Here is a 57,002-nt window from a genome sequence, read left to right as displayed (position 1 = left end):
GCGGGCTCGGGGCTGACCGGGCGCCGTCAGCCGAGCCGGGGCGGGCGAGCCGGAGCCGGGTGGGCTCAGGGCTGACCGGGCGCCGTCAGCCGGGCCGGGGCGGGCGAGCCGGAGCCGGATGGGCTCAGGGCTGACCGGGCGCCGTCAGCCGGGCCGGGGCGGGCGAGCCGGAGCCGGATGGGCTCAGGGCTGACCGGGCGCCGTCGGCCGAGCCGGGGCCGGCGGGCTCGGCGCACACCGGACGCCGCCGACCAGCCCGGGGCCAGGCGGGCCGCGCGGGCCCGGCGCCGACGGGGTGCCGTCCGCGTCCGCCCTCCCCCGTCGTCCGTGGGAGCGCCTCCCAGGCCGTTCGGGCGTGGGGGAGGCACCGCCGCCCGCGGTCCGAGGGCCCCGGCCCGCCCACGGCCTCCGGCGTCACCCCCCGTAGAACAGCGCCTCCACGACCCCCCGAGCCCGCCGCGCGGTCCGCCGGTACGCGTCCAGCATGTCCCCGACGTGACCGTCCCCGTACCCCAGGTACCGCCCCACCGCCGCCAGTTCCCGGCTGCCGCTCGGGAACGTGTCCCCTGCCCTGCCCCGCACCAGCATCACCGCGTTGCGCACCCGCGTCGCCAGCACCCACGCCTCGTCGAGGATCCGCGCCTCCTCCTCCCCCACCAGCCCCGCCTCGCGCGCGGCGGCCAGCGCCGCCCGCGTCCGCGTCGTCCGCAGCCCCGCCACCTCGTGCCCGTGCCGCAACTGCGCCAGCTGCACGGTCCACTCCACGTCCGACAGCCCGCCCGGCCCCAGCTTGACGTGCAGCTTCGGGTCCGCCCCGCGCGGCAGCCGCTCCGACTCCATGCGCGCCTTCAGCCGCCGGATCTCCCGCACCGCGTCCTCGTCCAGCCCCCGCGCCGGGTACCGCAGCGGATCGACCAGGTCCAGGAAGCGCCGCCCCAGGTCCGCGTCGCCCGCCACCACCTCGGCCCGCAGCAGCGCGTGCGACTCCCACACCAGCGACCAGCGCCGGTAGTACGCCTCGTAGGACTTCAGTGTCCGCACCAAGGGGCCCGACTTGCCCTCCGGCCGCAGGTCCGCGTCCACGACCAGCGGCGGGTCCGCGCTCGGCACCTGCAACAGCCGCCGCAGCTCCGCCACGACCCGGTTCGCGGCCTCCCCCGCCTCCCGCTCCCCGACCCCGTCCCTCGGCTCGTGCACGAACAGCACGTCCGCGTCCGAGCCGTAGCCCAGCTCGTGCCCCCCGAACCGCCCCATCCCGATGATCGCGAACCGGGTCGGCAGCTCATCGCCCCACCCTTCCCTCACCACCGCCCGCAGCGTCCCCGCCAGCGTCGCCGCCGTCAGGTCCGACACCGCCGCGCCCACCCGGTCCACCAGCGCCCCGGGATCGCCCACGGCGGGCTGCGCCTCGGTCCCGTACGACGCCACGATGTCCGCCGCAGCCGTGCGGAACAGCTCCCGCCGCCGTACCCCGCGCGCCGCCGTCACCCCCTGCACGGCCCCCTCCGCGCGCCCGACCGCCGCGAGGATCTCCGCCTCCAGCTGCTCCCGCCCGCGCGGAGCGAGCCCCCTGCCGTGCCCACCGCTCCCGCCGTTCCCGTCGCCGAGCAGCGCCACCGCCTCGGGCGCCCGCATCAGCAGGTCGGGGGCGAGCCGTCCGGCGGACAGCACCCGCGCGAGGTTCTCCGCCGCCGCGCCCTCGTCCCGCAGCAGCCGCAGGTACCAGGGCGTGTTCCCGAGCGCGTCCGACACCTTGCGGAAGTTGAGCAGCCCGGTGTCCGGGTCCGCCGAGTCCGCGAACCACCCCAGCAGCACCGGCAGCAGCGTCCGCTGGATCGCCGCCTTGCGCGTCACCCCGGACGCCAGCGCCTCCAGGTGCCGCAGGGCCGCCGCCGGGTCGGCGTACCCGAGGGCGACCAGCCGCTCGCGCGCCGCCTCGGCGCTCAGCCGCGCCTCCCCCGGCGCCAGCGCGGCCACCGCGTCGAGCAGCGGCCGGTAGAACAGCTTCTCGTGCAGCCGCCGCACCACCGCCGCGTGCCGCCGCCACTCCCGCAGCAGCGTGGCGACCGGGTCGGTGCGCAGCCCCAGCGACCGTCCGATGCGCCGCAGGTCGGCCTCGTCCTCGGGCACGAGGTGCGTCCGCCGCAGCCGGTGCAGCTGGATCCGGTGCTCCATGCCGCGCAGGAACCGGTACGCCTCGTCCAGCTGGGCCGCGTCCACCCGCCCCACGTACCCGCCCGCCGCCAGCGCCCTCAGCGCGTCCAGCGTCGTACCGCTGCGCAGCGACGCGTCGGCCCGTCCGTGCACCAGTTGCAGCAGCTGCACCGCGAACTCGACGTCCCGCAGCCCGCCCGGACCCAGTTTGATCTGCCGGTCGACCTCGGCGGCGGGGATGTTCTCGACCACCCGGCGCCGCATCCGCTGCACGTCGGCGACGAAGTTCTCCCGCTCGGCGGCCTGCCACACCAGCGGCTGGAGCGCGGCGACGTACTCCTCCCCCAGTGCGAGGTCGCCGGCCACCGGCCGGGCCTTGAGCAGCGCCTGGAACTCCCAGGTCTTGGCCCACCGCTGGTAGTACGCGACGTGACTGCTGAGCGTGCGCACCAGCGGCCCGTTGCGCCCCTCGGGCCGCAGGTTGGCGTCGACGGGCCAGATGGAGCCCTCCACCGTGGTCTCCGAGCAGATCCGCATCAGGTGGGACGCGAGCCGGGTCGCGGCCCGTACCGCCGCCGTCTCGTCGGCCCCCTCCGCCGGCTCGCCCACGAAGATGACGTCGACGTCGGACACGTAGTTCAGCTCGTGGCCCCCGCACTTGCCCATCGCGATCACCGCGAGCCGGCACAGCGCGGCGTCCTCGGGCGCGGCGTCCGCCGCGATCCGCAGCGCGGCGCGCAGCGTGGCGGTGGCGAGGTCGGCCAGTTCGGCGGCGGTCTCGGCGACGTCGATGGTGCCGCACACGTCACGGGCGGCCAGCGACAGCAGGCAGCGCCGGTAGGCGACCCGCAGCGAGACCGGGTCGTCGGCCCCGCCCAGGCACTGCTCGAACTCCGCCAATCCCGGGTGCAGGTCACGCGGTTCGTACGTGACCAGCGCCCGCCAGTCCCCGGTGTGCCGGACGAGGTGGTCGCCGAGCGCCTCGGAGGCGCCCAGCACACCGAGCAGCCGGTCGCGCAGCGGCTTGGACGCGGTGAGCGTGCCCAGCAGCTCGCGGCGCGCGGCGGGCTCGGGCTGGGCCTCCAGGAGCCGGACCAGGCCGTGCAGCGCGAGGTCGGGGTCGGCGGTGGCGCCGAGGGCGTCGAGGAGCACCGGGTCGTTGCGGACCGGCGTCAGCTCCACGCTGTCCAGCAGCCGCTCGGCGGCCGAGGCGTCCGTGAAGCCGTGCCGCAGCAGTCGTGTGAAGGTGCTGCTCCTGCGCCCCGGCGCCGTCATCCCCGGCCTCCTGTCGGATCAAGGTCGTCCTGGCCAGAGCCTAACCGGACACCTCGCCGACGGGGTGGCGGCCGGCGCGGCCGTCCGCTTGGTCGGGCGGGAGCCGTCCGAAGGGAGCCGCACCGGTACGCCCCGGACGTCAGGCCGTCCCCTCCCGCCACCCGTTGGTGACCGGCAGCCGGCGGTCCTTGCCGAAGCCCTTCGGGGAGATCTTCGTGCCCGGCGGGTACTGGCGCCGCTTGTACTCGGCGGTGTCGACCATGCGCAGCGTCCTCGTCACCAGTTCCCGGTCGTACCCGGCGGCGACGATCTCGTCCGCGCCCCGGTCCCGGTCGACGTACAGCTCCAGGATGGCGTCGAGCACCGGGTAGTCCGGCAGGGAGTCCGTGTCGACCTGTCCCGGCCGCAGTTCGGCGCTGGGCGGCTTGGTGATCGAGTTCTCCGGGATCGGCGGGGTCTGCCCGCGCTCCCGCGCCGCCCGGTTGCGCCACTCGGCCAGCCGGAAGACGGACGTCTTGTACACGTCCTTGATCGGCCCGTAGGCGCCCACCGAGTCGCCGTACAGCGTCGAGTAGCCGACCGCCAGCTCCGACTTGTTGCCGGGGGCCAGCACGAGGTGGCCCTCCTGGTTGGAGAGCGCCATCAGCAGGGTGCCGCGCAGCCGGGACTGGAGGTTCTCCTCGGCCAGCCCGGTCAGTCCCAGCGCCCCCATGTACGCGTCGAACATCGGCTCGATGGGCACGGTCCGGAAGGTGAGGCCGGTGCGCCGCGCCAGCTCCGCCGCGTCGTCCTTGGAGTGGTCGGAGGAGTACTTCGACGGCATGGAGACGCCGTGGACGTTCTCCGCGCCCACCGCGTCACACGCGATCGCGGCGACCAGCGCCGAGTCGATGCCGCCGGAGAGCCCGACCAGCACCGACCGGAACCCGTTCTTGGTGACGTACGCCCGCAGCCCGGTGACGAGCGCCGAGTAGACCTCCTCGTCGTCGTCGAGCCGGTCCGCGTGCCCGCCCGTCGCGGTCGCCTCGTACGGCGCCACCGGCTCCTCGCAGATCACGGCCCGCTCGATGCGCAGCCCGTCGTCGACGATCCCGCCCGGCGCGTCGGCCAGGGGCAGCGCGCCCGGCAGGTCGAGGTCGAGCACGAGGCACCCCTCGGTGAACTGGGGGGCCCGCGCGAGGACCTCCCCGTCCGCCGCGACCACGATCGAGTCGCCGTCGAAGACCAGTTCGTCCTGGCCGCCCGTCATCGCGAGGTAGGCGGTGGTGCAGCCGGCCTCCTGGGCCCGCTTGCGCACCAGTTCCAGCCGGGTGTCGTCCTTGTCGCGCTCGTAGGGCGAGGCGTTGACGGACAGCAGCAGTCCCGCCCCGGCCGACCGGGCGGCCGGCACCCGTCCGCCGTCCTGCCAGAGGTCCTCGCAGATGGCCAGCGCGACGTCGACGCCGCGCACCCGCAGCACCGGCATGGTGTCGCCGGGCACGAAGTAGCGGAACTCGTCGAAGACGCCGTAGTTCGGCAGGTGGTGCTTGGCGTAGGTCAGCACGACCTCGCCGCGGTGCAGGACCGCGCCCGCGTTCTGCGGCGCCCCGGCGGGCTGGCCGTACTTCGGCTGCGCGGTCGGGCAGCGGTCGAGGTAGCCGACGACCACCGGCAGCTCGCCGAGCCCTTCCTCGGCGAGCCGGGCGGCCAGCGTGCGCAGGGCCTGGCGGGAGGCCCGTACGAAGGAGGAGCGCAGGGCGAGGTCCTCGACGGGGTAGCCGGTCAGCGCCATCTCCGGGAACGCCGCGAGGTGGGCGCCCTGCTCGGCGGAGTGCCGGGTCCAGCGCAGGATCGACTCGGCGTTCGACGCGAGGTCACCGACGGTGGAGTCGATCTGATTGAGGGCGAGTCGTAGTTGAGGCACCCGGCCAGTGTAATCGTCAGAACGACACTATGGGGGCGCCCCGGACTCCCGGGAACGGCCCGGTGCCCCAGGAATGGCCCGATCGAACAGGTGGCCTCTACCCTGCGGGGAGAGCATGGAATCCGCCGGAGCGACGCAGGAACCCTACGTACGGTGTTCAGACCCGGGCCGCCCGCCCGATCAAGGTCGGCAACGCGTACGAAACGGTGCTGTGGTGGGATGCTCAGGTGCCCGACCGCCTCCTGCGGTACCGAGGGAAGGCGCCGGATACGGTGCCGGAGACAGGCGGCCTGACCAGCAAGGATGGGGAAGCGCAAGATGGACAAGCAGCAGGAGTTCGTGATCCGGACGCTCGAGGAGCGTGACATCCGGTTCGTGCGCCTGTGGTTCACGGACGTACTGGGCTTCCTGAAGTCCGTCGCCGTGGCCCCCGCCGAGCTGGAGCAGGCCTTCGACGAGGGCATCGGCTTCGACGGCTCGGCGATCGAGGGCTTCGCCCGGGTCTACGAGTCCGACATGATCGCCAAGCCGGACCCGTCGACCTTCCAGGTCCTGCCGTGGCGCGCGGAGGCCCCCGGCACCGCCCGGATGTTCTGCGACATCCTGATGCCGGACGGCTCGCCGTCCTTCGCCGACCCGCGCTACGTGCTCAAGCGCGCCCTGAACCGGGCCTCCGACTCGGGCTTCACCTTCTACACCCACCCGGAGATCGAGTTCTTCCTGCTGAAGAACAAGCCGGTCGACGGCTCGGTGCCGACCCCGGCCGACAACTCCGGCTACTTCGACCACACCCCGCAGAACATCGGCATGGACTTCCGCCGCCAGGCGATCACCATGCTGGAGTCGATGGGCATCTCGGTGGAGTTCTCCCACCACGAGGGCGCCCCCGGCCAGCAGGAGATCGACCTGCGCTACGCTGACGCGCTCTCGACGGCCGACAACATCATGACGTTCCGCCTGGTGATGAAGCAGGTGGCGCTGGAGCAGGGCGTGCAGGCGACGTTCATGCCGAAGCCGTTCTCCGAGCACCCGGGCTCCGGCATGCACACGCACCTGTCGTTGTTCGAGGGCGACCGCAACGCGTTCTACGAGTCCGGCGCGGAGTACCAGCTCTCCAAGGTGGGCCGCTCCTTCATCGCGGGCCTGCTGCGGCACGCCGCCGAGATCTCCGCGGTCACCAACCAGTGGGTCAACTCCTACAAGCGCATCTGGGGCGGCACCGAGCGCACCGCGGGCGCCGGCGGCGAGGCGCCGTCGTACATCTGCTGGGGCCACAACAACCGCTCCGCGCTGGTCCGCGTCCCCATGTACAAGCCCGGCAAGACCGGCTCGGCCCGCGTCGAGGTCCGCTCCATCGACTCCGGCGCCAACCCGTACCTGACCTACGCCGTCCTGCTCGCCGCCGGCCTCAAGGGCATCGAGGAGGGCTACGAGCTCCCGCAGGGCGCCGAGGACGACGTCTGGGCCCTCTCCGACGCGGAGCGCCGCGCCCTGGGCATCGAGCCGCTCCCGCAGAACCTGGGCGAGGCCCTGACCCTGATGGAACGCAGCGACCTGGTCGCCGAGACCCTCGGCGAGCACGTCTTCGACTTCTTCCTGCGCAACAAGCGCCAGGAGTGGGAGGAGTACCGCAGCGAGGTCACGGCGTTCGAGCTGCGGAAGAACCTGCCGGTGCTGTAAAGCCGACCGACCAGAGCAAGCCGCTGTCGCTTCTGACGTGAGGGGAGGGTCCCGCGCCGGGCCCTCCCCTCACGTCCCTGCGAGAGACGTGGCCCTCGTTCCAGCGCGATTTCGAGCCGACTGCGAAAACGCTGTCGGCTCCATCTTCTGTGCCGACGCGGGAAAGCCGAGGTATTGGATGGCCCGCTCCTCCTCCGGCCCACGCTTCCTCCGGACAGAAATCACACACCTGATCCGCCGGTCCACTCACCTTCACAAAAGGGAACTGTTCTACGGCAATCGATCAGTGGTGCGGAGGCGACTACAGGTTCCCATGCGTCACGCAGTACAGTTCCGGACTGACACACCGTGACCTGAAGTCACTCTTGACGGTCCGTCGGGTCGCCAATATTTTATAGCTCCCGTGGCCCTGTCGCGGAATTTGATCTTCAGGTGCAAGAACAGCGGAGATGAAGAATGGTGGCACGGATCCATGATTCATCACATAACAACACACTGTCCACAGCAGAATACGGGCTCAACGTACGCCTCAACCGCTTGCGCCACACTTCAGGACGTTACTTCATAACTGTCCTTGATGACGGCTTGGTATCCGGTCCCACATGGAAATCCGAACGTTATACTGCCCTCCTCAACACCGTTGAACGAGTCGGCTGCCCAGCGGTGATGGCTTATCCCGGATTCATCCGGCACTACGTTCCCTGCGCTTCTTCTCTCGCGCGCGTTGTCAACGTGACCGCCTCGACAGAACTCGGTGGTGTCACAGCCAAGGCATTGATCTTCGACGCCTCGGAGGCGGTGCGCTGCTCCGCCGACGCCATTGCTGTGCACGTGAGCTTCGGCAACGCGGACGAGGGGAGGATGTTACGGAATCTGGCGGCCGCGGTGACCGAAGCCCATGCCATCGGCATCCCAGTACTGGCCGCCGCTTACGTCAGGGACGACTCAGGGGCTCCCCTGACAGACGGTGCCAAGCAAGCTCACGCCGCGCGATGCGTCGTCGAACTGGGGGCAGACCTGGTCAAGTCTCCTTGGCCGGGAGACACCGACGGAATGGCACGCGTCGTCGAGGCAGCCTGGCCGGTACCCGTGCTCCTCGCGGGAGGGCCGCCCGGTTCGGACGACGAGACCGTGCACATGATCCGTCGTGGCCAGGGCGTCGGCGTCGCCGGCGTTTGCTTCGGTCGTCGGCTGTTGCACTCGCCCGACATCGCCACTCTGTCAAAGCACATCGCCGAAACCCTGAACGGTTCCTGATGGCAGGGGCCGAACTGGACAAGTGGGAGTTCCATATCGACTGGTGGAGCATGCTCCCGCCGGGCCGACCCACGAAAGGCGAAATTTCCTTCGTGCGGGAGTATGTGCGTTCCCTCCGCGTGGACTCAGCGCTGATCATGGGATCAACGCCCGAGTATCGTGATCTGTGCTGCGAACTGGGCATCCCGAACGTCTTCGTGATCGATCACAGCAAGACATTCCATCGGCACATATCCGACCATCGCGTGTACCGCGATACCGAGGAACGAGTGCTTTTCGGACGCTGGCAGGACGTGATCCCGCGATTCGTGAACCGATTCGATCTGGTACTGGGAGATCTGGTAAGCGGCAACGTTCCCTACGCCGAGCGTACCGCCCTCTACGAGTCTGTACGTCGGTCACTCACCCGGCGTGGGCTATTCATCGAGAAAGTCCTCACGAACCGTTATGGATATCAGAAGATCTCCCATCTGAAAGCACAGTACGCCGACGCTCTCATTAACCTGGAGTCGATCAACCGATTCGCCAACGACTTCTTCTTCTCGAGCGAACTCGTCGAGAGAGATCAAATCGTGAACGTTGCCCGTATCACCCAGGACTTGCGGCGCTCTTTCTCTGGACACGCCCGGCTCAACCGGCTTCTCGACACCTCGTCGAAGGTTGTTCCACCATCAGGGGTCTGGTACTACGGGCGGCCGTGGCACCGGCTGGAAAAAGACTACCGGAGCGTCTTCCATATTGAGCACATTCACACGGCAAAAGACCCGGACTCCTTCCTTCAACGCATAGAGCTCTTTGTATCGACCTCGAGAGAAGGATGATGCCGACGTTGCCCAGGCCGAGCCTGTACACAGCCGGAGATTTGGGGAAGATCGCACTTCGGTGGGCCTTGTATGCCGTTCCTTCCGTCGTGGTCCCCATTATCTTGGGGGTGACGATCAAAAATGACGAAGGCGGACCGCTTCTCTCGAATTATGAGCAGATGGTCACCGGAGCGTTGCTCTTCATCATTATGACTCTGGCCTCCATCGGACAGGACATTTTTGTTCTGGCCCGCTTCGCGGCACGTGAAAGTCGAACGGCTCGCATCGAGGACGAGGTCGACAGCCACCTGACCAACTTCCGAGCCAGTTTCAACCTGCTGCTCCAACGGGCACCCTACCAGGAGAACCTTTTCGCGCAACTGTTCACCGATTCGCTCAAGGAAATGGAACGGGCGATATTCCGCGCTGCTTCCGACCAGAGCCTCCCTGTCGACGAGTACACCTATAAAGCCTCGTCATTCACGACGGCCATGATCGCGAAGAGAGACCGCGACATTCTGCGATTCGTTCACCATGTCGGCGACACGTTCGTCACCACGCTTCAGGGACAGGATTTCAACAGGCGCATCTCCGCCATGTGCTGCAAAGGGAACGTCAGGGTACGACGACTCTGCGTGTACCGAGATCCTGCGGATCTCACCGACACCTTGACAACTCGAATCTTTGAATTCCATTCGCGCAATCGAAACCATGACTACCGGGTCCTCTCCTACGAGGCATGGAAAACCATATTGCGCGACTTCGGCATTCACGAGTTCGGAGACATGGGCGTGTGGGGCGACATCCTTTGCTACCGTTCCCCCGAGGACAACGCAGCCAATACTCAAGGTCTTTACTCCACCGATCCCTCGGTCATCGCCAAGTTCGCCTCTGCTTTTGACCGAGCCTGGGGCCACGGTGATGTCCCGCTCCACTACACCGGAGGCCCTATGACGGTTCACGAACTCGCCCATGGCGTCGAGCCCCCGCCGGCGCTGATGGACCGGGAGAGGATGGTGGTTGATCCGCCCGCGTGAGAAAAGCGAGAGCAGATCTGATCCACCCACAGGAGGGGGAGCACCACGGTGGAATTGGTCGCAGGAAGAACCAAGGATGGCGTGGAGTTGCACGGTGTCCTGGTGCCACCACTCGATCATGGTTTTCCGACGCTCGTACACATTCACGGGAAGTGCGGCAATTTCTACCAGAACTATTTTATCCGAGTTTTCATCCGGGAGTGCGCTCAACTCGGAATCGGATTTCTCGCGATGAACACGCGCGGCCGTGACTGCCTGGCGGACACACTGGTCGGCGACCATATCGAGTACCTGGGTGGCAGCCTTGAGCGGTTCGACGACTGCCTGCTCGATCTCGACCTCATGTACCGGCTGGCGAAGGAACACAGCGAGTGCGTCATCATGCAGGGACACAGCTTCGGGTGTGAGAAAGTCCTGCATTACGCGAACCAACGCAGTCCCCACATTCCTCTCGTCCTCCTGTCCCCCAGCAGCAGTCGTGACGTACAGACGTCGTACGTCGGCCAGAGTGCCGAGGAGCAAGCGAACTCCCTCGAATCACTACCGCCTCGCCCGGAAATGGAACCCGAATGGACTGACCTGGTGGCCGCGGATCAATACGGAGTACATGTAGCCGATGTGAGCTACCCTATTCCCATCACCAGGCCGGCGTTGCTTAACCTATTACGTTCGGAGGCGCTGGACATACTCGACGTAGCTGGCGTTTGGCAACAGCATCACCGATTCGAGCACGGATTTGTGTATCTAGGTGGACGCGATCCCTACATCACTCGCTCTCCGCTAGCTACGGAACAGCATCTGAAGCGCATGTTCCGCCGGTGTGACTTTCTTCGGGTTCCCGAAGGAGATCACCATTTCTCAGGGATTGAGACGCACATTATCGAGAACGTCTCGGCGTGGGCGCTGAGTCCCGAACTTCAGCCCGCTTTCCGCAAAGAAAAACGAGAGGACAGGAAATGACTAAAAAGGCTTTCGTCACCGGTGGCACAGGGTCCATCGGCGCTGCGGTCGTACGCGCATTGCGAGAGGTCGACATCGAAGTCGTGTTCCAGTTCCGATCCGCTCAAGAAAGTGCCGAGAAATTGACGGAGGAAACTGGAGCCAAGGCCGTGCGCATGGAATTGAGTCAACGCTTCGAGGCGTCTTCCAACGGCCGGGTAAACCTTGACGAAATCGACATCCTAGTGAACAGTGCAGGAATTCTACTGACCAAGACTTCGATCGAGGAAGTCAGCGACGAGGAAATGTACGAGACTCTGGCAGTAAACTTGATGGCACCGTTCAAGCTCATGCGAGCGGTCATTCCCGGTATGAAAGATCGAGGGTGGGGACGTATCATCAATATTGGCTCCATCTACGCTCACCGTGGAGTCGGGAAAAACTCTTCCTACAATATTTCTAAGCATGCTCTCCTGGGGATGACGCGTTCCGCCGCGAAGGATCTGGCCGCCCACGGAATCACTGTCAATCAGGTGGATCCTTCCGCAGTGGATTCGCGGATCATCGACGACCTCGCGCAACGTTTCGCTGCGTCCGGTGAGATCACAGAGGATGAGTACAAACAGCAGATTGCCGACGTAATCCCGGTCGGCCGTCTCGCCGCTCCCCGAGACATCGCTTCCGCTGTCCTGTACCTCGCCGAAGAACGGAGCGGCTTCATTACCGGTGAGTCACTGGTCGTGGACGGCGGGCTGATCTCCTGATGACGGGACCGCTACCGTGTCATCCGAAGGCTCGTGAACCTGGAAGACAGGAACCCGGTGGATCTGGAGGACCTGAAGCGGCTGCGCCGTGCCCGGGACGTCATGGACCGCGACTACGCGGAGCCGCTGGACGTCCCGGCGCTGGCGCGGGTCGCCATGATGTCGGCCGGGCACTTCTCGCGGAGTTTCCGGGCGGCGTACGGGGAGACGCCGTACAGCTACCTGATGACCCGGCGGGTGGAGCGGGCCAAGGCGCTGCTGCGGCGGGGGGACCTGAGCGTGACGGACGTGTGCTTCGCGGTGGGGTGCACGTCGCTGGGGTCGTTCAGCACGCGGTTCACCGAGCTGGTGGGCGAGTCGCCGAGTGCGTACAAGGCGCGGGACCACGAGCCGGGAGCGCCGATTCCGGCGTGTGTGGCGAAGGTGCGGACCAGACCGGTCAGGAATCGAGAAGCGTGAGGCGCCGCCGGCTCGTAGCGTCGTCGGCATGGACATCAGAATCGCCCAGTGCTTCATCGCCGTCGACGACCACGACAAGGCGCTCGCCTTCTACCGGGACGTCCTCGGCTTCCAGGTCCGCAACGACGTCGCCTTCGAGGGGATGCGCTGGGTGACCGTCGCCCCGCCCGGCCAGCCCGACGTCGAGATCGTGCTGGAGCCGCCGCTGGCCGACCCGATGGCCCCCGAGGCCGACCGCAAGGCGATGGCGGAGCTGCTGGCCAAGGGGATGCTGCGGGGCGTCATCTTCGCCACCGACGACGTGGACGCGACGTTCGAACGCGTCCGGGCGGCCGGCGGCGAGGTGCTCCAGGAGCCGATCGACCAGCCCTACGGCGTCCGGGACTGCGCCTTCCGCGACCCGGCCGGCAACATGCTCCGCTTCAACCAGGCGCGCAAGGGATAGCGGCGGCCGTCGGAAAAGCAGGTACCGGCAGGCCCGCCCGCGTTAGGGTCTCCCGGCTCGCACGACACGCACGCAGCGCACGGGGAGACGACGTACATGGTCACGCACGCCGCCGACAGCCACGACCTGATCCGGGTGCACGGGGCCCGGGAGAACAACCTCAAAGACGTCAGCGTCGAGATACCGAAGCGCCGGCTGACGGTGTTCACCGGGGTCTCGGGGTCGGGCAAGAGCTCGCTGGTGTTCGACACGGTCGCCGCCGAGTCGCAGCGGCTGATCAACGAGACGTACAGCGCGTTCGTGCAGGGGTTCATGGAGACGCTGGCCCGGCCGGAGGTCGACGTCCTCGACGGTCTGACGACGGCGATCATCGTCGACCAGTCCCGGCTGGGCGCCGACCCGCGCTCCACCGTCGGCACGGTCACCGACGCCAACGCGATGCTGCGCATCCTCTTCAGCCGCCTCGCCGAACCGCACGTCGGCCCGCCCGGCGCGTACTCCTTCAACGTCGCCTCGGTGTCGGCGAGCGGCGGCATCACCGTCGACCGGGGCACGGACAAGTCCAGGACGGAGAAGGTGACCTTCTCCCGCACCGGCGGCATGTGCACGCGCTGCGAGGGCCGCGGCACGGTCTCCGACATCGACCTCAACCAGCTCTACGACGACTCCAGGTCGCTGAACGAGGGCGCGCTGACGATCCCCGGCTACACGATGGACGGCTGGTACGGCCGCATCTACCGGGGCTGCGGCTTCTTCTCGCCGGACAAGCCGATCCGCGAGTTCACCGAGAGGGAACTGCACGCCCTCCTCCACCAGGAGCCGACCAAGATCAAGGTCGAGGGCGTCAACCTCACCTACGAGGGGCTGATCCCCAAGATCCGGAAGTCGATGCTGTCGAGGGACGTCGACTCGCTCCAGCCGCACGTCCGCGCCTTCGTCCTGCGGGCGACGACGACCGGGACGTGTCCCGACTGCGCCGGCACCCGGCTCACCCCGGCGGTCCGGGCCTCGACGATCGACGGCGTCTCGATCGCGGACGCCTGCGCGATGGAGATCCGCGACCTCGCCGAGTGGGTGCGCGGGCTGACGGACCCGTCGGTGGCGCCGCTGCTGACGGCGCTCCAGCACTCCCTGGACTCCTTCACCGAGATCGGCCTCGGCTACCTCTCCCTGGACCGTCCCGCGGGCACCCTGTCCGGCGGCGAGGCGCAGCGCGTGAAGATGATCCGCCACCTGGGCTCGTCGCTCACGGACGTCACGTACGTCTTCGACGAACCGACCGTCGGCCTGCACCCGCACGACATCCAGCGGATGAACGACCTGCTGCTGCGGCTGCGCGACAAGGGCAACACGGTGCTGGTGGTCGAGCACAAGCCGGAGGTGATCGCGATCGCCGACCACGTCGTCGACCTCGGGCCGGGCGCCGGTACGGCCGGCGGCACGGTCTGCTTCGAGGGCACCGTCGAGGGGCTGCGGGCGAGCGGCACCCTCACCGGCCGCCACCTCGACGACCGGGCGGCCGTGAAGGAGTCGGTGCGCGAGGCCACCGGCGCGCTGGAGATCCGCGGCGCGCGCACCCACAACCTGCGGGACGTCGACGTCGACATCCCGCTCGGCGTGCTGTGCGTGGTCACGGGTGTCGCGGGCTCCGGCAAGAGCTCGCTCGTGCACGGCTCGGTCCGCTCGGAGGACGGCGTGGTCCGGGTCGACCAGAGCCCGATCCGCGGTTCGCGGCGCAGCAATCCGGCGACGTACACAGGTCTGCTCGACCCGGTCCGCAAGGCGTTCGCCAAGGCCAACGGGGTCAAGCCGGCGCTGTTCAGCGCCAACTCCGAGGGTGCCTGCCCCACCTGCAACGGCGCCGGCGTCGTCTACACCGACCTCGGCATGATGGCCGGTGTCTCCACGACCTGCGAGGAGTGCGGGGGCCGGCGGTACGACGCGTCCGTCCTCGTCCACCGGCTCGGCGGCCTGGACATCGCCGAGGTGCTGGCGATGCCGGTGACCGAGGCGCTGGCCTTCTTCGCCGAGGGCGAGGCCCGCACCCCGGCCGCCCACAGGATCCTGACCCGCCTCTCCGAGGTGGGCCTGGGCTACCTCACCCTCGGCCAGCCGCTCACCACCCTCTCCGGCGGCGAACGGCAGCGGCTGAAGCTGGCGGTGCACATGGCGGAGAAGGGCGGTGTGTACGTCCTGGACGAGCCGACGTCGGGTCTGCACCTGGCCGACGTCGAGCAGTTGCTGGCCCTGCTGGACCGGTTGGTCGACTCCGGCAAGTCGGTCATCGTCGTCGAGCACCACCAGGCGGTCATGGCCCACGCGGACCGGATCATCGACCTGGGGCCGGGGGCCGGGCACGACGGCGGGCGGGTCGTGTTCGAGGGGACGCCGGCGGAGCTGGTGGCGGCCCGGTCCACGGTGACGGGCGAGCACCTGGCGGCGTACGTGGGGGCGTGACAGCGCCCGCGCGGTGGCGTCTTCGGGACGTCCGCGGGTCCTCACGGGATGGGTTCACGGCAATCTGTTCAACGTAGCGTGACGAGCCGTTACGTTCAGCGCGCGCATCCGCGCGAACCCGCGTGACGCCGTGCCGAACCGAGGAGTACACCGTGACCGGACCGTCCACCGCCCGCCCCGCCGACTCCGCCCGCCACTCCGGCGGGCTCGTGGTGACCGGCGGCCTGCCGGCCACCGCCGTCGTCGCCGTCGCCCTCGACCCCGCCGCGCTCGCCCGTGCCGCCGGTGTCTCCGACGACTTCGAGCCGCTCCACCTGTCCGACCACGCCTTGCTCACCGTCGTCGCGTGCTCGTCAGCTCCGGGGCCGGTGCGTCGTTCTGTCTGTCGTGAGCGGTGACCGCCGGTGACGAAGCCGCGGTCGACGAGGCCCGGGGCCCGGTCGGCCCGTCCACCGGGCAGCGTGGTGATCACGCGCCGACCGCGGACGGCGCCGGTGATGCCGAGCTCGCGCACCAGGCGTTCGACGTGCAGCGGACCACCGCGTGGCCCTGCCGGTCCAGCTCCTGCCAGATCTTCCTCGCGCCGTGGACACGGTAGGCGGCTTCGAAGACCTCGCTGATGTGCTTCTTCAGGTCGGCGTCCCGCACGGTCCTGGCGGACGGCGTGACCTGTCGTTCGTAGTGGGCGTAGTAGGTGGCAGGGGCGGTCTTGCAGTCGTGTGCGCTCAGCACACGGCAGATCGGCTCGACACCGCCGAAGCGGTCCTTGTGTCCGTCGATGAAGGCTACGAGCGCGTGTGTGGCCGGTCGAGCTCGGCCGCGAAGAAAAGAGGCCGCGGCCTGCAGGATCTCGTTCGCCCGCTCCAGCTCGGCGTTCTCCTCCAACCGCTTCAGCTCGGCCGGCTCCCCGCTCGTCGTGCCCGGCCGGGCCCCGGCGCCGGGCTGGTCCTGCCGCACCCGCTTGCGCAGCGTCTCGGTCGTGCCGATCCCGAGCGTGGACGCGACCGCTTTCATCGCGGCTCACTCGGTGTCGTAGTCGGCCGCACCTCAGCGACCCTCCGCACCGCATGACGACGCAGCTCAAGCGGGTAAGGGGGAAAGACATGCCATGACTCGATCATCTCGAATGATCGAGTCCCCACCGACCCCGGAACGGTTCATGGGGAGGTCTGTTCAAGGGTCTGAGCGCCGGTGCCGAACAGCGGCTGGAGCAGGTCGGCGAGGCCGTCGACCAGATCGGCGAGAACGGACATGGTGAGGAGCCCTCCGGGGGTCTCGTCGTGCCGGGTGAGGGGTACGGCGGGACCGGCGGACCGGGTGGGGCACGGAAAACGGTGAGCAGCTGCGCACCGGGTGCTCATGGGGTGCTCGGATGAGCGGCCTGTGAGCAGGGAGGGTGGAAGTGTGCCCGACGCGGCGCTCGCCGGGAGGGCGCGGCCGGGCGCTCGTGGCCTGCGGCGGCCGGCGGCGTCGGGATCGTGTTGCGCAGGAAGGCCGTGCGCCGGTCGCGGTCGCGGAAGCCGCCCGCGCCCTCACCCACACCCACGCCCCCCCCTGGGACACCGCACGATCGCTGCCGGGTCTCCCTGTGATCGCAACTATGACGATGCGGCAGGATGCGGGGCGGCCCGCACAGGCGGTGCCGGCGAAGGCGCGGTCCCAGGTCCTCGTTGCTCACCGGGCGGTGCCCTCGGGCAGGATCCCGGCGGCGACGGTGGCACCGTGTCGGATGCCGGCGATCGCGCGGGCATCCGTGATATCCGTGACGGCGTCCGTCTTGTGTGTTCCAAGGTGCTTCTCCGCGCTTCACTCTCATGGGTGAAGGCGGGTATGTGGCTCGTCAAAGGACCTCCGAGGTGGACGGGATGGGGTCAGGGGTGGTGACGGCGCCGACGGCCGCCGGACAGATCCCCGGGGTCGGTGAGACCAGCGCTCGCATGGGGGTGTGATGCGAACGTCGAGGCTGGGCGGCGAGGGTCAGAAGTACGCGCTGACCCCGGATGAGGACGACAGGGATCTCTGAGGCTTTGCTCACGAGGCAGAGGGGTTGTTCACGCCCCTGCCGGGTGAGCAAGGCGCCCGCCGAGTGCACCTCGCGGGTTGTCTCCCGCAGGGTGGCCTACTGAGGTGCGTTGACCACGTCGGCAGTCGTCGTGCCGTGGCGGGGAACGCCTGGTTCGAGCTCCTCGACGGTGACGGTGCCATCATGGGGTCCTACTTCGTCAACGAGGTCACCGTCATCGACGTCAAGCCCTCCGCCAGCGGTGCCGGCCTCGTCGACCTCACGGTGACGCTCTGGTGCGAGAACGCCCTGCCCGGGGCGGAACGACCGTGGGAGCTGATCCGCACCGGTCACCTGGACCACACCGGAATGTGGCACGAACTCGCGCCAAGGACCGATACGCGTGGCTGTCGGTGGCCCTGTGGTCCCGGGAGCACCGACGCCAGGGAAGCCCGAGGCGCCTGCAGGCCAGGTGTTCACCTTGGACGGCCGACATGTCGTTGACCGGGGCACCTTCTACCGCGCGATCGGTGAGGCCATCAACGGACCCGGTGGATACTTCGGCTGGAACCTGGACGCCCTGGACGGCTGTCTGAGAGGCGGCTGGGTCGCGACCACTCCGTTCATCTCGCGCTGGGACTCCTCGGCCGAGGCTCGGGCACGGTCGGCAGAGCGTGTGCCCGTCGGCGATCGCGAGCTTGTGCTGTTCGACCGCCTACTGGAGATCTTCGAGGTACGAGGTGTGAGCGTCACCTTCGGTGAGAGCCTGTGAACCAGCCCCGTCTGCGCGCAGCGGCGTCCGGTGCGCCCGCCCTCCGGGCGGACGGCGGTTTGTTCACAGGCCCTGAGCTGAACCGCTGACGGGCTGGTTCCGGAATACGCCAGAGACCTGCCTTCTGCCAGCGGCAGAACACCGACCCGACCGGGCTCGGTGATCACTACAGTCCAGGCTCATGACGACAGTTACAACCCGCACGATCGAGTACACGGCCGACGGCCTGACGATGATCGGGCACCTCGCGCTCCCGGCCGGTGTCGACCGCCGGCCCGCGGTCCTGGTCGGGCCCGAGGGGGTGGGGCTCAGTGACGTCGAGCGCCGCCGGGCCGATGCGCTCGCCGAGCTGGGATACGTGGCGCTGGCCTTCGACCTCCATGGCGGGCGCTATTTGGGCGACCCTGAGGAGATGCTGGCCCGTTGCGTGCCGCTGCTCGCCGACCCCGACCGGATGCGAGGCATCGGCCACGCGGCGCTCGACGTGCTCCGCGCCGAGCCGCGGACCGACCCGGACCGGATCGCCGCCGTCGGCTACGGCACCGGGGGCGCAATCGCGCTGGAACTCGGGCGCGACGGCGTCGACCTGCGCGCGATCGCGACAGTCAACGGACTGACCACGGGCCGACCAGGCGAGACGGCGCGCATTCACTGCCCGGTGTGGGCCGGGGTCGGGTCGGAGGACCCGATCATGCCGCCCGCGCAACGGGACGCGTTCACCGCCGAAATGCAGGCTGCGGGCGTCGACTGGCGCCTCGTGGTCTACGGGGGCGCCTTGCACGCCTTCCATCACCCACCGGTCGACCACATCGTGCTTCCCGGGGTCGGTTATCACCCTCAGCACGCGCAGCGAGCTTGGCGGGACGTCGTCGAGCTGCTCGCCGAGTGCCTGCCCGGAACGGTTCACGGCACCGGGCGGTAATTCGCCTGGATACCGCCCCATCACGCGCAGGCACGCTTCGACAGTGCCCTCCACGGGAGGGTATGCGAGGGCAGCCTCGTCCAGCACGGCGATCTCACCGACAAGGTGCGGTTCCATCGCCTGCACGCCGCCCGGGAAACAACCGACCAGGGCCCCGAAGGCTGCCGTGTCATTGCCGTCGGCGACGCACTCCCGGATCTCGAGACGCCAGTGCTCGGCCGCATCGGCAAGCAGCGTCCTGCCCCGCTTGTCCAGTCCAGCGAGGAAAGCTGCGCGAGCTCGCAGATGGTGGGCGATGGCGCAGCGGATCGGGACCGCTGCGCCGTAGGACGCCGTCACCCGCGTGTACTCGGCGTGAGGACAGGACGACAGGGCCCCGTCGACCAGCCCCAACGCGGTGTCCCGCGCCGTCGGGTGACCCTGCTGAGCGATGTCCAGGAGCAGAGGGGCCGTGACCGCAGCCGCCGGAAACACCGCGGCACTGTGGCCATGGACGATTCCGCCGCCGAGCAGCGAGCCAGCCTCCGCCGCCTCCACCAGGTTCACCGCATCGGCCAGCGCGCGCAGACCGCGGGCGGCACGAGCCGGTTCATACCAGTCGGAAGGGCCTGGTACGGCATCCCGGTCCACCGCGTCTGTCGCATCCGACACGGCAGCATCCTCACACCTGGCTGCTACCCACTGCTCCAGGGCCCGACGATCCCTTGTGAATCGTTCCGTCAGGAATTCCAGGGCAAATCATGGGGCTCCCATTCCCGTCGGGGCGCGCACAGGCCCTCGGCGAGCACGTCTCCACCCAGGGTCAGCGAGGTGCGGGTACGCCGAACGGAGACCGCCCGGGCGCCGTGACCGGCCCGGTCCTCAGCGCCGTACCGCCTCCACCTGTTCCGGAACATGCCCGGCGACCACCCGGCCGGCGCTCGGCGTGGCCGTCCTGCGGTCCACCGCCCACGCCACGCCCGCGACCAGCAGGCCGAGCACCGCCAGCGCGGAGCCCGCCAGGGCCGGGGAGGTGGTGCCCAGGCCCGCCGCCAGGGCGAGGCCGCCGATCCAGGCGCCGCCCGCGTTGGCCAGGTTGAAGGCGGCCTGGTTGGCGGAGGAGGCCAGGGACGGGGCCGCCGACGCCTTCTCCATGACCATCAGCTGGAGCGGGGAGCTGGTGACGAAGGCCGTGGCGCCGAGCAGGAGCACCGCCACCGCGGCCGTGACCTGGGTGCTGAAGAGGACGGGGAACAGGGCCAGGACGACGGCCAGGGAGGCCAGGCCGCCGAGCAGCGTGCCGCGCAGGGAGCGGTCGGCCAGGCGTCCGCCCAGCAGGTTGCCGGCCGTCGCGCCCACGCCGAACAGCGCCAGCAGCAGCGTCACGCTGGTGTCGGCGTACCCGGCGGCGTCGGTGAGCATCGGCGTGATGTAGCTGTACGCGCAGAACAGCGCGCCGAAGCCGGCGACCGTCGTGCCGAGAGCCAGCCAGACGGGGACGGACCCCAGCGCCCGCAGTTCGCCGCGCAGGCCGCCGGTCGCCCCGCTCGGCGCCCGGTCGCGGGGGACGAGGAACAGCAGCGCGGCCATCGCGGCCACGCCGATCGCGCTGACGCCGAGGAAGGTGGCCCGCCAGCCCAGGGACTGGCCCATGGCGGTGGCCGCGGGGACGCCGACGATGTTGGCGACGGTCAGGCCGAGGAACATCAGGGAGACGGAGCGGGCCTTGCGTTCGGGAGCGACCATGCCGGTGGCGACCACCGCGCCGACGCCGAAGAAGGCGCCGTGCGGCAGACCGCTGAGGAAGCGGGCGACGAGCAGGGACGTTTCTCCGGGGGCGGCGGCCGACAGGGCGTTGCCGACGACGAACAGGGCCATCAGGCCGATGAGGACGCTACGGCGGGCCATGCGGGCGGTCACCGCCGCCAGCAGCGGGGCGCCGACGACGACGCCGAGGGCGTAGGCCGAGACCAGGTGACCGGCGGCGGGGATGGAGATGCCGAGGTCGTCCGCGACGTCGGGCAGCAGGCCCATCATCACGAACTCGGTGGTGCCGATGCCGAAGGCGCCCACGGCGAGGGCGAGCAGGGCCAGGGGCATGAAGGGGGTCACCTTTCGGGAGCGTTATGTTCCTCTGCGGAACAAAGTCTCTCAGGGTGAGTATTCCGTCAGGTGACGGGTGGGTTTCGGCGAACGGTCGGGACGAGGATGAGCTGGGCTTTCAGGACGCCGATGTGTCGACCTTCACACGCGCCGCGACCGGCAGGTGGTCGCTGCCCGTCGCCGGCAGGGTCCAGCTGCTCTCCGGTTCGAGGCCCCGGACCAGGATCTGGTCGATCCGCGCCAGCGGGAACGACGCCGGCCAGCTGAACCCGAACCCGTCCCCCGCCGCGCCCTGCGTGGAGCGCAGCTGGGAGGTGACCGCGTTGAGCGCGCGGTCGTTCACCGTGCCGTTCAGGTCACCGAGCAGCACGACCTTGTCCAGCGCCTCCCGCTCTATGGCCTGCCCCAGCGCGTCGGCGCTGCGGTCCCGCTGCCGGGCCGTGAACCCGGCCGCCGGCCTCACCCGCACCGAGGGCAGGTGGGCGACGTAGAAGGCGACCTCGCCGGCCGGGGTGGCGACGGTGGCGCGCATCGCGCGGGTCCAGCCCAGCTTGATGTCGACGGAGTCGACGTCGCTCATCGGGTACGTGCTCCACAGGCCGACGGTGCCGACGACCCGGTGGTACGCGTACACCGGCTCCAGCGCCTTCTCGTACGTCGGCACCTCCGACGCCCGCAGCTCCTCCAGCGCCACCACGTCCGCGCCCGAGGCGGCGACCGCGCGGGCGGTGCCGGCCGGGTCGGCGTTGTCGGCGTTGACGTTGTGGGTGGCCACGGTGAGGTCGCCGCCGCCGTGGGACTTGGCGGTGAGCAGGCCGCCGAAGAGGTCCGCCCACACCACGGCCGGGACCAGGAGCGCGATCAGCGCGGTCGCCGACCTGCGGACCAGGGCGATCAGCAGCAGTACGGGGACCAGCAGGCCGAACCACGGCAGGAAGGTCTCGGTGAGGCTGCCCAGGTTGCCGACCGCGTTCGGGATGCGCGCGTGCCCGGCCATGACGCCGGCCAGCAGGACGGCCGCCACGGCGGTGACCACGCCCCGGCGCCAGATCCGGCGGTCCCCGCGCCAGCCCCCGGTCAGCCGGCCGAGCAGGCGCCGCAGCCGGTCCAGCGGGCGCGGCCGTCGGTCCGGACGGCGCTCCGGCCCGGCGCCGCCGTCGTCCGTCTCCGCCATGTGAACCTGCTGCGCCATGCCCTCGTCGCCTCACTGCCTGCTGTGCACACGGTCACCCCGTGCGACCACCCTAGGGGATCGGAACGTGCCCTTCCGGCCCTCCCCCACGGGGCCGTACGGGCAGGGGGACGTGCACGCGGGGGCGCGCGGCGGGCCACGGGCGCTCCGCCGGGCGAGTCCGTGCGGGGCCCCTAGCCGTCCCCGGCCGCGAGGTGCCACCATGGAGGTGGTCCGGGGACGCCGTCAGGGCGCCTCGAGATGACATGAAGGAGCCGTTGCCATGACGCAGCTCTCGGCTGCCCGGAACGCACCGACCGACAAGCCCTCCGACGGCAGCGGCAAGGCGCTGTACGGGGGCAAGGGCACCCACCGCATCACCGTCCGGGACATCGCGCTGGCCAAGGAGCGCGGCGAGAAGTGGCCCATGCTCACCGCGTACGACGCGATGACCGCGTCCGTGTTCGACGAGGCCGGCATCCCGGTCATGCTGGTCGGCGACTCGGCGGGCAACTGTCACCTGGGCTACGACACCACCGTCCCCGTCACCCTCGACGAGATGACCATGCTGTCGGCCGCCGTGGTCCGGGGCACCAGGCGGGCCCTGATCGTCGCCGACCTGCCCTTCGGCTCGTACCAGGAGAGCCCGGCGCAGGCGCTGCGCTCGGCGACCCGGCTGGTGAAGGAGGCGGGCGCCGGGGCCGTGAAGCTGGAGGGCGGTGAGCGCTCGCACGGGCAGATCCGGCTGCTCGTCGAGGCCGGCATCCCGGTGATGGCGCACATCGGCCTCACCCCGCAGTCCGTGCACGCCATGGGCTACCGGGTGCAGGGCCGCGGCGAGGAGGCCGCCCAGCAGCTGCTGCGGGACGCCAAGGCCGTGCAGGACGCGGGCGCCTTCGCGGTGGTCCTGGAGCTGGTGCCGGCCGAGCTGGCCGCCGAGGTGACCCGGACGCTGCACATCCCGACCGTCGGCATCGGCGCCGGTCCCCGGACGGACGCACAGGTGCTGGTGTGGACCGACATGCTCGGGCTGACCGGCGGGCGGGTGCCGAAGTTCGTGAAGAAGTACGCCGACCTGCGCACCGTCATGGGCGACGCGGCGAAGGCGTTCGCCGAGGACGTCGTGGGCGGAACGTTCCCGCAGGAGGAGCACTCCGTCCACTGACCAGTCCGTACAAGCCACTGCGGTACGACGCCGGGCCCCGCCGATCTTCCCCCGTCGGCGGGGCCCCGCCATGCCCCGCGGGCGGATGTCGGTGATCTGTCGGCCGTCTGTCGGTGGGGGCTGGCACCGTCGTCGGCATGAAGCGAACCGACAACCGCCCCGGCGGCGCGCGCCCCGCCGTCCGTGTCCGGGGGCTGGTCAAGCACTACGGCGAGACCAAGGCGCTGGACGGCGTCGACCTGGACGTGCGCGAGGGCACCGTGATGGGCGTGCTCGGGCCGAACGGCGCCGGCAAGACCACGCTGGTGCGCGTCCTGTCCACCCTGATCACCCCCGACTCCGGCGAGGCCGCCGTCGCCGGGTACGACGTGCTGCGCCAGCCCCGGCAGCTGCGCCGCGTCATCGGACTCACCGGGCAGTACGCGTCGGTCGACGAGAAGCTGCCCGGCTGGGAGAACCTCTACCTGATCGGCCGCCTGCTCGACCTGCCCCGCAAGGACGCCCGCGCGCGCGCCGACGAGCTGCTGGAGCGGTTCTCGCTCACCGACGCCGCCAGGCGCCCCGCGCGTACGTACTCCGGTGGCATGCGGCGGCGCCTGGACCTGGCGGCGTCCATGATCGGGCGGCCCGCCGTGCTGTTCCTGGACGAACCCACCACCGGTCTGGACCCGCGCACCCGCAACGAGGTGTGGGACGAGGTCAAGGCCATGGTCGGGGACGGGGTGACGGTCCTGCTGACCACCCAGTACATGGAGGAGGCCGAGCAGCTCGCCTCCGAGCTGACCGTCGTGGACCGCGGCAGGGTCATCGCGCACGGCGGCGTCGAGGAGCTGAAGGCGAAGGTCGGCGGGCGCACCCTGCGGGTGAGGCCGGCCGACCCGGAGCAGTTGCGGCCGATGGCCGCGTTCCTGGACGGGCTCGGCATCACCGGGCTCGCCTCCACCACCGTCGACACCGAGCGCGGCGCCGTGCTGGTGCCGGTCCTCAGCGACGAGCAGCTGACCGCGGTGGTCGGCGCGGTCACCGCGCAGGGCGTCACGCTCTCCTCCGTCACCACCGAACTGCCCAGCCTGGACGAGGTCTTCCTGTCCCTCACCGGCCACCGCGCCAGTGCCCCGCAGGACCCCGCGCCCGCCACCGACACCCGCGAGGAGGTCGCCGTATGAGCGCCACCACCGTCACCACGGCCGACGCCCGGATCCCGCTGCGCGGCCACGTCCGGCACACCGGGGCCCTGATACGCCGCAACCTGCTGTGGATCCGGCAGGACCCGGAGTCGATGTTCGACGCGCTGCTGATGCCGGTCGTCTTCACCCTGCTGTTCGTGTACGTCTTCGGCGGCTCGATCGGCCAGGCGCTGGGCGGCGGACAGGACGGCTACGTCCAGTACGTGATCCCCGGCATGATCGCGATGATGAGCATGAGCCTGTCGCAGGGCGTCGGCACCGGGTTCAGCCAGGACTTCAACTCCGGGGTGATGGACCGGTTCCGGTCACTGCCGATCGGGCGCGGCTCGGTGCTGTTCGCGAAGATCGCGGTGGAGCTGGCGCGGATGCTGTTCGCCACCGCGGTGCTGATGGTCGTCGCCGTGCTGGTCGGCTTCGACATCGAGCACTGGGGCGGGCTGCTGGCGACCGTGGGGCTGTCCGCCGCGTTCGCCTCCTCGATCATGTGGGTGTTCCTCACCCTCGGCGTGATCCTGAAGAACGCGCAGTCCGTGCAGGCGATGGGGTTCCTGGTGCTGTTCCCGCTCCAGTTCGGCTCGTCGATCTTCGCGCCGACCGCGTCGATGCCGGGCTGGCTGCAGGCCTTCACCGACTACAACCCGCTCTCCACGCTCGCGGACGCCGCGCGCGGACTGATGGTGGGCGGTCCGGTCGCGCACGACCTGTGGATCACGCTGGGCTGGTCGGCGGCGATCACGGCGGTGATGGCGCCGGTGGCGATCCACAAGTTCCGCACGAAGAGCTGACGCGTCTCACACGAGGGCGCCGGCCTCCGCCAGGGAGAGGCCGGCGCCCTCGGCGTACGCGGCCTCGTACTCCTCCTCCCCCAGCGCGGCCCGGGCCCACTCGGTGGCCCGCAGCCGCACCGCCCGTTCCATGCCCTCCTCGGCCTGGCCGGACGGCCGCAGCGCGGCGGCGGCGCCGAGGCAGCGGGCGGCGTCGCGGGCCCGGCCGCCGCCGTCGATCCGGGCCAGCGGCAGGGCGGCGATCACCAGGTGGACGGAGCGCAGGTGCGGCGCGATGGCCACCGACAGCGGGTCGTCGCTGCGCGCCAGCGCCCGGCGGGCCTTGTCCAGGGCGGTGTCGTAGTGCCCCTCCAGCGCGTCGATCCAGGACTCGGTGCCCAGGATGAAGGCGTCGAAGACGACGAAGTGGGTGAGTCTGAAGTTCCGCCGCATGAGCCGCAGTTGCTCCCGGGCCTCGGCGGTCCGTCCGGTCCGGGCCAGCCAGCCGGCCAGGAACAGCCGGGCGGCGGGCATGGCGCTGTTGTGGCCGCCGTCGTCGGAGCGCTCGGCGACCTCGCGCAGGATGCGCTCGCCCCGTTCCGCCTCCCGGCCGTCCTCCAGCAGCGAGCCGGCGAGCCGGGCCTCCAGCACGTCCACCTGGGCGTGGGCGCCCAGCCGTCGCGCGTACCGCGCGGCGGCCTCGTAGTCGGCGGCGGCGAGCCGGTACGCGCCGCCGCGTTCGCGGGACTCGGCGCGGGCGGAGAGGGCCTCGGCCAGACCCCACTCGTCACCCAGGCGCCGGTAGATCTCCAGCGACTCGTCGGCGTCGCGGGCGGCGTCGCCCGCCCAGTCGGAGCGGTTGGAGAGGATGATCGCACGCCACTGGAGCACGCAGGCCAGCTCCCACTCGAAGCCCGGGGTGGTGCGGCAGGTGCGCACGGTGGCGTCCAGGATGACGCGCAGCCGGTCCATGTCGCCGGTGAGCACCACGGCGAAGAACCAGAACAGGCCGGGGCTGCGGCAGGTCTGCGGCAGCCCCGGCTCGTACGTGGCGGCGATCGCCCGCAGCTTCGCCTGCCCCGCCGGGGTCTGCCAGATGTCCAGCTCGGTGTCCATGCAGGCCAGCTGGGACAGGCGCACGCCGCGCCGGGCCTCGGCGAGGACCTCGCCGGTCATCGGGGGCGGGGCGCTCGTGCACCGCTCCAGGACGGGGGCCGCGGGCACCGGCGGGTCGGTGAACGGGTCCGGGCCCAGCGCCATGACCTCCTTGCTCCAGGCGCGGGCCTCGATCCGCAGGTCGCGTACGAGCCAGTACCAGGTCAGTGACAGCACCAGGCACAGCGCCTCCTGCTCGTCGCGTTCGGCCACGGCGTGCCGCAGCGCGGTGCGGATGTTCTCGTACTCCCGCTCCAGGCGGGCGATGGCGGCCAGCTGGTCCCGGCCGCGCAGCAACGGGTCGGTGGTGCGGGCCAGTTCGCGGTAGTACGTCAGGTGGGCGCGCTCGGCGGGGGCCCGTCCGCCGGCCTCGTCGAGCCGTTCGCCCGCGTACTCGGCGACGGTCTCCAGGAGCCGGTAGCGCATCTCGCCGCCGTCCCCGGCGGGGGCGGCCACCACCAGGGACTTGTCGACGAGGGAGCCGAGCGCCTCCAGGGCCGCGGGGCCGCAGACCGCCTCGGCGGCGGCCAGGTCGCAGCCGCCGGCGAACACCGACAGGCGGCGCAGCACGTCCCGTTCGTCCTCGTCCAGCAGCTCCCAGGACCAGTCGACGACGGCGCGCAGGGTCTGCTGGCGGGGCAGGACGGTGCGGCTGCCGGAGGTGAGCAGGCGGAAGCGGTCGTCGAGCCGGTCGGCTATCTGGCGGGGGGTCAGGACGCGCAGCCGGGCGGCGGCCAGTTCGATGGCGAGCGGCAGGCCGTCCAGGCGGCGGCAGATCTCGGCGCAGGCGTCGGGGTCGTCCTCGACGCGGAAGCCGGGGCGGGCGGCGTTGCCCCGGTCGGCGAGGAGCCGCAGCGCGGACGGCTCGGGCAGCGGTTCCACCGGCCGCACCAACTCACCCGGTACGCCCAGGGGTTCGCGGCTGGTGGCGAGGACGGTGACGCCGGGGCAGCGGGTGAGGAGTTCCTCGGCTAGGCGGGCGGCGGCGTCGACGAGGTGCTCGCAGTTGTCGAGGACGAGCAGCATCCGGCGCCGCCCGCAGTGCTCGACGAGGCGTTCGACGGCGGTGGCGGGCCGTTCGGCGGCGACCCGCAGCTCCTCGGCGCCGGCGCCGTAGAGCACGGTCTCGCGGGCGCCCACGGCGGTCAGTACGGCCTCGGGTACGGCGGCGGGGTCGTCGACCGGGGCGAGTTCGGCGAGCCAGGCGCCGTCCCGCGCGGTGTCCCCGGCGGTCTCGGCGGCTTCCAGGGAGAGCCGGGTCTTGCCGGAGCCGCCGGGGCCCAGCAGGGTGACGAGCCGGGTGGCGCGCAGGTCGGCGCGGAGCGTGGCGAGGTCGGTGTCCCGGCCGACGAAGGAGGTGAGGCGGGCCCGGAGGTTGCCCCGGGGGCGGGCCGGCGGGCCGTTCCGGGCGGGGGCCGGGGGACGGTCGTGGCCGGCGGACCGGTCGCGGTCCCGGTACCGGTCGCGGTCCTGGGGCGGCGGGGCCGGTTCGGTACCGGAGCGCAGCAGTGCGGCGTGGAGGGCCCGCAGGTCCGGGCCGGGGTCGGAGCCGAGCCGGTCGGCGAGCAGCCGGCGTACGTCCTCGTAGGCCGCCAGGGCCTCGGCGGTGCGGCCGGTGTCGCGCAGGGCGCGCAGCCGCAGCGCCTGGAGGGGTTCGTCCAGGGGGTGGGTGTCGCACAGGGCGGTCAGCTCGGGCAGGGACCGCTCGGCGTCGCCGAGCCGCAGCGCGGCGGTGTGCCGGGCGCGCAGCGCGGCCAGGCGCCGGGCCTCCCAGCGGGCCGCCTCGGCGGTGCGGTCGGGCAGGTCGGCCAGGACCGGGTCGCGCCACAGCGCCAGCGCGTCGTCGAGGACGCCGGCCGCCTTGTCCGGGTCGCCGTCGGCCAGCGCGCGGGCGCCCTCGCCGGCCAGCCGCTCGAAGCGGTGCAGGTCGACGTCGTCGGGGACGGCGGTGAGCCGGTAACCGCCGTCGGCCAGGGCGACCGCGTCCGCGCCGAGCACCCGGCGCAGCCGTCCGACCAGGGCCTGGAGGGCGCCGGTGGCGTCGGCGGGCGGGTCGCCGTCCCACACCTGGTCGACCAGCAGGCCGGGCGGCACGGTCCGGCCCGCGCGCAGTGCCAGCACGGTCAGCAGCGCGCGCAGCCGCGCCCCGCCGACCGGGACGGTGCTGTCGTCGGGGCGGATCGCCTGGGTGGTGCCGAGGATGCGGTAGCGCACGGGGTCCATTGTCCCCGGGGACGCGCCGGCGCCGCCTCCGGTTTCACGGGGCTCCGGTCTCACCGGGCTCCGGTCTCAGGGGGCGTGGACCCGCGGGGCGTGGAACCGCGGGTCCCCCGTGGCGCGTTCCCACCTCGGCACCGGTACGGTCGAGCCTTCCGCCGCGCCCGGACCGTACTGCCCGAGTCACGAACCCGGACCACACTGCCCGAACCACACTGCCCGGACCACGACCCCGGACCGGACCACTCGCCCGGACCGCGAACCCCGACCACCGAGCCCGACCACCGACCCTCGAGCACCGAGCCCGAGCACCGACCCCGAGCACAGGAGCCCCGCTGTCATGACCACCGCCCCCGCCCGCCCCGGTGACCGGCGGGTGTCCCCCGTCTTCCTCGGGATCGTCGCCGTCGCCGCGGTCACCGGCTGGGCCGCCTGGACCGGGTTCGCCGAGCAGCCGGGCCTCGCGGTGTTCCTGTTCGTGACGGCCGCCTGGGTCGTCTCCCTGTGCCTGCACGAGTACGCGCACGCCCGCACCGCCCTGCACAGCGGGGACATCTCGGTCGGCGCCAAGGGCTATCTGACGCTGAACCCCGCGAAGTACACGCACGCGCTGCTCAGCATCGTGCTCCCCGTCGTCTTCGTGATCATGGGCGGCATCGGTCTGCCGGGCGGCGCGGTCTTCATCGAGCGGGGCCGCATCCGGGGCCGCTGGCGGCACAGTCTGATCTCGGCGGCGGGCCCGCTGACCAACGCGGCGTTCGCCGTCGTGTGCACCGCCCCGTTCTGGCTGGACGCGCTGGACGGCGTACCGCGCGACTTCCGCCTGGCCCTGGCGTTCCTGGCGCTGCTCCAGGTCACGGCGGCGATCCTGAACTTCCTGCCGGTGCCGGGGCTGGACGGCTACGGGGTGATCGAGCCCTGGCTGTCGTACCGGGTGCGGCGGCAGCTGGAGCCGTTCGCCCAGTTCGGGCTGCTGTTCGTGTTCGCGCTGCTGTGGATCCCGGTGCTGAACGGCGTGTTCTTCGACGCGATCGACGCCGTGCTGGGGTGGCTGGGGATCGGTGACGCCGACTCGTACTGCGGCTTCGAGCTGTACCGCTTCTGGCAGACCGACGAGCTCTGCACGACGGGTGCGTGACTCAGGCGCGGCGGCGCTTGAGGTAGTACCAGCACATGTTGGACGACAGTCCCGCCAGCAGCACCCAGACCACGCCGACCAGGACGGCGCCCTGGGTGAAGGAGACGACGGCCGCCACCACGGCGAGCACGCAGACGATCAGGGCGTAGAGGGCGAGGCGGGGCATGGGGTCGGCTCCTGTCGGGGGGACACGGGCGGTCTGGCTGCTGCCCACCAGTGTCCCCCATCGCCTCATACGTCCGTGACGCGGAGTCCCGCGTGGGCCTTGTAGCGGCGGTTGACGGAGATCAGGTTGGCGACCAGGGACTCGACCTGGTGGGCGTTGCGCAGCCGCCCGGCGAAGATCCCGCGCATGCCGGTGACGCGGCCGGCCAGCGCCTGGACGATCTCCACGTCCGCGCGGGCCTCGCCGAGCACCATCACGTCGGTGTCGATCGCCTCGATCTGCGGGTCCTGGAGCAGGACGGCGGACAGGTGGTGGAAGGCGGCGGTGACCCGGCTGTCGGGGAGCAGGGCGGCGGCCTGTTCGGCGGCGCTGCCCTCCTCGGGCTTGAGGGCGTAGGCGCCCTTGTTGTCGAAGCCGAGCGGGTTGACGCAGTCCACGACCAGCTTGCCGGACAGCTCCTCGCGCAGGGAGGCGAGGGTGTCGCCGTGTCCCTCCCAGGGCACGGCGACGATCACGACGTCGCTGCGGCGGGCGGTCTCGGCGTTGTCGGCGCCCTCGACGCCGAGGCCGATCTCCTCGGCGGCGGCCCGGGCGCGGTCGGCGGCCCGGGAGCCGACGATCACCTTCTGGCCGGCCCGGGCGAGGCGGTAGGCGAGGCCCCTGCCCTGCGGGCCGGTCCCGCCGATGACGCCGACGACCAGGCCGGATACGTCGGGGAGGTCCCAGGGGTCCTTGGCGGGGGCTTTCTTCTGTGCGGCGCTGCCGGTATCGGTAGAGGTCATGGGCCGACTCTATGCGGGTCCGCCGGCGGACACGGCGAGCCGCCGGAAGGTGATCGTCCCGTACGGTCCGTCGTCGCCGGTCTCGTAGAGCAGGCCGACCGAGCGGTCACCGAGGGGGACCAGGTCGGAGTAGGCGGCGGGGCGGTCGTCGAGGGTGAGGGCCGGGTGCCAGCCGGTGCCGCCGTCGGTGGAGACGCGCAGGGTCATCCGGGCGCGGGCGGCGGGGTCGGCGGGGCCGGAGAAGAGCAGGGGGCCGGCGCCGGGGAGGGCGAGGACACTGCCCTGGCAGACGGGTCCGGGCAGGTCCGGCTGGAGGCGGAAGGGGGCGGTCAGGGTCCGGCCGCCGTCCTCGGAGTACGCGTCGGCGCGGGGGCCGGGCGACGGGGGCATGGTGCGGGCGTTGACGTAGAGGCGGCCGTCGGGGAGTTCGGCGGCGGTGGACTCGTTGGCGGCGACGCGGGCGGCGGTGCCGTCGCCGTCGTCGACGTAGCCGAGGTGCCAGGTGGCGCCGTCGTCGTCGCTGAACAGGCAGTGACCGCCGTCGGGGCCGTCGGGCAGGGAGTGGTTGGCGGGGACGACGACGCGGCCGGTGCGCAGGCGCAGGGCGTGGCCGGGGCCGGTGGCGTACCAGCGCCACTCCGGGCGCTTGACCCGGTCGGTGATCTCCCGGGGCGGGGACCAGGTGAGTCCGTCGTCGTCGCTGTGCGTCACCCACACGCGGCGCCCGTCCTCGGCGGTGACCTCGCCGCGGCGGATGGCGGCCTCGGTGGCGTGCGCGGCGTTGCGGACGTGGACGAGCAGGACGCGGCCGGTGCCGAGGACGACCGGGGACGGGTTGCCGGCCAGGCCGTCGCCGTTCTCGGCGGCGATGATCAGGGGGCCCCAGGTGCGGCCGCCGTCGGTGGAGCGCCTGACGGCGACGCGGATGGTGCCGTGGTCGGCGGGGCCGGCGGCGCGGGCCTCGCAGAAGGCGAGGACGGTGCCGGCCGCGGTGCGGACGGTGGCGGGGATGCGGTAGCTGGCGTGGCCGTCCTCGCCGGCGCGGAAGGGGACGGAGGGGACGCCCTCCGGGCGGGTGCCGGGACCTGCGGCGGTCATGGGGGCTCCTGTTGTCGTGGGCGGGTGCGGGTGGTCCGTGGTTGCTCGCGCGGTTCCCCGCGCCCCTTGGGGGACGTGCGGTCGACGCGCCCCGCAGGGGCGCGGGGAACTGGCCATCCCCTACCCGCACCCGCCCCGCGGGATCACTCGCGCTCCGGCGCGTCGTGCCACTTCGGGTCGTTCTCCCACTGGAGGTCGCGCTCGCGCGCCGTCCGCATCGCCTGCTCCGCCTCCGTGCGCGACGGGTAGGGGCCGAAGCGGTCCTTGGCCGGGCACTCCGGCCCCTCCTCGACCTTCTGGTGCTGGAGGCAGTAGTACCACTCGCCCGGTCTGCCGACCGTACGCTTCTTGAACAGGGCCATGACCGGCTCCTTTCGCCAGATGCCGCGGGGGACATGGTCTCTTATGCCCGCTGGTTAGACTCGCTGACATGTCTGGCCAGTCGCTGCTCGTTCCAGGGAAGCTTTCTCCCAACCGTTCCGTACCCGGAAACATCCGCCGGCCCGAGTACGTCGGCAAGCCCGCCCCGGCCCCGTACACCGGTCCGGAGGTGCAGACGCCCGAGACGATCGAGGCGATGCGGGTGGCCGGGCGGATCGCCGCGCGGGCGATGGAGGAGGCCGCGAAGCTCATCGCGCCGGGTGTGACCACGGACGAACTGGACCGGGTGGCGCACGAGTACATGTGCGACCACGGGGCCTATCCGTCGACGCTCGGCTACCGGGGCTTCCCCAAGTCGCTGTGCACCAGCGTCAACGAGGTGATCTGCCACGGCATCCCGGACTCCACGGTGCTGCGCGACGGCGACATCGTCAACCTCGACGTGACGGCGTACATCGGCGGCGTGCACGGCGACAACAACGCCACCTACCTGGTCGGTGACGTCGACGAGGAGAGCCGGCTGCTGGTCGAGCGGACCCGGGAGTCGCTGAACCGCGCGATCAAGGCGGTCAGGCCGGGCCGGCAGATCAACGTCATCGGCCGGGTCATCGAGTCGTACGCGAAGCGGTTCGGGTACGGCGTGGTGCGGGACTTCACCGGGCACGGGATCAACTCGTCGTTCCACTCGGGGCTGATCGTCCCGCACTACGACAGCCCGCACGCCACGACCGTCATCCAGCCCGGGATGACCTTCACGATCGAGCCCATGCTGACGCTGGGCACGCACGAGTACGAGATGTGGGACGACGGCTGGACGGTCGTGACGAAGGACCGCAGGCGCACGGCCCAGTTCGAGCACACCCTGGTGGTCACGGAGACCGGCGCGGAGATCCTCACGCTGCCCTGACGCCCGAGCGCCCCCGCCGACCCGCTCTCCTCCGGAGGGCGGGTCTTTTCACGCGCCGCCGGGTACGCTCTTGCCGACAGGACGTCGGCAAACCATTGACTTAGGTTAGCCTAACCATAGAAGATCGGCGCATGGACTCCTTCTCGACGCTCATCCGCACCGCCTCCCACGCGCAGCACACGGAGGCCGAGACCTCGACGTTCATGAGCGACCTGCTCGGCGGCCGGCTCGGCGTGGACGCCTACGCGCGCTACACCGAGCAGCTGTGGTTCGTGTACGAGGCGCTGGAGGCCGCCGCCGGGCGGCTCGCGGCCGACCCGGTGGCCGGTCCCTTCATCCGGCCGGAGCTGGAGCGGCTGCCGTCGCTGGAGCGCGACCTGGCGCATCTGCGGGGCGCGGGGTGGCGGGCGGGGCTGGCCCCGCTGCCGGCCACCGAGGCGTACGCGGCCCGGGTGCGGGAGTGCGCCGAGCGGTGGCCGGCCGGTTATGTCGCCCACCACTACACCCGCTACCTGGGCGATCTCTCCGGCGGCCAGATCATCCGCGACCGGGCCGAGCGGACCTGGGGTTTCGCGAGGAAGGGCGACGGGGTCCGGTTCTACGTCTTCGAGGAGATCACCAACCCGGCCGCGTTCAAGCGCGGTTACCGGGAGCTGCTGGACGGCGTCCGGGCCGACGAGCTGGAGCGGCAGCGGATCGTGGCCGAGTGCAAGCGGGCGTTCGCCCTGAACACGGCGGTCTTCCGGGCGCTGGGCGAGGAGTTCCCGCTCAGCGCGTAGCCGGCGGTGGGGGCGCCGGGCCGGGGCGGTGCTCCGCCCCGGCGCCCCGTTCAGGGGGTCAGCAGGTCTCGCGGACGTACTCGTCGCCGCCGGGGGTGGTGACGTCGTAGTCGCGCTTGACGATGCTGAGCGTGCCGCCCCAGCCGGCGCAGGCGTTGGCCATGCCCTCGTCGTCGTACTCGATGACGATCACGTGGTCGTCGAAGGCGTCGGTGTAGGTGTCGCACTCCTCGTACTTGCCGCACTCCTCCGCCACCGCGAAGTCGAGGCCGTTGGCCTCGCGGTTCTCGGCCAGGTCGGCGGTGTTCTTCTGGGCGATCGCCAGGCCGGCGGCGTGCGCGCGCTCCGCCAGCAGCCGGATCAGCGCCTGGGCCTGGGAGGCGTCGAGCAGGTCGCCGAAGCGGTCGTAGGTGTCGTAGTTGTCCGGCTCGACGGCCTGGTAGCCCTTGGCGGCGCAGTCGTCGATCCAGCCGCCCACCTTCTCGGCGATGGCCTTGCGGTTGGCCTCGGTGGTGATGTCGAGGACGGCCTCGCCGGCCCACTCGTCGTCGTAGACGACGTTGCCGTCGGCGTCCTCGAGCAGCAGGTCCTTCCACTCGTCGGTGGCGCCGGGCTGCGTCTGGAAGGCGTTGACGTAACAGATGTTGTACAGGCCGCTGACCGGGGAGTCCTCGTGGTCGCGGGTGACCACCTCGACGCCGGCGGGCGGGGTGTAGGCGCCGCCGATCTGGTAGTCGAAGTCCGCGCCGGCGGGGGGCAGGGTCACCGACGGCGTGGCGGCGCCGGCGCCGAGCGGGGCGCCCGCCACGACGGCCAGCGCGACGGTGACCGCGCCGGCCAGGAACAGGGTCTTGCGGGAGGTCAGGGAATGACGGCTCATACGGCGAGCTCCATGCGGTTGCGGGTACGTCCCCGCCTCGGACGCCGGCGGCGGTCCTGGCGACTCGGTCCGGGCTCTGGCCGGGGGGCCAATTACCGGCTGGGCGCACCTCTTTCGCCGACTGTGGGGGCCGGCGCCGCCCGAGTAAACCGATCACTGGTTGCCCTGTCAAGAACGGTCGGTGACGGGAGGTCAGCGCTCCAGGAACACCCTTCCGCCGATCTCCACCCACCCCTGCGGCTGGGGTGCCGTCAGGAGCTGAGAACCGGCGCCCTGGGTGATGTTGAGCGCCCGGCCCAGCCGGTCGGTGAGCAGCAGGGCCGCCGCGCCCGTCGCCTCGTCCTCGTCGATGCCCCCGGCGCAAGCACCGGCTCCACCGGAGCGGCTTTCGCCGCGCTCATCGGTGCGGCCGGGGAAGGCCCGGGCGCGGATCCGTCCGGCCGCCTCGTCCTCCCAGGCCCAGGCGTAGATCCACTCCCCCTTCGGCGGCACCGGCAGGTCGTCGACCTCGGCGGGGGTGGCGTACTGGCGCAGGGTGCGCGGCGGGACCCACTGCGCGCGCGCCTCGATCCAGCTGAACTCGCCGTCCTGCCGGGCGCCCGCCACCCCGGCGGGGGTGACGAGTTCGCCCACGTCGAGCAGCCAGGCCGTGCCGACGCAGGAATGGCCGGCGAAGGGCAGGCGCAGGGTGGGGGTGTAGATGTCGATGACGCCGCGCTCGGGGTCGTCGACGAACACGGTCTCTCTGAAGCCGAGTTCGGCGGCGAAGGCCTGGCGCTCCGCCCGCTCCGGCAGGACGGAACCGTCCCGGACGACGCCGAGTTCGTTGCCGTAGCCGCCGTTCGCCGCGCAGAAGACGCGCAGCACGTCGTAGTCAGTCACGGGAGCATTGAAGCACCGGGAAACGCCGCGGGGCCCCGGTGGCGGGGGGCGGCGGGGCCGGCACGGGCACGGCCGGCGGGAGCCGTACGGTCCACGGCACCGGCTCCGCCGCCCGGTCCGGCCCGGTGCCGCCGGGCCCGGTGCCGCCCCGGCCGCCCCGCGCCGCGTCCGGCGGGCGCCGCCGGACCCGGTATCCGGTCCCGGCGTCCGCGCCGTGCCGGGCACCGGTAGGGTTCGCCTCCGGGAAGGGGAAGGTGAAGGAACCTGATGAGCAGGCTTGACCGGAGCGTCCTGACAGGGGCCGTGATCGCCCTGTCGCTGACGGCGAGCGGGTGCGTGGTGGTGCACGGCGAGCGCGAGGTGCTGCCCGGGGCCACCCGCGCGGAAGCCGCCGAGGCCCTCGCGGAGTTCACCGCCGCGTACAACGCGGCCGACAAGGCGTACGACGGTTCCCTGGACGCCGATCACACCACCGGGGCCCTCGCCGACATCGACTCGGCCCGGCTGGAGGCCGGCAAGGCCAACAGCCCCGGCGGCAACCCGTCGCACAGCCCGCTGAAGCTCACCGACGTCACCTACACGATCCCGAAGAAGGCGGGCTGGCCGCGCTGGTTCCTCGCCGACGCCCGCGGCAACAAGGGCGGCGACGTGCGCTGGCTGCTGGTGTTCGCCCGCGACGGCCTGGACGAGACCTGGCAGGTGGCGTACCTGACGCTCGTCGCCCCCGACGACGTGCCCGAGTTCAAGACCGACCGGGACGGCTGGGCGGAGGCCGTGTCCGCCAACTCCGCGCAACTGGCCATGAGCCCCGCCAAGTTGAGCAAGAACTACGCGAACTACCTGCGGGACGGCGGGGACGGCTTCGCCCCCGGCGCGCACACCAGCGCCTGGCGGGCGCAGCGCGAGACGCAGGCGAGCCGCCCGGGGCTGGCGACGCAGTACATCGACGAACCGCTGACCGACGGCGACCACGCGCCGCTCGCGCTGCGCACGGAGGACGGCGGGGCCCTGGTGTTCTTCACCACCCGGCACTACGAGAAGCAGACCGCCGCGCGGGGCGCCTCGGTGCCCACCCCGAACAAGGACGTGCTCGCGCTGACCGACGGGGAGATCAAGCAGACGCTGACGATGGAGTTCGTCTCCAACGAGGTCGCCCTCGACCCGGCGCGTGACGCCGCCGAGGACGAGGTGTCGATCCTGGGGCGGGTCCAGGGGCTGACCTCGGCTAAGGGCGAGTGAGGCGGGGGCCGGCCGCGGGGCTCAGTGCCGCGGGGGCCAGTGCCGCGGGGGCCAGTGCCGCGGGGCTCAGTGCCGCGGGGGCCAGGCGGTGCCCGCCTGGCCGGTGTCGGTGCCGGCGTGCCGGGCGCACGCGTCGGTGAGCGCCTCCAGCAGGGTGAGCGGGTCCGGCAGCGGGTGTTCCGGGCCCCGCACCCAGTGCACGCCGTGGTCACCGGGCAGCCGGGCGGGCGGTACGAGGACGTAGGAGCCGCGGCAGTGCCAGCGCAGGCCGGGGTGCTCGTCCGTGGTGTCGGGGTGGCAGTCCAGCTCGCACGGCCACCACTCGTCCTCGTCCTCGGGGGTGCCGCGGGTGAGGGTGAAGAAGAGCATGCGGCCGTCGTCGCTCTCGGCGACCGGGCCGACCTCGACCCCGGTGGCGAGCAGCCGCTCCAGCGCCTCGCGGCCGGCCTGGAGGGGGACGTCGAGGACGTCGTGGACCATGCCGGTGGCGGTGATGAAGTTGGCCTGCGGCTGGTGGCGGGCCCAGCGTTCGATCTGCGCGCGGTCGGTCGTGCACTGGGTCTGCCAGGCGAAGGAGACGGGGTGCCGGGCGGGGGTGGGACAGCCGACGCGGTCGCACGAGCAGCGGTAGCCGGCCGGGTGCGCGGCGGGCGCGAGCGGCAGTCCGGCCGCGGCGGCGGCGAGCAGCAGGGTCTCCCGGCCGCCCTCGTCGGCGGTCTGTTTCGGGCGGCGTCCGCGCAGCCAGTGCGAGAGCCTGCCCTGTAGGCCGCTACGGCCGCCGAACTCCGCGCTCATCTATCCCCTCGCCTCGCCGTCGTGCGCATCAGCATGCCCCATGGTCCCACCATTGTGCGCCTCGGGTGCCGGGAAGGGGCACGGTTGCCGGGCCGGCGAAGTACGGTCAGCGCGGAGCCAGACCGTTCAGGGCGTAGTCGACGAGGGTGTCGGTGTACTCGTACGAGAACGGCGCCGTGCGCTGGAGCCAGCGCTGGGCGAGCGGGGAGACGAAGAGCTCCAGGGCGATGCGCGGGTCGATCTCCGGGCGTACGTCGCCCGCCCGCTGCGCGGCGCGCAGCCGCTCGACGTACAGCTGGAGCGAGGGTTCGAGCAGCTTGGCGACGAAGGTCCGGCCCAGTTCCCCGTCGACGACGCCTTCGGCGGCCAGGGCGCGGGCCGGGGCGTCGAACCTCGGGTCCCGCAGCTCGTCGACGGTGGCCCGCAGCACGGCCTTGAGGTCGGCGGCGAGGTCGCCGGTGTCCGGGATGCCGTACGGGGCCGGCTCGCCCTCCTGGTCCGGTCCGGCTTCCCGCTCCCCCGCGGCCTGCGCGGCCTGCGCGGCCTGCCGCTCGCCGAGGTCGAGGAATGCCTCCAGCAGGACGTCCGCCTTGGAGGACCACCAGCGGTAGATGGTCTGCTTGCCGACGCCGGCGCGGGCGGCGATGCCCTCGACGGTCGTCCTCGGGTAGCCGATCTCGCCGACGAGGGCGAGGGCGGCGTCGTAGATGGCCCTGCGGGACTTCTCACTGCGGCGTCGGGGAGCGGGCATGGGACGAATCTACCAGGACGGCAAGACGGCACGTCTCGTCACGCGGGCGGCCAGGGGTCGCCCCAGTCCGTGTCGCGGGCCGCCCGGTACAGGTCGCCGTGGCGCTTGGTGACCGTGGCGCGGCGCAGCGCCGGTTCCCGCTCGCACAGGTCGAGCAGGACCTGTCCCTTGCGGAGCTGCGGGCGGCGCACCACGCGGGAGCCGGCGGGGGCGGCCGGCACCGGCGGGCGGACGGCGGCGACGTAGGCGAACTTCTCGTCCTCGTGGGCGAGGGAGCCGCCCTTGACCTGGCGGTGCAGGGAGGAGCGGCTGACCCGGGCCGCGAAGTGGCACCAGTCGCTGCCGGGGGCGATGGGGCAGGCGGCGCTGTGCGGGCAGGGGGCGGCGACGTGGAAGCCGGCCGCGACGAGCCGGCCGCGGGCCTCGATCACCCGGGCGTAGCCGTCGGGGGTGCCCGGTTCGACGATCACGACGGCCCGCGCGGCGCCGGCGGCGGCGTCGACGAGGGCGGCGCGGTCGGGGGCGGTCAGCTCGTTGAGGACGTAGGAGACGGTGACGAGGTCGGTGGGGTCCAGGGTGAGCGCCGCGCCGATCCGCGAGCGCCGCCAGCGTACGGCGGCCAGGGCCGGGTCGGCGGCGGCGATCTCCCGGCCGAGGGCGAGGGCGGGCTCGGCCCAGTCGAGCACGGTCGAGGTCCGCTCCCCGTCCCAGGTGGCGCCGACGGCCCAGGTCGCCGCGCCGGTGCCGCCGCCGACGTCGGTGTGGGAGGCGGGGGCCCAGCCGGGCACGGCCGCCGCGAACGCGGCCAGCGCCGCGCGCACCGCCTCGAAGGTGGCGGGCATCCGGTAGGCGGCGTAGGCGACCGCGTCGGCGCGGTCCCGCAGGATCGGCGCGTCGGTCGGGGTGGCGCCCCGGTAGGTGGCGATCAGCCGCTCCACGGCCTGGGCGGCCTGGCGCGGCGGCAGCCCGTCGAGCAGCCCGGCGAGGGCGGTGCGCAGGGTGTCGGCGGGCGGGGCGGGGGCGTTCACCCGACGATTCTACGAGGTCACCCCTTGTCGGTGTGCCGCCGCGGTTCGCACCTTGGGTGCCGGTGTGCCGGATCGCGCCGGGGGGTGGTGGCCCCGCCGGCGCGCGGGCCGGCCCTCGGGTGTCGGCCACGGCCGGTCGGGCCACGGCCCGGCGGGAGCGTCCGCGCGCCGACCGGTGACGGGTCAGCGGCGTCCGGACAGCCGTTCGCCCAGGGCGCCGAGTTTCTCCCGCATCTCCCCGGCCTCCGCGTGACCGGACTTCTCGAGGGCCGCGCGTGCCAGCCTCCAGCTGGTCCGCGTGGCCTTCAGCCGGCCGGACGCCAGATGCGTCTCCCCCATGTGCCCGAGGGTGTGGCCCTCTCCCCACTGGTTGCCGCTGTCGCGGTGCGCTTCGACGGCCAGCCGGTAGGTCGCGAGCGCGTCGTCGTGGCGGTCGAGCCGGCGGTGGACCGTGCCGAGGACGTCGAGCGCGACTCCTTCGACCCAGCGGTTGCCGGTGGCCCGCAGGACGGTCAGCGCCTCCTCCAGGCTGTCGACGGCCTCGTCGAAGCGGCCGAGCTGCTGATAGGCGTCGCCCAGGTTGCTCAGGGCGATCCCCTCCGGCCACGCGCTGCCGAGGATGCGGAAGATGGCCAGCGCACGGCGGGTGTACTCGACGGCTCTGTCGAGCCGGCCGGCCTTGAGGTACGCGTCGCCCAGGTTGGAGACGGCGGCCGTCCTGCTGTAGACGTCCCCGAGTTCCCGGTAGAGGGCCATCGCCCGGTGCAGGTGGTCGACGGCTTCGTCGATCCCGCCCGCGATGCGCAGGGCGGCGGCCAGGTCCATGCGGCTCTGCGCCTCCCCCAGCCGGTCGCCGGCCGCCCGGGCCGCGGCCAGTCCCGCCCGGGTGGTGCTGACCCAGTCCTCCGTATGGCTGCGGAGGTAGAAGAACCCCCACAGGACGGCGGGGAGCCGCCACGCGATGCCCGTGAACCCGGCCTCGGCTGCGCCGTGGACGGCCAGGACCAGGTTGGCCCGTTCGGTCGTGCACCAGTCGATGGCCTGCTCCTGCGTCGTGAACACCAGGGGGTGGCAGGAGGCGGGTTTCGGTTCCAGGGGAACACGGCGGCGGTCCGGGGTGATCCGCGCGTAAGCCTCGTCCGCGGTGTGCAGGTACCACAGGCAGAGCCGCTCCACGGCCATGGCCCGTTCCTTGGACGTCTCCTCGACATGGGCCTGTTCGGTGGCGTAGATCCGCAGCAGGTCGTGCAGGGTGTACCGGCCGGGGCGGTGCTGGATGACCAGCTGGGCGCGGGTGAGCTCGTCCAGCAGGTTCCGGGCCTCGCGCGCGGGAAGCTCGGCGAGCGCGGCGGCGGCGGGCGTGGAGATGTCGGGGCCGCAGTTCAGGCCCAGCAGGCGGAACATGCGCGCGGCCGGGGCCGACAGGGCCCGGTACGACGAGGAGAAGACGGCGCGTACGTCGGTGGTGATGTCACCGCCGGCGAACGCGTCGAGGCTGCCCTGGTTCTCCCGCAGGTCCTCGGCGATGGCGCTGAGCGAGAAGCCGGGGTAGGCGGCGGCGCGGGCGGCCACGATGGCCAGCGCCAGCGGCAGACGGGCGCTGTGCGCGATGAGCTCCGCCGCCGCTTCCGGCTCCGCCGCCACCCGCCCGGCGCCGAGGCGTTTGACCAGGAAGCCGTGCGCCTCGGCGGACGTCAGCGGATGCAGCGTCAGCGGGTGCGCCCCGTCGCCGACGACCAGGCCGGTGAGCTCGTTGCGGCTGGTGACGATCACCAGGGAACCGGGCGTTCCGGGCAGCAGCGGCCGGACCTGGTCGGTGTCCCGGGCGTTGTCGAGGAGGATCAGCACCCGCCGGCGGGCGAGCAGGCTCCGGTACAGGGCCACTTGGGCGTCGAAGCCCACGGGGATGCGCTGCGGTGGGACGTCGAGCGCGTCGAGGAACGTGCGGATGGCCTCCCCCGGCGGCACCACCGGGTCGACCGGGTCGAAGCCGCGCAGGTTGATGAAGAGCTGGCCGTCGGGGAAACGGTGGGCGATCCGGTGGGCCCAGTGCACCGCCAGCGTGGTCTTGCCGATGGCGGCCATACCGCCGATCGCGCTGATCACCACGGTGGACGGAGCGGTGCCGTCCACCGGCAACAGCGCCAGCACCTGGTCGAGTTCTGTCCGGCGTCCGGTGAAGGACGGCAGGTCGGCGGGGAGCTGAGCGGGCCGTGTCACGTCCGGAACCGTCCGGGAATCCGCGTCGGGCCGCTCGGGCACGTCCGCGGACGCCTGCGGCGGACCGGTCTCCCCCGCCGCCGCCGGCGCCGGGTCCAGTGACCCGTCGGCGGCCAGTATGCGGTCGTGCAGTTCCCTCAGCGGAGCGCCGGGCTCGATGCCCAGCTCGGTCACCAGGGTCTTGCGCGTCCTGCGGTAGGCCGCCAGCGCCTCGGCCTGCCGTCCGGACCGGTACAGCGCCAGCATGAGCAGTCGGCACAGCTGCTCCCGCAGCGGGTGCTCACCGGTCAGCGAGGTCAGTTCGGCGATGACTTCGCGGTGGCGCCCGAGTTGCAGATCCGTCTCCAGGCGGGTCTGCAGTGTGTCCAGCCACTCCTCGTGCAGCCGGGACCGCTCGGCCTCGGCGAGCGGGCCGGGAAGTCCGGCCAGCGGTGTTCCCTTCCACGCGCCGAGCGCGGTGTGCAGCAGCTCCGCGGCGGCGGACATCTCGCCCGCGGCGCGCAGTCTCCTCGCCTCGGCCAGCCGCGCCTCGAACACGCTCAGGTCCAGGGCCTTCTCGGGGACACGGATCAGGTATCCGTCCGCGGCGGAGACGACCACCCGCGGCGGGTCCCCCGTGGTCCGCCCGGGCTCCAGGACCTTGCGCAGCCGCGACACATAGGTCCGCAGGACGGAGACGGCCGCCGCCGGCGGTTCCTCACCCCAGACGGCGTCGACGAGCTCGCTCACCGTGACGAGACGCCCGCGCCGCAGCAGCAGCGCGGCGAGAACGGCTCGTTGCTGCGGTGAGCCGAGTTCCAGTTCCCGTTCGCCCTGCCAGGCCCGGACCGGACCCAGCACGGCGAAGCGCGGGGAGTCAGGGATCTCATGTGCGGTGTTCACTTCACCAACGATGAAACAAGAAGGCTCGTGGTTCATCGCACAATGGGGGAACCGGCCATTCCGTTACAGCACGGGGACCTTCGTACCCGTACGGTTGCCGTTCTGTCACACAGGCACCGGACAGTCGCACACGCCGAGAACAAGCGGTGCACCGTCACATCCGCGTAGTCAGGGAGCGTCGGGTGGCGCACCACGGCCCATCAGCACCCGGCGCCTCCACGACGCACGGTGTCCGAGGGGACCTGATCGGGGCTGAACCCTGAGGGCTCCCGTTCCGTTGGGAGTATCGCCAACTTCAGCATCGAGTCGATCGGAAGTGACGCAATGCCGCCACGTAGGATCCAGCCCGCTCAAAGCTACACGGAAAGTCACACCATGCCCGACGATCCGACCATGGGCTCACCTGTCGGCCCGTCTTCCCACCAACAGCCCCGGCTCGCCCCCGTGGTCCTCGGCCACGGGCTGACCGCCCAGCAGGGTCACGGAAGTTCGAGTCGCGGTGCCGCGCCCGCCCAGCCGACCGGTCGGGGATGGTACGTACCCGCCCCTGCGGCGTCCCAGCCCGCCGCCTACCTCCCGGGGCAACAACCCCCCGCAGAACAGAGTTACGCCGCCCGGTACACCGTGCCCGCCGCCTACCTCCCAAGGCAACAACCCCCCGCGGAACAGAGTTACGCCGCCCAGTACACCGTGCCCGCCGCCTACCTCCCAAGGCAACAACCCCCCGCAGGACAGAGCTACACCGCCCAGTACACCGCTCCGGCCGACATACCGGCCAACGCGCCGACCAGGAACGTACCGCCTGCCGTTCAGGTCCCCCCGGGCGAACTCATGTTGCAGCAGGGGGTGGCGCCTGAGGTGATCGAGAGGGGTAGAGATAGGTCGCCCCAGCCGGGAGCGACCCATCCCTACGAGCGGCTGTTGCTGCCCCCACCGCCCCCGGGGGTGGCCGCGGCGGCCAGGCTGGGACAAGGGGGGCAGCGGTCCGGGGCGGGTGGCGGTTCCTCCCAGCCCTCCCAGCCCTCCCAGCAGTACCAGCAGTACCAGCAGTACCAGTCGCAGGGTGGACAGCGTAGTGCCGGAAGGGGGAGGTAGTACCGACCCGATCGGCGACATACCCGCGTTACGGCTCCACGTACCGGTGGTCTGGGGAGCGTAGAGGTGACACAGACGCGGGCGGAGGGAGACCTCCGCACGGCCCTCAGGACGCCGGTCGGCCGTGCGAAGGTCTCCCTCTGCCGTGTCGTCGAGGCGGCCCGTCCTGTTCCGAGGAGAACCGGCCGGGTGACGCCCCCGCTCGGGCAGTACTCCGGCCGTACCCGGAGCCCGGATCACGGGCCGGACGGAGCCTGCGTCCGCTCTCGGCGCGGGGCCCGGCGGGACGGTCGAGTTGAACTGATCGCCCTCCCAGTCCGTTGCGGGGGTGCGGGATCCGCCGCGCCGCCCTCTGCGACCGTTCACGGGCCGCGGCGGCCCCGGGAGTGAGCCACACGGACGGTACGTCAGGAAGGTATGGGCATGAGCCTGGGCGAAGAAGCCGACAAGCCGAACGCGGGGGGCGGGCACCCCGTACCGGGGGACCCAGTGGATCTCGGCAAGCGGAGCTCGTCCGGCGAGGCCCCGGAGCCGGCTCCGCTTCCTGTGATCGTCTCCTCCGACGGTTCCGTCGTCATCGACGGCGTACCCGTGCCGCTGGTGGGCGGGGAAGCGGTCGACGTCGCGATCCTGGACACCCTGCACGGCTACGCGCGCAGTCGGAACTCCGCCGTGCGGGCCGCCATCTCCGACCCGTCCGCGGACTACGTGGCGATCGTGCAGGTCGAGCCCGACGGGTCCAGCAGGCTGGTGGAACAGCGGCAGGAGGGCGCGGACGGGGACGTCCGGACCAGTGCCGACGCCGGTTTCGCCGGGGAGGAGGGCCCGCCCGAGGGCGCCGGTGAAGCCGGCACGGCGCGGTTCCCGGCGGGCTCCCCGGCAGATCCCGGGGCCGCCGGAGCCGCCCGTGTGGGTGAGACCGTGACGGCCGTGACGGCCGTGACGGCCGTGACGGACATGGCGGCCGTGACGGACATGGCGGACATGGCGGACGGCGGCGGGGCCGGGGGGCTGGAGCCCGTCGGGCCGCGGGCGTCCGTCCCCCCGCGCGTCCCGGGCCCGGGTCCCGGCCGCAGGAAGCTCCTCCCCCAGTCCGACGACGAGTACCAGCCGCCCGGATTCTTCAAGCGGCCGCTGGGCGTGGTGGTGGTCGGCGTCGTCGCGACGGCCGTCGTCACGGTCCCGTTGCTCGTGCTCGGCAACTCGGGCAGCGCCGGGCAGCACGATTCAGCGACCGGATCGACCGGGGTCCAGGTCAAGGGCGAGGCCCCGTCGTCGACGCCCGCGTCCCCGTCGGCCCGCTCCTCGGCCGACGCGGCGTCACGACGGCCGTCCTCCGCCTCGGCGACGGCCTCACCGAAGTCGAAGCCGAAGGCGGAGGAGTCGACGAAGCCCGAGGACTCGGCGAAGCCGGAGGACTCCGCGAAGTCCAAGGGCTCGGTGACGTCCAAATCGACCAGCGGTTCGAAGACCAAGGCCGGTTCCGGTGCCCCGAGCGGCGACAGGCTCATCAAGAACGAGAAGTACGGCTTCTGCCTGGACCTTCCCGGGACCGGCAAGAGCAAGCCCAACACGCTGGTCCAGGACGGCGCCTGCCGCGCGTCGAGCGGCGACAACCAGAAGTGGGCCCTGGAGCGGGTCGTCGACGGCGGCGGCACCCGCGAGGCCGACCTGTACCTGATCCACCACGTCAAGTCCGGCCTCTGCCTGGACCTGTACGGCGACGGCCCGGCCCAGGTCGCGTCACCCGCGGGCCTCTTCGACTGCAACCCCAGCACCGTGGACAACCAGCTCTGGTGGCTGGACGAACGTTCCGACGGCACGTACTGGATCCGCAACCAGGCGAGCGGGGACATGTGCCTCGATCTCGCCCGGAAGAACAAGGAAGCCGCCCACGGCGGGGTCACGGTCTACCCCTGCAGCGCCCTCGACGACCACGAGTGGAGCTTCTCGAAGAAATAGGACGACCGCGCGGGCCCGGACGGACGGACCCGCTCGCTTCCTGGGCCGACCCGCTCGGCCGGCCTCGTCGACGGCCCCTCCCCACCGGTCCGTGGGCGAGGGGCCGGTCCCGTCCCCACCACGCGTCAGCGTGAGGCCGGGGCCCCACGCGTCAGCGTGAGGCCGGGGCGGAAGGAGCCGGTGAACCGCCGAACGGGTCCCGGCTGTCGACGGGGGGAACCTGCTTGGCCCGGTGGGCGCCGGGCTTGCAGCCGGCGAAGGGGCCCATCGGATCCCGCAGCGCGTTCATCACGTGCACCAGGTAGTCCCGGTGCCAGTTCGCGGGTCCGCACCTCCCGGAGCCGGGACCGGTCAGCTCGGCCCAGGCGAGCCAGAGGCCGTGCAGTTGGGCGACCGCTTCCGGGTGCTCCCACCAGCGGGAGCACCAGGGCGCCGTGGAGGTCACCTCCCGGCCGTAGACCGGCAGCAGGACGTGGTGCGTCCACAGGGTCAACTGCCGCAGGGTCTGGGCGTACTCGGGTCCGTCCATGTAGAGGATGAACTGCGGTGGAGCCGGGGCTTCCTGCTGAGAATCCGTTTCCTCCGGCTTCCCGCCGGGGTTTTCGGCGGGAACGGTGTCACGGTCGGCTCCCGTGGCCTCGACGGTCTGGTCGGACATGGTTCGCCCTGCTTTCTTTCGGCGACTTGGGGTTGGTCAGTGCGCGGACGGCACATTCACGTTCATCGGCTCCGCCCTTTCCGGCTCGAGGTGTCGGGCCCGGCCGCAGGGGGCTGTCGGGACTGGATCGCTCGTCTTCCGTCCGCCACGGCGTCGCGATCGGTCACCTCCCGCAGATGCTCGCCGGCCACGGGATTACGGACACCTGGCCTTTCGGCGGTTTCCCGATTCGCCTCGAGGTCCACACCGAACGGGTCGGGAACCGGATTCCGGAAGCTGCGCCACATTCCCGCGGGGCGCGCGTCGGTCCCGTCGTCCGGCCCTGTTCCCCGCTCCGTTCCTCGCGGGGGTACGGACGGCGGCAGATAGCTCATCACGTGCGAGGGTGCAGGGGTTTCGCTGTAGACCCGGGCCCGGGGGAGCGTCCGCCCGAGGTTGTCCTTCCTGCGTTCCGCCGCCGACTCCAGTCCCGTCTTCCCGGTCGCGTAGAACCCGGCGGCCGACGAGATGGCGGCAGCCAGGCCCGAGACCGTCTTCGCCCCTTCCTGGAAGGCGGGCACCAAGGCGTTCGAGACGCCCGTACCCATGGCGCCCAACTGCGCGATGCTCTTGGAGAGATCGTAGACGGAGTTTTTCGGGTTCGCCCTGAAGTTCTTGACGGCGGAATGGAAGTAGTGACTGAAGTCGGACAACTGCGTCATCGACATCAGCATGTTACCGGCGACTTGCGTCCACTTCGCCGCTTCATCCTCTTCCTTACTCGAACGCGCCTGTATCGCAAATCCCACCGCGATGACGGCGCCGGCGAACGCCTTGACCCCGGTCGTGAACTCGGGGCGGTGTTCCCGCACCCACCCCCAGGTGTCTCCCGCCTTCCGCCACGCCCATACGGTCAGCTTTCCTTCCTCGTCCGAAGTGACCGCGAGATCGGTGCCTCCCGGCGTGCTGAGGAAAACGGACGGCAGGTCCTCACTGCTCTCGTCGGCACGGACCGGCGGCGCGGGGGCCGTTTCCGTGCGGATGACCTCCCCGTGTCCCGCCTCGATGGCAGCCAGGTCGAGAAAGGACTGCTGGCGGCGTAACTGCGGTCGATCCATTTCGGGTCCCTTTCACGGAACAGGTCCTGTACGTCGAGGAGGCACTACGGCAGTGGATCCCGGGCGGTTCACAGCCCGTCCGGCCGCGCCGGTGTCCCCGCCGAGCCGGACCGGTTCACCGGCCGCTCGTCCCCGCCTACCGGTTCCACCTCTTGTTGGTGTCGTTGACCTCGAGTTCCGCCGCCGTCAGATCGACGTGCAGGGGGATGCCGGGCCGGTTGCCCACCTTGATCAGGAAGTTGCCGAGGCCGGGCGGGTCGGAGCGGCGGCCGCCCGCTCCGTCCCAGGCGGGCGGGGTGGACCAGTCCACCAGGAGGCGTTTCTCCGGTTCGGTGAGTTCGACGATCTGCGCGAGCTGCGGCAGCTCGGCCGGCGGCAGTCCCGCGCAGATCACCATGCCCGCGCGTTCGACGAAGCCCTTGGCCTTGGTGCGGTCCTCCTCGGTGGGCAGGGCGAGCAGGTCGTCGAGGCTGTGGGTGATCATGGCCAGTCCCACTCCGCGCTGCCGGTCCAGGCGGGTGAGGGCGTTGACCCGGTCGACCAGGCCGCGGCCCGCCTGCAGGACACGCCACAGCTCGTCCATGACGAGGAAGTAGTTGCGCCGCGGTTCCAGGCCGGCGTCCGCGAGCGCGTGCGCCGCGGAGACCGCGCCGAAACCGTACGACCAGCAGGACAGCAGGGCCGCCGCCTGGAGCAGGACCTCGCTGTCGTCGATGCCGCTGATGTCGAAGCAGACCGGCCGGTCGAGCTTCATCGCCTCGGTGGTCGGCCTGGCGAACGTGCCGCCCAGCCGGCCGTCGCCCAGCAACGCGGTCAGCGACGCCTCCAGGTTCTCGGTGATGTCCCGGTAGCGGTTGATGTCCCCGCGGTCGAGGGCGACGGCCCGCACCGCTTCCGGGGCTTCTTTGATGACCCGCACCAGGTCGCCCAGTACCGGTATCCGCCCCTGGTCCGAGCCGTGCCGGCCGTCGAGGACGTTCAGAGCCGCCGAGATGATCGTCTCCTCACGGTCGGTCGGCGGCGCCGAGCGCAGGATCGTCACCAGCGCGGAGACCATGTGGAGGCGACGGCCGTGGATGTCGGCGAGCAGCCGGTGCCGTGCGTCGCCGGTGAGCCGGGCCGCGGCCTGTACGGAGACGCCCGGGTCGAGGACGTTGAGGCTGCCGCGGCCCCTGCCCAGGCTGATGACCTGTCCGCCGATCGCCCGGATCAGGTCCACGTAGTCGGGCTTGAGGTCACCGAAGATCAGCGGGTGGACGCCGTAGCCCGAGAGGCCGAGGGCCATGCGCCGTACGACCGTCGACTTGCCCAGCCCGGGGCGGCCCAGCACGAACATCGAGGGGTTGGCGAGCAGACCGGTGCGCGTGAACCACGACACGGGGTCGCAGCACACCGTGGCACCGGAGTCGAGGTCCCGGCCCAGCGGCACGCCGACCATGGGGGTCCCGGCACCGGCGCCGAACGGCCACAGGCCGCACACCTGCACCGAGGTCCCCCGCCATTCCGGGGCGGGGTCCACATAGCCGACCATGCCGCCGCCGGGACCGGGCCAGCCCCGGGGGGTGGGGCGCGAAGGGCGGCGTTCCGTGGTCCTGCGTGCCATCGGTCTCCCCTGTACTTGGTCTGTGGTTACTTGGTCCGCGGTTCGTCTGTGCTCGGTCTGTACTCGGTCCGTGATCCGCCAGGACTCCGCCGGGCCGGGCCGGGCGGACGCCCCGGGCCGGGTCCCGCGGCGGCGGACCGCGGGGCTACATCGAGTCGCGCACCGTCTGCGGCAGCGCCGTGTGCAGCGGGAGGACGAGCCCCAGCGGCAGGGCCGCGGCGAACGCCGCCGCCTGCGAGCCGTAGACCGGCCGTACCGCGATGCGGGCGGCGGGCGCCAGGTTGTCGACGGCCGCCGCCGCCGTGGCCAGCGCGTCCGCGGAGTCGACCGTCGCCGTGATCAGCAGGCCGAAGCGGATCACTCCGTGTCCTTGGGCCTGTTCCTCGGTGGTCCTGCGCGCCGCGATCAGCTCGGCGTCGTCACGTGCCTGGCCGATCTGCGCCTGCTGGGCGTTGAACAGGGCGTTCTTGTAGTCCTGTTGGACGACGCGGGCGCCCTCGGCCCGGCTGTGCGGGCGGTACAGCAGCGTGACCCGTTTGCGGGCGATGTCCCGGTTGGGCTGGACCAGCCCCGTCAGCACGTTGGAGAACACCTCACCCTGCGGTGCCTCCGTCATGGCCCAGGTCACGCTCAGCACCCCGTCGTGCCGGTAGTGGTCCCACGCCTCCTGGGCCGCCATGGGCCCGGCCTGGTCCCAGGTCAGCCCGCTTCCGCCGGAGGCGCGCGCCTCCTCCACCAGCGGCGCCACGGTCGGGTCGTACGCGATCCGTACCGCCTCGGCGATCTCCGTCGCGGTCATCGGCACGGCCGTGCCGGCGCCGGTCATGGACAGTCCGGCGGTCAGGCCCGGCAGGCGGGTGCCGATGTGCAGCGCCATGTCCTTGGCGCTGCGGCGGGGCACGCCCTCGTGCGCCGCCCCGGAGTACGTCAGCGCGATCCGCGTGGCGATCTGCGCCGAACCGGCCGGGTAGGCGGCCAGCACCTCCCGCAGCATGGCCCTGGCCAGTTCGGGGGAGTCGTCGGCCGTGTTGGCCGCGATCTCCTGCTGGAGGCGTACTCCGGAGTCGGGAGCCGTCTCCACGGTGACACTCGCGGCGACGAGGCCCGGCTCGGCGCTCAGGGCGGACAGCCACTGGCCCCAGTGGGCCACCCAGGTGTCGACCTGCTGCTCGTCGACGAGGGCGGCCCCGTCCGCGTCGCACGAGATGACGACGGTGTGGTGGCCGGTCGCCGGAATCGTGATCACCGCGAACGGGCGTCCGTAGCCGTCCCGCGCCTCCGTCAGCGTGGACTCGGCGGCCAGGCCCGGCAGTGCGCACGTACCGAAGCCGGCCCGGCCCGTGGGGCCCGAGCGGTACAGGTGACCGCCGGTGGAGGTGGTGCGCCGCCAGGCCAGGCGGACCGCGCCTCGCTGCATCAGGGTGCGGCCGTGCCGGTCCCGCAGCGCCAGCGGGGCCAGGACCGTCACCAGCACCGCGGCCAGGGCCAGGGCGGCCCACACGGAGACCAGCGTGGCCAGGACGACGGCGATCAGTCCGGCGAACAGCAGCAGGGTCGCCCCGAGGGACAGCCCTCGCAGGCCGGAGGTGCGGGGTTTGCGGAAGTTCCCGTAGGTGCGCGGGCGGGTGGCTTCAGTGGCTGCCATGGGGCTTCTCCTGCCGGTCATCGGTGTGCTGCCGGTCCGGCGGCAGCATGAGGACGGCTGCCTCCCGCCGGTGCTCGGGCTGTGTCTCCGCGGGGTCCGCCGGGCCGACCGGCTGTTCCGGCGAGGCGGTGCCGGCGATGCGCCCGGGGTCCGGTGCCTCGCGGAGCGGCGCCTCGGAGTCCGGTGCCCCGGGGATCGGCGCCTCGGAGTCCGGTGCCCCGGGGATCGGCGCCTCGGGGTCCCCTTCGGCGCTTCGCGAGGGCGGGGGGCTCTTCGGTGCCGGGCCGGGCGTGGCACGCGCACCGCTGATCCCCGCCCTCCCCGCTGCCGCGCCCTGGGCCGTGCGCGCGCCGCCGCCGGCCGGCCCTCCCGGTACCGCGCCGGACGCGGTACCGGCGCCGGCGGCGCCCGTGCCGCCCGGGCTCACCATCGCCCCGGACACGGACCGGCCGGCGGCCGGGCCGCGCAGGTGCGGGACGGCCAGCGCTCCCACGGCCCCGGCCGAGCCGCCGGGCCCGGCGCCGGCCGTGCGCCCGGTCCCGGTCGCCGTCGCCTGGGCGACGGGCGCGGCGAACCGCATCAGCGCCGGCAGGGTGAAGCAGGCCAGCACGATCAGGACGACTCCGGAGACCATGGAGACGACGTCGTTCCCCTCCGCGCCGGTCACCTCGTCCGTCGGGCCGTTCATCGAGAACGCGGCCGCGTACACGACCGCCGCGGCCGGTTTGTACAGGACGAAGGCGAGCAGCCAGCCGACGGACCTGCGGAACCAGAGGCGGCCGGTGGCGGTGGAACTGGCCGCCGCCGACAGCGGCAGCGTGCCGGTGAGGATCACCAGCATGGCCATGCGTACGATCATGAACGCGATCTGGGTCACGCTGCCGACGATCACCAGCACGGCCATGACCAGGACGAGGAACGACGAGTCCGCGTCGCCCAGCGCCAGCATGGCCGCGGTCCTCCTGTCGAACTCGGCCACGCAGCTCGCCACCGGGTCCCCGGTGGCGCTGATCTGCCGGCACCCGGTCGACCTGTCGATGATCCAGACACTGAACTTGTCCCCCGCCTCGGCCAGCAGACTGACCGTGGCGACTCCGGCGGAGGAGACCACCACCAGGTTGAGCAGTCCCTGAAGCGCCTGCCGGGCCGGTTCGCCGCGGCGCTGCCAGGCCAGCTGCCCGGCCGCCACCAGCAGGCACAGCACGGCGGTGAACGTGGTGAACCAGAGCGTGGAGCCGCGCAGGAACGCCACCGGGCCGTTCTCGTCACCCAGGTCCACACTCCCCAGTCCCATCCAGGCGCCGCCGATGGCCTTGACGGTGGTGCTCGCCGCCTGCGCCGCGCTCTCCGCTATGTCGTCGAACCCGCTGGAGCCGAGGTCCTCGGGTGCCGTCCCCGTCCCGTCGCCCACGCAGTAGCCGCCGACCGTGGGGAGCACCCAGCCGAAGTCACAGCCCGCCATCACACACCTCCCCACGGCGTGTATCCGGCGAGGGAGTCGACCGGGACGGGGTCCGGCGGGTCGGCGGGGTACTCCAGCCGCCAGTCACCGTCCTGCCACAGCACCGTCGTGGTGGCGGCCTGCATCCTGCCGTCCGGGAACCGCCACACGGTCTGGATCACGGCGATGGTGTCGCTGTGGGTGACGAACCTGAATCCGGCGATCTGTCCGTGGGTGGCGCCGCCCCCGTCGGGCGACGCCGTCCGCTCCGCCTCGGTGCGGTCGGCGATGTAGGCGTCGCGGCCCGCGCCGACGGTCTGTGCGCGGGTCACCTCCAGCCAGTCGTCCGCGGCCAGGTAGCGCACGCTGATCTGGCTGGTGGCCAGCAGGGCGCCGACGGGCGTGCGGGCGTAGCAGCGCGCCACGCCCTTGCCGACCAGGGCCGGGCCCGCCTCCTTCGAGGACGGCAGGGCGACCGTTTCGTACAGGGTCCAGGTCACTCCGGCGGGGGCGGAGTCGGGTACCTCCCGGCTGCTGTCGGCCAGTTCGGGGCATCGGGCGTCGGGGTCGGCACCGGCGTCGGTGTCGGCGCCTGCGCCTGCGCCTGCGGGCGAGGACGGGGACGGGGACGGGGACGGGGTGACGACGCCGGTGCCGCGTGTTCGCGTCGTCGTGGTGGAGCCGCCCTCGCCGGGGGCGTCCGAGGCGACGCCCAGCACCGCCCCGATGACGGTGATGAAGCCGACGAACGCGGCGGCGAGGACGAAGCCGGTACGCAGCCAGGGGCTGCGTGGCTCGCCGTCAGCCGCCCGGCTGCCGGGTTCGGACATGGTCTTTACCTCATCCTCGTGGGTGTCGGGTGGTCGGATGCCGGAGGGAGGGCCGGGCCGGCCGGGGCCGGGGCGCTCCGCCGGGCCCGCGGTTCGCCCTCGGCGGCCTCGCGGGCGCCGGAGGTGCGGGAGTTCCCCGCGGCCCGGCCGGGTCGCGCAGCGGCGCCGCCCGCCCGGGGCCTGCCGTCCGGATCAGGTCGCGGGCAAGCCGCGCCGCCTGGTCGGTGCCAGTGAGCGGGGTCCGGCGCGTCCGGCCGCGCGGCGGAGGGGGAGCCGGCCCGACGGGGTCCCCCGCGCGGGCGCGGCCGAGCGTGGGAGCCGGCGACCGACGACAACGCCGCTGGGGCCCACGCCGTTCAGGCAGCGGGGAAGGGCGTGCCGGACCCCGCGTCCGCGGCGTGGTCCGAACCGCGGGTCCTAGACGAGCGCGCCGACGATGCCGGAGGCGGAGCCGATGAGCATGCAGGCGCCCAGGACAAAGCCGAGTCCCCGGACGTGCTCGCGGCCGCCTCCCCGGGAGTGGTCGACCGCCATCCGCGCGGCGACCCCGAAGATGCCCGCCACGCACAGCGCGGTGACGCTCCAGGCCACCCACTTCAGTACCGTCAGCAGGTCCTCGGCGCCCGGTGGCGCCTCTCCCCCGCCGACGTCCGGCACGCCCGAGGGCGCCGCCAGGAGGCCGGCGAGGGGGGCGGTGTGCGGTGCGGCGCCCAAAGCGGCCGTCAGCAAGTCGGACAACTGTCTCTCCCTATGAGGGTCGGGTGAGTCGGGTCAGGTCGCGCCCGAGCAGCACGCACTGCTTGGGCAGGTTCTCCGCGGGCGGTGCGCCGAGCCGCCAGGTCTCGACCCACGGGATCTCCCAGAGGCGGGGGACGGCACCGGACACCAGCCGCACCTGGTCCTGCAGGACCCGGGGACGCCGGCCGGGGGCATCGGCGACGACGACCAGACCGAGCAGGTCGATGCCGGTGACCATGCCCGAGGCCCACTGCCGCGCGGCGTTCTGCGCGGCCCGGATGCCGTTGGCGCCGGAGCGGGCGACGAGCACGACCGGCTGGGACCGCGCGGACACGGGCCAGGCGCGGTTCGCGTCCCGGCCGCCGGGCAGCGCCTGCTCCAGCGTGGTGACCCCCGCGCCGCCGTGCACGCCCAGCCACCACCAGCCGTCGTCGAGGCCCGCCGGCGGCGCGGCGAGGGGCAACGCCCGCTCAGGTCGCGGCACTCCGGCGCCTTGGGGCGCTCCCGGACCCGTGAGCCCGGCCGAGGAGTCCTGAACCGATTGCCGGGGTTTCCCGTTGTCGCCCCCGGAAGCGCGTGGTCGCGGCAGCCAGGGATTGACCGCCGGCTCATCCCCTGCCACAGCATCTCCTCCAACGTTCGGTGCAATGCAGTCATACTACGCATAAGTTGACAAGACGACACAAGGGTCACGTTCTGAAGTACGGGAGTTACCGGGCGAGTTGAAGCCTCTCCCGCTCGCACGGTGTTCCGACTCGAGGCCTCATGGGGAGTGGCAGATGACCGGTGGTACAGCGCGGGGGCGTTCGGCGCTGCTGGTGACGGGCGCCGTGCTGGGGCTGCTCGGCACCTTGGTGGCGCTGGCCGTGGTGGGCGCCGTCGACCAGCGGCAGGCCCCCGTGCCCGCGGGGTTCGCCACCACGCTCGACGCCGAGCGCGTACCGCCCGAGTTCGCACCGTGGATCGAGCGGGCGGGCCGGCAGTGCGACGAGGTCAGCGCGCCCCTGGTGGCCGCGCAGATCCAGGCGGAGTCCGGCTGGGACCCCGACGCGGTCAGCCCGGCCCGCGCCCAGGGGCTGAGCCAGTTCATCCCGGGCACCTGGGCCACCTGGGGCGTGGACGCCGCCGGCAAGGACGGCGATCCCGAACCCGACGGGGTGGCCGACCCGTTCACCCCGGGCGACGCGATCATGACCCAGGCCCGCTACGACTGCTGGCTCGCCGGGAGGATCAAGGAGACGGGGAGCGGCGGAGACCTCACCCGGCTGGTGCTCGCCGCCTACAACGCGGGCCCCGGCGCGGTCGAGGAGTTCGGCGGCGTGCCTCCGTACCCGGAGACACAGGCCTACGTCACCCGGATCATCACGTCGATGGCCGGCTTCACCGGGTCCGCGCCCAACGAGACGGGCGGCGCGTTCGGCGACCGGGTGGTGGCGAACGCCGAGAAATGGCTCGGCACCCCCTATTCCTGGGGCGGCGGCGGACCGGAGGGCCCCGGACGCGGGTTCGCGCAAGGCGCGGGCACCGTGGGGTTCGACTGCTCCAGCCTCGTCCAGTACGCCGTCTACCACGCCAGCGGCGGCCGGCTGCTCCTGCCGCGCGTCTCCCAGCTCCAGGTCACCGTGGGCGAGGAAGTGGATCCCGCCGGGATGCGGCCCGGTGACGTGATCGGTTTCAACCTGAACGGGAGTTACGACCACATCGGCATCTACCTGGGCCACCGGCAGTTCCTCCACGCGCCGAAGACCGGCGACGTGGTCAAGATCAGCGATCTCGACGATCCCTACTACGCGGACAAGCCCCAGAAGGTACGGCGATTCGGATGACGTCTCCCAGCGCGCGGGGGACCGCCGCGGCGGTCGCGGCGGTGCTCGCCGCCCTCCTCACCACGACGGGATGCGGCTTTGGCGGCGGGCCGGCCGCGACCGTCCGGTCCCCGGCCTCCGCCCCGGCCGGCACGGTCCCCTCCCCCACCTCGCCGGCCCGTTCCGACAGCACGCCCGGCGCGGGCGTCCCGCGTCCCGCGGACGTCGACCAGAGGGACGCCGACGCGGTCGCCCGGGGGGCGCTCACGGTGATGTGGACGTTCGACACCACGGCCGACAGCGGTCCCCACGACGCCGCCGTCCGGGCCGCGGACGCGGGGTGGCTGACCGAGGCGTACGCGAACCGGCTGCGGGCGCGCGGTCCACGCTCCGCGCCCGGCGCCCAGTGGCGCGACTGGGCCGGTCACCGCGCCCGCACCGTCGTCACGCTGAAGAAGGCCGAGGACGCGGCCAGGCCCCCCGACACCGGCACCGAGGCATGGCGGCAGTGGACCGTCACCACCACCCCGTCCGGCCGCGGCGGCTGGCAGGGCACGCCCACCACCGTGGTGACGTACGTGCGCCTCACCCGCGCCACGGCCGACGGACCGTGGCGCGTCGCCGACGTCTCCGTCTCCTAGCCCGAAGGGGATAACCGCTCATGACGTACGAGACCGCAGAACCGCCCGCCTGGCCGGTCTACGCCCTCACCGTGCACGGCAGCGGCCAGGTCGACGCCAGCGGTCCGCTGGTGCCCGCGGCCGGGCACCCGGACCGCGCCTCGGCCGTCGGCACCGTGGCCGGGGCGGCGGCCCGGCTCGGCCGGCCGGTGCGGGCCGAGGCCACCGAACCGGACGGCACCGTGTGGCACCTGGTCATCTCGCCCGACGGAACGGTGGGGGAGCTGCCGGGGGACGCACCGCGGGCCGGGGCGCCGAGGAGACGTACCGAGAAGCCCGGCGGCGCGGGCGGCGCGGCCATCGCACCGGCCGCGCCGCGCCCGCCCGCCCGGACCGGCCGGGAGACCGGCACCCTCACGGCGTCCGCCGGTCGGCAGACCGACGCCCTCGCCGCGTCCGCCGACCGGGAGACCGGCACCCTCGCCGCGTCCACCGGCCGGCAGACCGGCACCCTCGCCGCGTCCACCGGCCGGCAGACCGGCACCCTCGCAGCATCCACCGGCCAACAGACCGGCACCCTCGCCGCATCCGCCGGCCGGCAGACCGGCACCCTCGCAGCATCCACCGGCCGGCAGACCGGCACCCTCGCCGCATCCGCCGGCCGGCAGACCGGCACCCTCGCCGCATCCGCCGGCCAACAGACCGGCACCCTCACGGCATCCGCGGGCCGGCCACCCGCCCCGCCGGCCGGCACCCCGGACCGGCCCGGTCCGGCGGTGGCCGCGGCGGGCCGACCGGACCGTGCCGTGCCGGCGCCTGTCGCCCCGGGGCGCCCGGACGGGGCAGCGGCGTCCGCCGGCCTCGAGACCGCGGCGGGGCCGGGGACGGACGCCGAGTCCCTGGCCCTGGTCACGGACCTGCTGCGGGAGGGCCGCGCCGGCGAGGCCGCCGCGCTCGCCGCGCGCCTCGA

47 protein-coding genes and 1 pseudogene (1 of these 48 only partly in view) are annotated in these 57,002 nt (G+C 72.2%); 23 read left to right on the top strand and 25 right to left on the bottom strand.

Features of this window, described 5'->3' with window-relative positions:
• Window positions 1-414: 414 nt before the first annotated feature.
• Both ACY1JF_RS13970 and ACY1JF_RS13965 read right to left on the bottom strand, forming a co-directional pair.
• The gene (locus ACY1JF_RS13970) at window positions 415-3,429 is read right to left on the bottom strand and encodes a bifunctional [glutamine synthetase] adenylyltransferase/[glutamine synthetase]-adenylyl-L-tyrosine phosphorylase (protein WP_462705405.1); all 3,015 of its coding nucleotides are present in this window, start codon (window positions 3,427-3,429) and stop codon (window positions 415-417) included.
• Between the two features lie 139 nt (window positions 3,430-3,568).
• The gene (locus tag ACY1JF_RS13965) at window positions 3,569-5,332 is read right to left on the bottom strand and encodes an NAD+ synthase (RefSeq protein WP_462705404.1); all 1,764 of its coding nucleotides are present in this window, start codon (window positions 5,330-5,332) and stop codon (window positions 3,569-3,571) included.
• Window positions 5,333-5,650: 318 nt separating this feature from the next.
• Between ACY1JF_RS13965 and ACY1JF_RS13960 the strand changes: the two genes are divergently transcribed.
• The 10 genes from ACY1JF_RS13960 to ACY1JF_RS13915 all read left to right on the top strand — a co-directional run bounded on the left by ACY1JF_RS13960 (window position 5,651) and on the right by ACY1JF_RS13915 (window position 15,571).
• On the top strand, window positions 5,651-7,012 hold the full coding sequence (locus ACY1JF_RS13960; protein WP_462705403.1) for a glutamine synthetase family protein: 1,362 nt from the start codon (window positions 5,651-5,653) through the stop codon (window positions 7,010-7,012).
• 456 nt (window positions 7,013-7,468) lie between these two features.
• Window positions 7,469-8,269 (top strand): class I fructose-bisphosphate aldolase, encoded by an 801-nt coding sequence (locus tag ACY1JF_RS13955; protein WP_462705402.1) that lies wholly within the window; start codon window positions 7,469-7,471, stop codon window positions 8,267-8,269.
• On the top strand, window positions 8,269-9,090 hold the full coding sequence (locus ACY1JF_RS13950) for a hypothetical protein (RefSeq protein WP_462705401.1): 822 nt from the start codon (window positions 8,269-8,271) through the stop codon (window positions 9,088-9,090). The genes ACY1JF_RS13955 and ACY1JF_RS13950 overlap by 1 nt, the downstream gene beginning before the upstream one ends.
• A 110-nt stretch (window positions 9,091-9,200) precedes the next feature.
• A complete protein-coding gene (locus tag ACY1JF_RS13945; protein ID WP_462705400.1) occupies window positions 9,201-10,109 on the top strand; it encodes a hypothetical protein in 909 nt (302 codons plus the stop codon).
• A gap of 48 nt (window positions 10,110-10,157) precedes the next feature.
• Window positions 10,158-11,069 carry an alpha/beta hydrolase family protein gene (locus ACY1JF_RS13940; protein ID WP_462705399.1) on the top strand — a complete coding sequence of 304 codons (912 nt, stop codon included), beginning with the start codon at window positions 10,158-10,160 and terminating at the stop codon, window positions 11,067-11,069.
• Window positions 11,066-11,812, top strand: a complete 747-nt coding sequence (locus tag ACY1JF_RS13935; RefSeq protein ID WP_462705398.1) for an SDR family NAD(P)-dependent oxidoreductase — start codon at window positions 11,066-11,068, stop codon at window positions 11,810-11,812. The genes ACY1JF_RS13940 and ACY1JF_RS13935 overlap by 4 nt, the downstream gene beginning before the upstream one ends.
• A 57-nt stretch (window positions 11,813-11,869) precedes the next feature.
• Window positions 11,870-12,271, top strand: a complete 402-nt coding sequence (locus ACY1JF_RS13930; protein WP_462705462.1) for a helix-turn-helix domain-containing protein — start codon at window positions 11,870-11,872, stop codon at window positions 12,269-12,271.
• Window positions 12,272-12,299: 28 nt separating this feature from the next.
• Window positions 12,300-12,716, top strand: a complete 417-nt coding sequence (locus ACY1JF_RS13925; protein ID WP_462705397.1) for a VOC family protein — start codon at window positions 12,300-12,302, stop codon at window positions 12,714-12,716.
• 96 nt (window positions 12,717-12,812) lie between these two features.
• Window positions 12,813-15,173 (top strand): ATP-binding cassette domain-containing protein, encoded by a 2,361-nt coding sequence (locus ACY1JF_RS13920; RefSeq protein ID WP_462705396.1) that lies wholly within the window; start codon window positions 12,813-12,815, stop codon window positions 15,171-15,173.
• Window positions 15,174-15,325: 152 nt separating this feature from the next.
• Window positions 15,326-15,571: a hypothetical protein gene (locus tag ACY1JF_RS13915; protein ID WP_462705395.1), complete on the top strand. Its 246-nt coding sequence runs from the start codon at window positions 15,326-15,328 to the stop codon at window positions 15,569-15,571.
• Between the two features lie 70 nt (window positions 15,572-15,641).
• On the opposite strand, the gene ACY1JF_RS13910 is transcribed toward ACY1JF_RS13915, so the two are convergent.
• A complete protein-coding gene (locus tag ACY1JF_RS13910; RefSeq protein WP_462705394.1) occupies window positions 15,642-16,187 on the bottom strand; it encodes a hypothetical protein in 546 nt (181 codons plus the stop codon).
• 395 nt (window positions 16,188-16,582) lie between these two features.
• Window positions 16,583-16,689 (bottom strand): annotated as a pseudogene (locus tag ACY1JF_RS13905) (DUF6412 domain-containing protein); the annotation flags it as partial.
• 889 nt (window positions 16,690-17,578) lie between these two features.
• Here ACY1JF_RS13905 and ACY1JF_RS13900 point away from each other — a divergent pair.
• Together ACY1JF_RS13900 and ACY1JF_RS13895 are read left to right on the top strand one after the other, a co-directional pair.
• Window positions 17,579-17,947, top strand: a complete 369-nt coding sequence (locus ACY1JF_RS13900; protein WP_462705393.1) for a barstar family protein — start codon at window positions 17,579-17,581, stop codon at window positions 17,945-17,947.
• A gap of 181 nt (window positions 17,948-18,128) precedes the next feature.
• Entirely contained in the window at window positions 18,129-18,869 is a 741-nt protein-coding gene (locus tag ACY1JF_RS13895; protein ID WP_462705392.1) for a dienelactone hydrolase family protein, read from the top strand.
• An 861-nt stretch (window positions 18,870-19,730) separates the two neighbouring features.
• Here ACY1JF_RS13895 and ACY1JF_RS13890 read toward each other — a convergent pair.
• A complete protein-coding gene (locus ACY1JF_RS13890) occupies window positions 19,731-20,948 on the bottom strand; it encodes an MFS transporter (protein WP_462705391.1) in 1,218 nt (405 codons plus the stop codon).
• Between the two features lie 121 nt (window positions 20,949-21,069).
• Window positions 21,070-22,143, bottom strand: a complete 1,074-nt coding sequence (locus tag ACY1JF_RS13885; protein ID WP_462705390.1) for an endonuclease/exonuclease/phosphatase family protein — start codon at window positions 22,141-22,143, stop codon at window positions 21,070-21,072.
• A 262-nt stretch (window positions 22,144-22,405) separates the two neighbouring features.
• Here ACY1JF_RS13885 and panB point away from each other — a divergent pair, with 262 nt between their 5' ends.
• The 3 genes from panB to ACY1JF_RS13870 all read left to right on the top strand — a co-directional run bounded on the left by panB (window position 22,406) and on the right by ACY1JF_RS13870 (window position 25,259).
• A complete protein-coding gene (gene panB, locus ACY1JF_RS13880) occupies window positions 22,406-23,287 on the top strand; it encodes a 3-methyl-2-oxobutanoate hydroxymethyltransferase (RefSeq protein ID WP_462705389.1) in 882 nt (293 codons plus the stop codon).
• 137 nt (window positions 23,288-23,424) lie between these two features.
• A complete protein-coding gene (locus ACY1JF_RS13875) occupies window positions 23,425-24,453 on the top strand; it encodes an ATP-binding cassette domain-containing protein (protein ID WP_462705388.1) in 1,029 nt (342 codons plus the stop codon).
• Entirely contained in the window at window positions 24,450-25,259 is an 810-nt protein-coding gene (locus ACY1JF_RS13870; protein WP_462705387.1) for an ABC transporter permease, read from the top strand. The genes ACY1JF_RS13875 and ACY1JF_RS13870 overlap by 4 nt, the downstream gene beginning before the upstream one ends.
• Before the next feature lie 6 nt (window positions 25,260-25,265).
• On the opposite strand, the gene ACY1JF_RS13865 is transcribed toward ACY1JF_RS13870, so the two are convergent.
• Window positions 25,266-28,616, bottom strand: a complete 3,351-nt coding sequence (locus ACY1JF_RS13865; RefSeq protein ID WP_462705386.1) for an AfsR/SARP family transcriptional regulator — start codon at window positions 28,614-28,616, stop codon at window positions 25,266-25,268.
• A 334-nt stretch (window positions 28,617-28,950) separates the two neighbouring features.
• On the opposite strand from ACY1JF_RS13865, the gene ACY1JF_RS13860 reads away from it, so the two are divergent.
• Window positions 28,951-29,748, top strand: coding sequence for a site-2 protease family protein (locus ACY1JF_RS13860; protein ID WP_462705385.1), 798 nt, complete (start codon window positions 28,951-28,953; stop codon window positions 29,746-29,748).
• 1 nt (window position 29,749) lies between these two features.
• On the opposite strand, the gene ACY1JF_RS13855 is transcribed toward ACY1JF_RS13860, so the two are convergent.
• The 4 genes from ACY1JF_RS13855 to ACY1JF_RS13840 form a co-directional block, all read right to left on the bottom strand.
• Window positions 29,750-29,914 carry a hypothetical protein gene (locus ACY1JF_RS13855; protein WP_462705384.1) on the bottom strand — a complete coding sequence of 55 codons (165 nt, stop codon included), beginning with the start codon at window positions 29,912-29,914 and terminating at the stop codon, window positions 29,750-29,752.
• Between the two features lie 65 nt (window positions 29,915-29,979).
• Complete coding sequence (gene npdG / locus ACY1JF_RS13850) at window positions 29,980-30,696, bottom strand: NADPH-dependent F420 reductase (RefSeq protein WP_462705383.1); 717 nt, start codon at window positions 30,694-30,696, stop codon at window positions 29,980-29,982.
• A gap of 9 nt (window positions 30,697-30,705) precedes the next feature.
• Entirely contained in the window at window positions 30,706-31,794 is a 1,089-nt protein-coding gene (locus ACY1JF_RS13845) for a sialidase family protein (protein ID WP_462705382.1), read from the bottom strand.
• A 143-nt stretch (window positions 31,795-31,937) separates the two neighbouring features.
• The gene (locus ACY1JF_RS13840; protein WP_462705381.1) at window positions 31,938-32,156 is read right to left on the bottom strand and encodes a hypothetical protein; all 219 of its coding nucleotides are present in this window, start codon (window positions 32,154-32,156) and stop codon (window positions 31,938-31,940) included.
• Window positions 32,157-32,224: 68 nt separating this feature from the next.
• Between ACY1JF_RS13840 and map the strand changes: the two genes are divergently transcribed.
• Both map and ACY1JF_RS13830 read left to right on the top strand, forming a co-directional pair.
• Window positions 32,225-33,082: a type I methionyl aminopeptidase gene (map, locus tag ACY1JF_RS13835; RefSeq protein ID WP_462705380.1), complete on the top strand. Its 858-nt coding sequence runs from the start codon at window positions 32,225-32,227 to the stop codon at window positions 33,080-33,082.
• Window positions 33,083-33,213: 131 nt separating this feature from the next.
• Entirely contained in the window at window positions 33,214-33,861 is a 648-nt protein-coding gene (locus ACY1JF_RS13830) for a biliverdin-producing heme oxygenase (protein ID WP_462705379.1), read from the top strand.
• A 58-nt stretch (window positions 33,862-33,919) separates the two neighbouring features.
• Here ACY1JF_RS13830 and ACY1JF_RS13825 read toward each other — a convergent pair whose 3' ends face one another.
• On the bottom strand, window positions 33,920-34,741 hold the full coding sequence (locus ACY1JF_RS13825) for an endo alpha-1,4 polygalactosaminidase (RefSeq protein ID WP_462705378.1): 822 nt from the start codon (window positions 34,739-34,741) through the stop codon (window positions 33,920-33,922).
• Window positions 34,742-34,933: 192 nt separating this feature from the next.
• On the bottom strand, window positions 34,934-35,623 hold the full coding sequence (locus ACY1JF_RS13820; protein WP_462705377.1) for a PhzF family phenazine biosynthesis protein: 690 nt from the start codon (window positions 35,621-35,623) through the stop codon (window positions 34,934-34,936).
• Window positions 35,624-35,890: 267 nt separating this feature from the next.
• Between ACY1JF_RS13820 and ACY1JF_RS13815 the strand changes: the two genes are divergently transcribed.
• On the top strand, window positions 35,891-36,862 hold the full coding sequence (locus ACY1JF_RS13815) for an SCO2278 family lipoprotein (RefSeq protein ID WP_462705376.1): 972 nt from the start codon (window positions 35,891-35,893) through the stop codon (window positions 36,860-36,862).
• 66 nt (window positions 36,863-36,928) lie between these two features.
• On the opposite strand, the gene ACY1JF_RS13810 is transcribed toward ACY1JF_RS13815, so the two are convergent.
• The 4 genes from ACY1JF_RS13810 to ACY1JF_RS13795 form a co-directional block, all read right to left on the bottom strand.
• On the bottom strand, window positions 36,929-37,657 hold the full coding sequence (locus ACY1JF_RS13810; protein ID WP_462705375.1) for a bifunctional DNA primase/polymerase: 729 nt from the start codon (window positions 37,655-37,657) through the stop codon (window positions 36,929-36,931).
• A 106-nt stretch (window positions 37,658-37,763) separates the two neighbouring features.
• The gene (locus ACY1JF_RS13805; protein ID WP_462705374.1) at window positions 37,764-38,408 is read right to left on the bottom strand and encodes a TetR/AcrR family transcriptional regulator; all 645 of its coding nucleotides are present in this window, start codon (window positions 38,406-38,408) and stop codon (window positions 37,764-37,766) included.
• Between the two features lie 38 nt (window positions 38,409-38,446).
• Window positions 38,447-39,436 (bottom strand): small ribosomal subunit Rsm22 family protein, encoded by a 990-nt coding sequence (locus ACY1JF_RS13800; RefSeq protein WP_462705373.1) that lies wholly within the window; start codon window positions 39,434-39,436, stop codon window positions 38,447-38,449.
• A 183-nt stretch (window positions 39,437-39,619) separates the two neighbouring features.
• Entirely contained in the window at window positions 39,620-42,538 is a 2,919-nt protein-coding gene (locus tag ACY1JF_RS13795) for an AfsR/SARP family transcriptional regulator (RefSeq protein ID WP_462705372.1), read from the bottom strand.
• Window positions 42,539-44,056: 1,518 nt separating this feature from the next.
• On the opposite strand from ACY1JF_RS13795, the gene ACY1JF_RS13790 reads away from it, so the two are divergent.
• Window positions 44,057-45,595: an RICIN domain-containing protein gene (locus ACY1JF_RS13790; protein WP_462705371.1), complete on the top strand. Its 1,539-nt coding sequence runs from the start codon at window positions 44,057-44,059 to the stop codon at window positions 45,593-45,595.
• Between the two features lie 151 nt (window positions 45,596-45,746).
• Here the strand turns inward: ACY1JF_RS13790 and ACY1JF_RS13785 are convergent, their stop codons facing one another.
• The 8 genes from ACY1JF_RS13785 to ACY1JF_RS13750 form a co-directional block, all read right to left on the bottom strand.
• A complete protein-coding gene (locus tag ACY1JF_RS13785) occupies window positions 45,747-46,124 on the bottom strand; it encodes a DUF4913 domain-containing protein (RefSeq protein WP_462705460.1) in 378 nt (125 codons plus the stop codon).
• A gap of 191 nt (window positions 46,125-46,315) precedes the next feature.
• A complete protein-coding gene (locus ACY1JF_RS13780; RefSeq protein WP_462705370.1) occupies window positions 46,316-47,350 on the bottom strand; it encodes a hypothetical protein in 1,035 nt (344 codons plus the stop codon).
• 136 nt (window positions 47,351-47,486) lie between these two features.
• Window positions 47,487-48,953 (bottom strand): ATP/GTP-binding protein, encoded by a 1,467-nt coding sequence (locus ACY1JF_RS13775; RefSeq protein ID WP_462705369.1) that lies wholly within the window; start codon window positions 48,951-48,953, stop codon window positions 47,487-47,489.
• 145 nt (window positions 48,954-49,098) lie between these two features.
• Window positions 49,099-50,598 carry an SCO6880 family protein gene (locus tag ACY1JF_RS13770; protein WP_462705368.1) on the bottom strand — a complete coding sequence of 500 codons (1,500 nt, stop codon included), beginning with the start codon at window positions 50,596-50,598 and terminating at the stop codon, window positions 49,099-49,101.
• Window positions 50,585-52,060: a hypothetical protein gene (locus tag ACY1JF_RS13765; RefSeq protein ID WP_462705367.1), complete on the bottom strand. Its 1,476-nt coding sequence runs from the start codon at window positions 52,058-52,060 to the stop codon at window positions 50,585-50,587. The genes ACY1JF_RS13770 and ACY1JF_RS13765 overlap by 14 nt, the downstream gene beginning before the upstream one ends.
• Window positions 52,060-52,869, bottom strand: coding sequence for a hypothetical protein (locus ACY1JF_RS13760; RefSeq protein WP_462705366.1), 810 nt, complete (start codon window positions 52,867-52,869; stop codon window positions 52,060-52,062). The genes ACY1JF_RS13765 and ACY1JF_RS13760 overlap by 1 nt, the downstream gene beginning before the upstream one ends.
• Before the next feature lie 417 nt (window positions 52,870-53,286).
• Window positions 53,287-53,607 (bottom strand): hypothetical protein, encoded by a 321-nt coding sequence (locus tag ACY1JF_RS13755; protein WP_462705365.1) that lies wholly within the window; start codon window positions 53,605-53,607, stop codon window positions 53,287-53,289.
• 10 nt (window positions 53,608-53,617) lie between these two features.
• Window positions 53,618-54,091, bottom strand: coding sequence for a DUF6668 family protein (locus tag ACY1JF_RS13750; protein WP_462705364.1), 474 nt, complete (start codon window positions 54,089-54,091; stop codon window positions 53,618-53,620).
• Window positions 54,092-54,386: 295 nt separating this feature from the next.
• On the opposite strand from ACY1JF_RS13750, the gene ACY1JF_RS13745 reads away from it, so the two are divergent.
• The 3 genes in view from ACY1JF_RS13745 to ACY1JF_RS13735 are tightly spaced (at most 20 nt apart) and all read left to right on the top strand, a layout consistent with a single transcriptional unit that may run on beyond the window.
• Window positions 54,387-55,433 carry a C40 family peptidase gene (locus tag ACY1JF_RS13745; RefSeq protein WP_462705363.1) on the top strand — a complete coding sequence of 349 codons (1,047 nt, stop codon included), beginning with the start codon at window positions 54,387-54,389 and terminating at the stop codon, window positions 55,431-55,433.
• Window positions 55,430-56,053 carry a hypothetical protein gene (locus ACY1JF_RS13740; protein ID WP_462705362.1) on the top strand — a complete coding sequence of 208 codons (624 nt, stop codon included), beginning with the start codon at window positions 55,430-55,432 and terminating at the stop codon, window positions 56,051-56,053. Before ACY1JF_RS13745 ends, ACY1JF_RS13740 begins: the two co-directional genes overlap by 4 nt.
• Window positions 56,054-56,073: 20 nt before the next feature.
• Window positions 56,074-57,002, top strand: partial view of a hypothetical protein gene (locus tag ACY1JF_RS13735; RefSeq protein WP_462705361.1) — the 5' portion only. It continues 454 nt past the right edge of the window; the window shows 929 of its 1,383 coding nt (coding positions 1-929); its start codon is at window positions 56,074-56,076; the stop codon falls past the right edge of the window.

The sequence above is a fragment of the Streptomyces sp. SYSU D01066-1 genome, from assembly GCF_054956795.1.
The sequence above is the reverse complement of the archived record's forward strand: the minus strand, read 5'-3'. Positions and strand labels throughout refer to the sequence as shown.

What these genes read in the sequence shown, in the direction of transcription:
- ACY1JF_RS13970 (WP_462705405.1), bottom strand. Translation starts at nt 3,429, where the DNA reads ATGACGGCGCCGGGGCGCAGGAGCAGCACCTTCACACGACTGCTGCGG.
- ACY1JF_RS13960 (WP_462705403.1), top strand. Translation starts at nt 5,651, where the DNA reads ATGGACAAGCAGCAGGAGTTCGTGATCCGGACGCTCGAGGAGCGTGAC.
- ACY1JF_RS13955 (WP_462705402.1), top strand. Translation starts at nt 7,469, where the DNA reads ATGGTGGCACGGATCCATGATTCATCACATAACAACACACTGTCCACA.
- ACY1JF_RS13950 (WP_462705401.1), top strand. Translation starts at nt 8,269, where the DNA reads ATGGCAGGGGCCGAACTGGACAAGTGGGAGTTCCATATCGACTGGTGG.
- ACY1JF_RS13935 (WP_462705398.1), top strand. Translation starts at nt 11,066, where the DNA reads ATGACTAAAAAGGCTTTCGTCACCGGTGGCACAGGGTCCATCGGCGCT.
- ACY1JF_RS13925 (WP_462705397.1), top strand. Translation starts at nt 12,300, where the DNA reads ATGGACATCAGAATCGCCCAGTGCTTCATCGCCGTCGACGACCACGAC.
- ACY1JF_RS13920 (WP_462705396.1), top strand. Translation starts at nt 12,813, where the DNA reads ATGGTCACGCACGCCGCCGACAGCCACGACCTGATCCGGGTGCACGGG.
- ACY1JF_RS13910 (WP_462705394.1), bottom strand. Translation starts at nt 16,187, where the DNA reads ATGAAAGCGGTCGCGTCCACGCTCGGGATCGGCACGACCGAGACGCTG.
- ACY1JF_RS13895 (WP_462705392.1), top strand. Translation starts at nt 18,129, where the DNA reads ATGACGACAGTTACAACCCGCACGATCGAGTACACGGCCGACGGCCTG.
- ACY1JF_RS13890 (WP_462705391.1), bottom strand. Translation starts at nt 20,948, where the DNA reads ATGCCCCTGGCCCTGCTCGCCCTCGCCGTGGGCGCCTTCGGCATCGGC.
- ACY1JF_RS13885 (WP_462705390.1), bottom strand. Translation starts at nt 22,143, where the DNA reads ATGGCGCAGCAGGTTCACATGGCGGAGACGGACGACGGCGGCGCCGGG.
- panB (WP_462705389.1), top strand. Translation starts at nt 22,406, where the DNA reads ATGACGCAGCTCTCGGCTGCCCGGAACGCACCGACCGACAAGCCCTCC.
- ACY1JF_RS13875 (WP_462705388.1), top strand. Translation starts at nt 23,425, where the DNA reads ATGAAGCGAACCGACAACCGCCCCGGCGGCGCGCGCCCCGCCGTCCGT.
- ACY1JF_RS13870 (WP_462705387.1), top strand. Translation starts at nt 24,450, where the DNA reads ATGAGCGCCACCACCGTCACCACGGCCGACGCCCGGATCCCGCTGCGC.
- ACY1JF_RS13865 (WP_462705386.1), bottom strand. Translation starts at nt 28,616, where the DNA reads ATGGACCCCGTGCGCTACCGCATCCTCGGCACCACCCAGGCGATCCGC.
- ACY1JF_RS13860 (WP_462705385.1), top strand. Translation starts at nt 28,951, where the DNA reads ATGACCACCGCCCCCGCCCGCCCCGGTGACCGGCGGGTGTCCCCCGTC.
- ACY1JF_RS13855 (WP_462705384.1), bottom strand. Translation starts at nt 29,914, where the DNA reads ATGCCCCGCCTCGCCCTCTACGCCCTGATCGTCTGCGTGCTCGCCGTG.
- npdG (WP_462705383.1), bottom strand. Translation starts at nt 30,696, where the DNA reads ATGACCTCTACCGATACCGGCAGCGCCGCACAGAAGAAAGCCCCCGCC.
- ACY1JF_RS13845 (WP_462705382.1), bottom strand. Translation starts at nt 31,794, where the DNA reads ATGACCGCCGCAGGTCCCGGCACCCGCCCGGAGGGCGTCCCCTCCGTC.
- ACY1JF_RS13840 (WP_462705381.1), bottom strand. Translation starts at nt 32,156, where the DNA reads ATGGCCCTGTTCAAGAAGCGTACGGTCGGCAGACCGGGCGAGTGGTAC.
- map (WP_462705380.1), top strand. Translation starts at nt 32,225, where the DNA reads ATGTCTGGCCAGTCGCTGCTCGTTCCAGGGAAGCTTTCTCCCAACCGT.
- ACY1JF_RS13830 (WP_462705379.1), top strand. Translation starts at nt 33,214, where the DNA reads ATGGACTCCTTCTCGACGCTCATCCGCACCGCCTCCCACGCGCAGCAC.
- ACY1JF_RS13825 (WP_462705378.1), bottom strand. Translation starts at nt 34,741, where the DNA reads ATGAGCCGTCATTCCCTGACCTCCCGCAAGACCCTGTTCCTGGCCGGC.
- ACY1JF_RS13815 (WP_462705376.1), top strand. Translation starts at nt 35,891, where the DNA reads ATGAGCAGGCTTGACCGGAGCGTCCTGACAGGGGCCGTGATCGCCCTG.
- ACY1JF_RS13810 (WP_462705375.1), bottom strand. Translation starts at nt 37,657, where the DNA reads ATGAGCGCGGAGTTCGGCGGCCGTAGCGGCCTACAGGGCAGGCTCTCG.
- ACY1JF_RS13805 (WP_462705374.1), bottom strand. Translation starts at nt 38,408, where the DNA reads ATGCCCGCTCCCCGACGCCGCAGTGAGAAGTCCCGCAGGGCCATCTAC.
- ACY1JF_RS13790 (WP_462705371.1), top strand. Translation starts at nt 44,057, where the DNA reads ATGAGCCTGGGCGAAGAAGCCGACAAGCCGAACGCGGGGGGCGGGCAC.
- ACY1JF_RS13785 (WP_462705460.1), bottom strand. Translation starts at nt 46,124, where the DNA reads ATGGACGGACCCGAGTACGCCCAGACCCTGCGGCAGTTGACCCTGTGG.
- ACY1JF_RS13780 (WP_462705370.1), bottom strand. Translation starts at nt 47,350, where the DNA reads ATGGATCGACCGCAGTTACGCCGCCAGCAGTCCTTTCTCGACCTGGCT.
- ACY1JF_RS13775 (WP_462705369.1), bottom strand. Translation starts at nt 48,953, where the DNA reads ATGGCACGCAGGACCACGGAACGCCGCCCTTCGCGCCCCACCCCCCGG.
- ACY1JF_RS13770 (WP_462705368.1), bottom strand. Translation starts at nt 50,598, where the DNA reads ATGGCAGCCACTGAAGCCACCCGCCCGCGCACCTACGGGAACTTCCGC.
- ACY1JF_RS13765 (WP_462705367.1), bottom strand. Translation starts at nt 52,060, where the DNA reads ATGGCGGGCTGTGACTTCGGCTGGGTGCTCCCCACGGTCGGCGGCTAC.
- ACY1JF_RS13760 (WP_462705366.1), bottom strand. Translation starts at nt 52,869, where the DNA reads ATGTCCGAACCCGGCAGCCGGGCGGCTGACGGCGAGCCACGCAGCCCC.
- ACY1JF_RS13745 (WP_462705363.1), top strand. Translation starts at nt 54,387, where the DNA reads ATGACCGGTGGTACAGCGCGGGGGCGTTCGGCGCTGCTGGTGACGGGC.
- ACY1JF_RS13740 (WP_462705362.1), top strand. Translation starts at nt 55,430, where the DNA reads ATGACGTCTCCCAGCGCGCGGGGGACCGCCGCGGCGGTCGCGGCGGTG.